This is a genomic window from Streptomyces sp. NPDC002076, from assembly GCF_053593835.1.
This window is the reverse complement of the sequence record NZ_JBSFDI010000035.1, coordinates 1-57,671: the sequence shown is the minus strand read 5'-3', so window position 1 is coordinate 57,671 and position 57,671 is coordinate 1. Positions and strand designations below refer to the sequence as shown.

The following is a 57,671-nucleotide window of genomic DNA, read 5'->3' as shown; positions in this document are numbered from 1 at the left end:
AGACGGCAGTTGATCAGCAGCCGTGGAGAACGGCAGCCGAACAGCCCTCGCGAGGGCCGCAGCCGGTCGGCGGTCGCGGAGGCTGCAACCGACGAGCCGCCGCGAGGGCGACGGCCGAACAGTCGTCGTGGAGACGGCAGTTGATCAGCAGCCGTGGAGAACGGCAGCCGAACAGCCCTCGCGAGGGCGGCAGCCGAGCAGTCGTAGAGGCCGCAGTCGACCAGCCGCCGTGCAGGGGCAGTCGGTCAGCGGTCGTCCTGCGGGTGCCGCTCCCCCGTCGCGTACGGTTCTCCTGGCCCTCGGCGCGGATGCCCATGAACGGTTCGCCCTCGTCGGCGAACGTGTACGCGCCCGCCTCGATGCGCCCGGTCAGGCCCCGGGTCCACTCGGCCTCGCCGTCGGCCGCGTGCATCCACATCGTCATGATCTCGCCGATGTGGCCGAGCTGTTCGGGGCCGCCCTCGGGCACATAGTGCCTAGTGACGGAGTCGCGCCACTCGGCCAGCATGATCTCGTACTCGACGCGCGGCGGGCCGCCGGCCGTCGACGGTGCATGGCGTTGAACCACTCGTGCGCGCCCCAGTAGTCCAGATCGCCGCGCACCTGATAGCCATGGGCCCGCCCGTGCCGGCGGACCGCGTCCAGCACGACGAGCCGGATCGCTGACATGTGGTCCAGGCTATGGCCGTACGGCCGCCCGCCCGCGATCAGCCCCAGGAGCCGCCCTGCTGCTGCGCGACCAGCTCGAAGGCCGTCCTGCCGTCCAGGGACTCGCGGATGATGTCGGCGTGGCCCGCGTGCCGGGCCGTCTCGCGGATCAGGTGCAGACACACCCAGCGCAGGCTGACCCGGCCCTCCGGCGGGAACCAGGGGTCCGGCGGCAGCGGGAAGGTGTCGTCCAGGCTCGGCGCGGACCGGATGAACCTCTCCGTCTCGGCGGCGACCTGCTCCCAGTACGCCAGCTGCGAGGCGACCGTCTCTTCGCCGACCAGCTGGAAGCTCTCGTGCCAGTTCGACTCGTCGCGCTTGACGGCCGGGGGCTCATGCCTGGCCCGTGCGATCCAGATCTGCTCGACCTCGGCGACATGCTTGAGCAGGCCGCCGAGCGACAGCTCGCTGGCGCTGGGACAAGAGCGCGCCTGCTCCTCGGTCAGTCCGAGCAGGGCCCGGCGGATCCCGCCGCGCTGCTCCTCGATGAACGCGAGCAGCGCACCGCGCTCGTCGCCCTGTGCCTCCGCCGGTACGTGCTGGACCATGGCCGGCCGCCTTTCCTCACCGTCGTCGGGGCCGTTCGCCCCCTGACACCGACGACGCTACGGGCCATTGCGGTCAGCTCGTGTCCGCAATGGCCCGTGAGCCGGAAGAGGCGGGCTAGAAGGGGAATCCGCTGCGGCCGTGCTGCACCGAGATCCATTTGACGGTCGTGAAGGACTCCAGCGTCGTCTCGCCGTTCAGGCGGCCGATGCCGGAGTGCTTCTCGCCGCCGAACGGCACGATCGGCTCGTCGTGGACCGTTCCGTCGTTCACATGGAACATGCCGGTGTCGACCTGCTTGGCGAAGGCCACGCCCCGCTCGATGTCGCCCGTGTGGACGGCGCCGCTGAGGCCGTACGGGGTGTCGTTGACGATGCGCAGCGCCTCCTCCTCGCCGTCGAACGGGATGAGGAAGACGACCGGGCCGAACACCTCCTGCTGGAGCAGCGCGGAGTCGGCGGGGACGTCGGTGAGCACGCTGGGCTCGACCAGGTTGCCGGACGTGCCGCCCCGGACCAGGGCGGTGGCGCCCTCGGCGAGCGCCTGCTCGACGGTGCCGGAGACCGCGTTCGCCTGCTGGGAGTTGATCACCGGGCCGATGACGGTCTGCGGGTCGCGCGGGTCGCCGACCTTCAGGGTCCTGACCTTGGCGACGAACTTCTCGGTGAACTCCTCGGCGACGGACGCGTCCACGAGGACCCGGTTGGCGGCCATGCAGACCTGACCCTGGTGCACGAACCGGCTGAAGACCGCCGCGTCCACCGCGTAGTCGATGTCGGCGTCGTCCAGGACCACCAGCGCGCTGTTGCCGCCCAGTTCGAGCACCGAGCGCTTGAAGTTCGCGGCGCAGACGGTGGCCACGTGCCGGCCGACCTTGTCGGAGCCGGTGAAGGAGATGACCTTCGGCACCGGGTGCTCGATGAACGCGTCGCCGATCTCGGCGATGTCGGTGACGACGACGTTGAGCAGGCCGCCGGGCAGCCCGGCGGCCTCGAAGAGCTTCGCGATCAGGGTGCCGCCGGCGATCGGGGTGTTCTGGTGCGGCTTGAGGACCACCGCGTTGCCGAGCGCGAGCGCCGGGGCGACCGACTTGATCGACAGCAGGAAGGGGAAGTTGAACGGGCTGATCACGCCCACGACACCGACCGGCACCCGGTAGACGCGGTTCTCCTTGCCGTCGACCGGGGAGGGCAGGATCCTGCCCTCGGGGCGCAGCGCCAGGTGGATCGACTCGCGCAGGAACTCCTTGGCGAGGTGCAGCTCGAAACCGGCCTTCACGCGCGTGCCGCCCAGTTCCGCGATGATCAGGTCGGCTATCTCCTGCTCACGGTCCTCTATGAGCCGAAGCACCCGCTCGAAGACCGCGCGGCGGGCGTAGGGGTTGGTCTCGGCCCACTTCTTCTGGGCGCGGGCGGCGGCCCGGTAGGCCTGGTCGACCTCGTCCACCGTGGCCACCGTGATCGAGGCCAGCTTCTCGTCGTCGTAGGGGTTGAAGTCGATGACGTCCCAGGAGCCGGTGCCCGGTCGCCATTCTCCGTCGATGTACTGCTGGGCCAGGTCGCTGAAGTAGGACGACATGTGATCCCTCAATCACTAGCGGAGCCAGATCCTGGTCACGGACTGATCGCACGTCATCGTACTTGTGTTTAAAGCGAGTTGAAGGCGCAGTCAGGACAGTTGGAGCAGACCTCGGAGAAGGTCCCGGCTCTCGTCGGGGCCCGGGCTGTCCTGCTGGAGTTCCTTCAGCGCCTGCTCGTACTGGGCGACGTCCTCGCGCTTGTCCAGGTAGAGGGCGCTGGTGAGCTGCTCCATGTAGACGACGTCGGACAGATCGGCGTCGGGGAAGCTGAGGATGGTGAAGGCGCCGCTCTCGCCGGAGTGCCCGCCGAAGCTGAACGGCATGATCTGCAGCCGTACGTTGGGCCGCTCGGAGACCTCGATGAGGTGCTGGAGCTGGCCGCGCATCACCTCGCGGTCGCCGTAGGGGCGGCGCAGGGCGGCCTCGTCGAGCACGAAATGGAACTCGGGGGCGCCGGAGGCGAACAGGTGCCTCTGCCGCTCCAGGCGCAGCGCCACCCGGCGTTCGACGTCGGCCGGGCTCGCGCCCTTCATGCCGCGCCGCACGACCGCGCGGGCGTAGTCCTCGGTCTGCAGCAGGCCGTGGACGAACTGCACCTCGTAGACGCGGATGAGAGACGCGGCGCCCTCCAGGCCCACATAGGTGGGGAACCAGCTGGGCAGGACGTCGGTGTAACTGTGCCACCAGCCGGCCACGTTGGCCTCCCGGGCGAGGGAGAGCAGCGATTCGCGCTCCGTCTCCTCCGTGATGCCGTACAGCGTCAGCAGGTCTTCCACGTCCCTGGTCTTGAAGCTCACCCGGCCCAGCTCCATCCGGCTGATCTTCGACTCGGAGGCGCGGATGGAGTACCCCGCCGCCTCACGCGTGATGCCGCGCGCTTCCCGCAGTCGCCTGAGTTGCGAGCCGAGCAGCATCCGCCGCACCACCGATCCGGGCTCTCCCGCGCTCACGTTCGCCAGCCTCCCCAACCGTCTTCAGGGCCCGAAGTCTGCCACTAAAACACTCCGAGCAGTACTCGTCCGGTTACGGAAACGGAAAGAGGCGGGCCGTTTCTGCCTGCGGGTTGCCGGGAAAGGTCAGGACCTCTGGTGGCAACCGCCGAGAAGATGGCGGAAAAAATGGCCAAGAAGCGGTACGGGCAGGGCCATTTCGGTCGCGTGCACGTGCATCTGCCCTTGCATCTGCTGTGCGCATCCGAAACCATGGTGCCGCGCCACCGCTGCATCGCAACGACCGCGAATTCCCGGGAGTGCCTCGCATGGGGACGAATGGATCGACCATGCTCAAGCCGTTACGGCAGGGCCTTCCGCCGTTGGATCCCGCGGCCGTGTCCGATGCCGCCTCCTGCGCCCTGCCCGCCCGATACGAAGCGGTGCGCGAGGCCCGGCGCTTCACCCGCGGCACCCTCGACCAGTGGGACGTCGCCGACCGCTTCGACGACATATGCCTCGTCGTCTCCGAACTCGTCACCAACGCCCTGCGCCACGGCCTGCCGTCCGAGGCGGCATGCCCCGAACGCGCCCCGGCCGTACGGCTGCACCTGATGCGCTGGACCGAGCGGCTGGTGTGCGCGGTGCGTGACCCGAGCCACGAGACGCCGGCGCCGCGCGACTCGGACGACTTCTCCGCCGAGTCCGGGCGCGGGCTGTTCCTGGTCGACTCCTTTGCCGACAGCTGGGGCTGGCACCCGCTCGCGGGCACGCTCCACGGCAAGGTGGTCTGGGCGCTGTTCCGGCTCGAGTCGGCCGGCTGACGCGGTACGACATCGACGGACGCGCGGTGTCTACGCGCGTCGCCGAAGCTTCTCCGGCATGTCTGACATCGTTGCCATGACACCGGTGGAGACCCGCCGCGCGCCGCCGGGCGTCAGCTCACTATCAGGTGGTCGAACTCGCCGTCCTTGATGCCGAGGAGCATGGCCTCGATCTCCGCGCGCGTGTAGACGAGCGCCGGACCGTCCGGAAAGCGCGAGTTGCGTACGGCGACATCGCCGCCCGGCAACCGCGCGAACTCCACGCAGGAACCCTGCGAGTTGCTGTGCCTGCTCTTCTGCCAGGCCACTCCGACCAGCTGCGCGGCAGCAATGCCGTTGTACACGTCGTACCCCCCGTACACGCCGTCAACGTCGCGGTCCACAGGTCGCTCCCCGGTGGTGCACTGGCTGGTGGCCATAGGTGCTGTGGTCAACTGACCGGGATCATAACCCCGTTCACGTGCAGATGCATGAGCAAATGCACGTGCACGGGCGGTGGTCCCACGGTTACAGGTTTGACGTCCGCTTTACCCACCCGGGAGACGCCTGCGTCAGCCAAGCTGTTCCAGCGTCTGCCCCAGAGCAGGCAGGACATGCCCCCGCCAACCCCCGTCCATGATCTTCCGTGCCATCAGCTGAGCCGGATCGTCCGGATCGAAACCTTCGTGCACCAGGAAAAGACGCGTACCGCGCCCTTCTTGTTCCAGCGTCCACGTGATGGTCCAGTCCGCGGGGTTGGCCGGATCGGCGTCGGCCCAGCGGACGGACAGCATCCGCTCGATGTCGTAGGCCAGCACCCGTACCTCCACGACCCCGGAGAAACGGGCGTTGGGACGCGGGACGGAGGTCATCCGGTACCGGTGGCCGACCTCCAGCCGGAAGTGCTCGGCGCCGAGCATCTGCCACTGGGCGAGCAGTGCGGGGTCGGTGAGGGCACGCCAGACCTTGGCGGGCGGGTGCGGGAAGAACTGGTCGACACGGATGGTGGTCAGGTCGTCCGCGTCACTGCCGGGTTCGGTACTCATGGCTGGTCATCGTCGGGCAGACGGTCGAGCAGGTCACCGAGACCCTTCAGGCGGTCACGCCAGAACCGCTCGTACGGGTGGAGCCAGTCCTGCACCTCGGCGAGCGGGGCGGCCTCCAGGCGGTAGACGCGCTGCCGTCCGGAGCGCTGTTCGGAGACGAGGCCGGCCTCCCGGAGCACCTTGAGGTGTTCCGAGAGGCTCGGGCGGCGCATGTCGAAGTGGGCGGCCAGGGCCTGGACGGGCTGCGGTCCGCGCTCGCGCAGGAGTCGCAGCACCTCGCGGCGGGTGACGTTGGCGAGCGCGGCGAAGACGCGGTCCTCGGCGGCGGCACCCGTCCCGGTCCCAGTGCTCATGGCGCGCTCAGAAGCCTTCCTTCTCCGTCAGCAGCATCAGACCGTTGCCGTCGGGGTCCGTGAAGGACGCCATGCGCCCCCACGGATACTCCTCCGGACCCTGCACCTCGGTGCCCGCCTCGGCGAGCCGCGCGCAGTCGGCATCGACATCGGTCGTCACCAACATGATCCCCCGTGCCGAGCCGGGCTCGAAACCGCCCATGTCCGGCCCGGAGAGCGTGAAGACGGTCTGTGCTCCCTTCGGCGCGACCTGGAGCCAGCGCCCGGGCGGCATCTGCAGATCGGCGGTGACCTCGAAGCCGAGAACGTCTCGGTAGAAGCGCAGGGCGCGGTCCTGGTCGGTGACGGGCAGGGTGACGAAGGAGGCATGAGTGATGTTCATGGGTACGACAATAGGTAGGCGATTCCCTACGAGTCAAGCGTAGGAAATCTCCTACCCGCACATCTCGACCATCGCTGGCAGTACGGCGTGACGCCGCGCGGGCGCGTTCACAACGGATTCCCGCCCGGCGTCCGGAAGTCCCCCTGGTCACTGCTGGTAGCTTGCTGCGGGCCGTCCGGCCGAGGACGGCCGGCCGCTACGAGCTTGGGAGCTTTCCGGTGACTTCTGCGAGTGCTGCGACTGCTACGAGTGCTGCGAGGGCAAGGGTGCGGACCGCGACCGTGGCCGCGGGCCTGGTGGGCGCGCTCGCCGCGCTGACCGCGTGCAGCGGGGGCGGGGGCGACGGCGACAAGACCGCCTCCTCCTCGACGCCGAGCGCGACCAGCGCGTCGGCCTCCCCCTCGGGCTCGGGGGCCGCGAAGGGGGCATCCGGCAAGCTCCAGGGCAGCTGGATCACCACGAGCGGCGGCAAGATCGTGGCCCTGGTGATCACCGGCAAGAAGGCCGGGCTCTTCGTGACCGGCCGGAAGGCCTGGTGCCAGGGCGCCGCGGGCAAGGAGTCCGGGATGCAGATGATCCATCTGACCTGCCCCGACGGCAACAAGGACCGGGTCACCGGCATGGTCGACTCGGTGGACGCCAAGGGCATGACGGTGACCTGGTCGGGCGGGACGGGCAAGGAGACGTACACCAAGGCGGATGGCGGCAAGCTGCCTTCGGCGCTGCCGACCAAGTTGAAGCGTTGAAGCGGTGTCAGGTGTGAGTCCGGTGAGGAGTGCCACCTGAAGCGGTGATTCCACCGGGGGTGGGCGGACCCGGTCCAGGCGCAGGCGCCATGATGCAGGGGCACCGTCACGACCTCGATGGGACCTGCTCATGCGCGCCATTCCGCTCACCGTCACGGCCCTCGCCGCCGCCCTGCTGCTCACCGCCTGCAACGGCGGCGGGAGCAAGGGCAGCAGCAAGAACAGCTCGGCCTGCGAGATCGGCGGGGTCTCCGTGCAGATCGGGTCCGCGAGCGTGGCGCCGAAGGCCGGCGACACGGGCGAGATTCCGGTCAGCATCACCAACCAGAGCAAGCCCTGCACCCTGGACGACTTCGCGGGCGTCGCTCTGAGCGCCGGCAGCACCGAGGTCAAGGTGCCCGCCCTCAAGGGCGCCAAGGCCCAGAAGCTGAAGCTCGCCAAGGGTGACTCGGCGTCCTTCACCATCGCCTACGTGCGCGGCACGACGGGCGGCAAGGCCGCGCTGGACCCCAAGACCGTGAAGATCACCCTGCCCGGCACCACCGCCTCCCGAAGCTTCCCCTGGTCCTACGGCCCCGTCGCCACCGAGCCCGCAAGCACCGCCCCGAACGCCTCCGTGACGGCCTTCCAGCAGGTGGGCGACTGAGCGGCTCGACGAGTTGGGGAGGGTTGGGTCTGGGCGCGGTGGGTTCGGCCCGGGCTGAGGAGGGTTCGGCCCGGGCGAGGGGCAGGTTCGGTCTGGGCGGGGGTCGGTTCGGCCCGGGCGAGGGGCGGGTTCTGTCTGGGCGGGGGCGGGTTCGGCCCGGGCGAGGGGCAGGTTCGCTCTGGGCGGGGGTCGGTTCGGCCCGGGCGAGGGGCAGGTTCGGTCCGAGCGGGGGTCGGTTCGGTCCGGGCTGAGGATGGTTCGGTCCGGGCGAGGGGCGGGTTCGGTCTGGGCGGGGGCGGGTTCGGCCCGGGCTGAGGAGGGTTCGGTCCGGGCTGAGGAGGGCTGACGTCGGCTTCGGGCAGGCGGGCTTGGTCCAGGCGGGGCCGGCTCACGTCGGCTTCGGATGGGCCGACGCCGGCTGTCAGCGGGCTCACTCCAGTCTGGGGCGGGGTCTGACCTGGGCCTGGTCTGCGGCTCTTGCGCCCTCCGTCCAGCCGGCCGCGTCGCTCACGCCGCGCAGGCGGGTGGTCGTGGTCTCGGGGAACATGCGCTCCAGGCGATCGGTGACGGCTATCTCCCTCGTGGCGAGGACCGGCAGCAGGTCCTGGCTGACCTGGATCTCGGCGGCGGCCGCGAGCCGATCGCCGACGCGGTGGGCGTAGGCGGCCAGGAACGACTGCCGGAAGGTCTTGGTCCGCTTCCGCCCGCCGGCTCTCTGCGCGGCCTCCGCCTTGGTCATCGCGTGCGTGGCCTGCACCAGCAGCGAGGTGTAGAGCAGCTCGACCGCCTCCAGGTCCGCCTCGAAGCCGACGACCGTGGAGAAACCGAGCGGTTCGTTCCATACCGCGCGACAGTGGTTCGCGCCGGCCACGGCATCGAGCAGGACCGCCTTGGCCTGTTCGTACGGCGGCTCGACCCCGATCCGGCACGCGCCGGGCGCGTCCGGCGCGGGCGCCTCGGCGGCGAGCAGCGCCTCGTCGACGCTGTGCCGTGCCATCAGCTCCTGCGCCTTGGCACTGAGCGCCTCGGCCTCCTCCGGATACCCGGTCGCCTCGGCCTTGGCGAGCAGCGCGCGGATCCGGGCGAGCATGCGGGAGGCGGCCGGGCCGGGGGCGCGCCGGCGCTCCTCCTCCAAGGGCTCCAGGGCGGGCAGGCGCAGCAGCAGGCGGTACAGCTCCAGCGCGGTCGTGGCCTGCGAGAAGCGGTCGGCCTCGCGGTCGGGCCCCGCGGGCAGCTCCGCCAACTGGGCGGCCCAGCGGCGTCCGCGCGGGCGGTCCCGCCCGGCCTGGGCGCGGATCAGGGCGGTGGCCAGGCGCACATGCGCGTCCTCCAGCTCACGCCGCACCAGCCGTACGACATCGGCGGGCTGCCAGCCGCGCTGCCAGGCCGTCGCCACGAACTCCTCGCCGCGCCGCGCGAGTTCGGCGTCCGCGGCGGGATCGGCGGCAAGCAGGGAGGCGCCCGTGTCGAGGCCGGTGTCGGTGTCGTCGTAGAGGGCGGCGCTGAAGGCCCTCTCGACCGTGCTGGCTGTGCTGGTCACATCGTCGATCGTGCCATGCCCCACCGACAGCGCACCGAGCTTTGTCCACAGGCTGTGGATGAAGGGTTCCCCCGGATGGCGGGAGGGGTGACGGCTCTGGTCACCAGGACGGGAGCGCTGCCGGCCGAGGGTCCCGAACCTCAACGCCGCCGACCCGCCGACCGATTGGCCGCCCTATCGTCTCAGTCCCTGGAATTCGCCACGCGCGCGCGGGAGCGCGCGAAGCATGACGGCATGGTGGACACGTCTCTCTACGCGGCGTTCCTGATCGCCGCTTTCGCACTCTGCGTCACTCCCGGCCCCGACATGATGTTCATCGTGGCGGTGGGCGGCCGGGGCGGCCCCCTGACGGGGGTCGCGGCCGCCCTCGGGGTCGCCTGCGCCATGCTGGTGCACACGGTCGCCGCTGCGCTCGGCCTGTCGGCCCTGTTCCTGACCCTGCCGACGCTCTACGAAGCACTGCACTGGGCGGGCGCGGCCTACCTGCTGTTCCTCGCGGTCAGGGCGTTCCGGGGCGACGGCGGCCCGGTCGAGGCCGAGGCGGCACCGGGGAACGGGCGCCGGCGGGCGTTCTGGCGGGGCGCCGTCACCAATCTCCTCAACCCGAAGGTGATCCTCTTCAACGTCTCCTTCCTGCCGCAGTTCGTGAACCCCGGCCTGGGGCACGTGCGCGAGCAGTTCCTCGTCCTGGGCTTCACGATCACGGCGATGGGCGTGGTGGTGGACGGCTCGGTCGGGCTGCTCTCCGGGAAGCTCGCCTCGCTGCTGCGGCGCAGCCGGCGGGTCGCCCGGGGCCTGGACTACTTCACCGGGACGGTCTTCGCCGGGCTCGCGGTGCGTCTGGCGGTCGCACCGAAGTGACTGAGCAGGAGAGCTGGACTGTCAACTGTCGGTTGACACAGCTCGGGGTGCAACCTACGGTTGACACATGGCGACCAACCCGAACATCACGGCATCCGTACGCCTCGACGACCTCATCGAGGCCATCAAGAAGGCTCACAACGAGCCCCTCGAACAGCTCCAGGACGCGGTGATCGCCGCCGACCACCTCGGTGACGTCGCCGACCACCTGATCGGCCACTTCGTCGACCAGGCACGGCGCTCGGGCGCCTCCTGGACCGAGATCGGCCGGAGCATGGGCGTGACCCGGCAGGCGGCGCAGAAGCGCTTCGTGTCGAAGGAGTCCGGCGACCTCGACGCAGGCGACTTCAGCCGCTACACCCCGCGCGCGCGGAACGTGGTCATGGCCGCGCACAACGAGGCGGTGGCCGCCCGCAACCCGGAGGGCCGCCCCGAGCACCTGGTCCTCGGGCTGCTGGCCGAGCCCGAGGGCATCGGGGCCAAGGCGATCACCGACCAGGGCGTCCTGCTGGACGCGGTACGACAGGCCGCGGCCGCCGCGCTCCCGCCCGCCGCTGACGAGGTCCCGGACCTCGTCCCCTACGGTCCCCACGCCAAGAAGGCCCTGGAACTCACCTTCCGCGAGGCCCTGCGGCTCGGCCACAACTACATCGGCACCGAGCACATCCTGCTGGCGCTCCTGGAGCAGGAGAACGGCCAGGGCGTCCTCAGCGGCCTCGGCATCACCAAGTCCGCGACGGAGGCGTACATCGCCAACACGCTCTCGCTGCTGGCGGAGCAGAGGTTCCCGGCGGCCGGGGCGGGCGACACCACCGCATCGCAGGACTGAAACAGCAGGTCACAGCGATTGTCAGACCCGGCTGCCACACTCGCGGTCATGACCGACCGGTGGGCGCTCGCACCGGCCGAGGACTCAGGCGTGGACGTCGCCCCCCTCGGCCCGGACGGGCTGCCCGCCGGGCCGGTGCGGCGGGAGAGCGATCTCGCCGGGGCGGTGCGGAGCCGCCCGGAGGTGACGCGCTGGGTGTGGCGGTCCACCCCCGAGGTCTACCCGCGTCTGCTCGCCACGGGGGTGCGAGTGGAGCGGTGCTACGACATCGAGGACGCCGAGACCCTCCTGCTGGGCCACGAGGGCCGGTACGGCGAGCCACGCTCGGCCGCCGCCGCCCTGGCCCGCCTCCGGGGCGGCCCCGTACCGCCCGACCCGCCCCAGCGCTCGGCCGAACCGGGCGCCCAGTCCCCGCTGTTCGAGCCCACGGGCAACCACCTGCCCCTGACCGACCTCCTCGCGGTCTACGCCGAGCAGCTCCGGCGGCACCAGCGGACCGCCCTCCCGGACCGGATGCGGCTGCTGACGGCCGCCGAGTCGGCCGGCATGCTGGTGGCCGCCGAGATGAACCACGCGGGCCTGCCGTGGAGCGCCGAGGTCCACCGCCGCCTGCTGCACGACCTGCTGGGCGAGCGGTACGCGGGCGGCGGTGAACCGCGCCGCCTCGCCGAGCTGGCCGACGAGGTCTCCGCCGCCTTCGGCCGCCGGGTCCGCCCCGACCTGCCCGCAGACGTGATCAAGGCCTTCGCGCAGGCCGGAATCAAGGTGAAGTCCACCCGCCGCTGGGAGATCCGGTCCGTCGACCATCCCGCCGTCGAACCCCTGCTGGAGTACAAGAAGCTGTACCGCATCTGGGTGGCACACGGCTGGTCCTGGCTGCAGGACTGGGTGCGTGACGGCCGCTTCCGCCCCGAGTTCCTCGCCGGCGGCACGGTCACCGGCCGCTGGGTGACCAACGGCGGCGGCGGACTGCAGATCCCCAAGGTGATCCGCCGGGCCGTGGTCGCCGACCCCGGCTGGCGGCTGGTGGTGGCCGACGCAGACCAGATGGAGCCGCGCGTGCTCGCCGCCATCTCCCGCGACCCCGGGCTGATGGAGGTCGCCGGCCGCGCGAGCGACCTCTACCAGTCCGTGTCCGACCGCGCCTTCTCCGGCGACCGCGACCAGGCCAAGGTCGCCGTCCTGGGCGCGATCTACGGCCAGACCTCGGGCGACGGCCTGAAGAACCTGGCCGCGCTGCGCCGCCGCTTCCCCAAGGCCGTCGCCTACGTCGACGAGGCGGCACGCGCGGGCGAGGAGGGCCGGCTGGTGCGCACCTGGCTGGGCCGGACTTGTCCGCCGGCCGCCGGATCCGGCGAGGACGCCGGAGAGGAGGCGGGCATCCCCGTCGGGGACGACGACGCCGAGACGCAGACCGACGGCCAGACCGCCTGGGTCCCCGGCTACGCCTCCAGCAACTCCCGGGCGCGCGGCCGCTTCGCGCGCAACTTCGTCGTCCAGGGCAGCGCCGCCGACTGGGCCCTGCTGATGCTCGCCGGGCTCCGCCGGGCCTGCGCGGACCTCAAGGCGGAGCTGGTCTTCTTCCAGCACGACGAGGTGATCGTGCACTGCCCCGCCGAGGAGGCCGACGCGGTCGTCCAGGCCATCCGCGCCTCCGCCGACCTCGCCGGCCGGCTGACCTTCGGCGAGACACCGGTGCGGTTCCCGTTCACCACGGCGGTGGTGGAGTGCTATGCCGACGCCAAGTGAGCGCCGCGCGGGCGCACTTCGGCCACTTCGCAAGCGCTGCTCGCACTTCTGCCGACCACTCCGCGCGAGCTGCACCCCAAGCCATCGGTCGCTCCGTGCGAGCTGTTCGGCGGCCGTTCGCTCACTCCGCCAGAAGCTCCCGCAGTTCCGCCACGACCGCCTGCTCGTCGGTCCCGTCCAGCGCCGCGAGTGCCGAGCGCCAGGCGTCGTACGCCTCCGCCCGCCGCCCCCGCGCGCTCAGCAGCAGCCCGTGCTGGTGCCGGGCCAGGCCGCCCATGTAGCGGTCGGCGCGAGCGTCGGCCCGGCGCAGCAGCTCGGTGCACTCGCGGCCCGCCCGTTCGGTCTCCCCCAGCTGCCGCAGCGCGCGGACCAGACCGAGCCGGGTCTGGGACTCGCCGTGCCAGTCGCCGTGCCCGCCGAGGATGCGCAGGCTCTCCTCGAAGTGCTCCGCCGCGGCTGCCGGTTCGCCGAGGGTGAGATGGGCGTAGCCGATGTTGCAGTGCGCCGAGTGCTGCACGATGACCGCGCCGATCGCGTCCCCGATCGCCAGCGAACGCCGGTGCTGCTCGATGGCGGCACGCGGATCGGTGTGTTCGTAGAGGTTGCCAAGATGGCTGTGGGTGACGGCCTCTCCGTAGGGGTCGTTCAGCTGCCGCGAGTACGCCAGACTCTGCCGCAGCGCCTCCCCGGACTCCGCGAACCGCCCGAGCCCCTCCAGCAGCAGGCCCCGGTTGTTCAGGCAGCGCCGGATCCGGGAGACGACACCGAGCCGGCGCCAGATCTCCAGGGACCGGTCGGTGAGAGCGAGGGCGTCCTTCTGCCGGCCGGTCAGGAAGTGCAGGCCCGCCAGATCGCCGAGGGCGTACGCCTCGGCCGCCGCGTCCCCCAGCCGCCGCGCCGCCCCGAGCGCGGCCCGCCCCAGCACCTCCATCTCGGCGACCCGGCCGCCGCGCTGGACGTAGGGGAAGAGCAGCCGTGCGAGCGTCGAGAGGTGCGCGGCCCGGCGCGGGTCGGACACACCCGCGTTGCGTGACACCAGGGCGACGACGTTCTCCAGCTCCACCTCGCCCCAGCCGAAGGCCCGCTCGGCGGACTCGAAGGACGCCAGCGCGGCCACGTCGGCAGCGTGCTCCGGCGGCTGCGCCGAGGTGGGCCGGCGCCGGTCCTCCTGGTCGATCCCGGGCTCCGCGATCGCCTCCAGCAGCCGTTCGGCGACGGCGGCGTACCAGCGCAGGGCGATCAGGTCGGGGGCGGGCGCGGCGGCGAGGTCGGTCCGACGGCCGGCCACGCCCTGCGTGCCCGGGCTCTGCTCGCTGTCCGTGTCCGGAAGGCCGCCCGGCACTCCCGAGCCGGTGTCCTTCCCCGTGTCCGCCAGTTCACGGGCGAAGTCGCGGACCAGGTCGTGCGGGGCGTAACGGCCGTAGGCGGTCTCCTCCAGGAGGGCGACGTCGACCAGGCGGTCCAGGGCCGCCTCGGCGCGCCGCGCGTCGGTGCCGGTGAGGCGGGCGATCAGCGGAGCGCCGTAGGTCGGCAGGTCCAGCGCGCCGATGCAGCGCAGCGCGAGGGCCGCGTCCCGGTCCTCCTCGCGCTCGGCGGCGGCGAGCGCGTCGTGAGCGACGGCCAGGGAACGCCGGACGCTCAGGTCGTCGTACTCGAGATGGCGCAACCGGCCACCTGTCTCCGCGAGTTGGCCCGCCAGCACATCCGGGGTCAGGGCGCGGCGGGCGGCGAGCCGGGCGGCCACGACGCGCAGCGCCAGCGGGAGCCGGCCGGTCAGCTCGACCAGCGGGTGACCGGCGTCCAGTCCCTCGCGGCCGCTCACCGCGCGCAGCAGCGCCGCGCTGTCCTCGCCGGTCAGCGGGGCGAGCGGGAAGCGCCGGGCGCCGTCGAGCGCGGTCAGCGGCGAGCGACTGGTGACGATCACCGCGCAGCCGGGCCCGGCCGGCAGCAGGGGCCGCACCTGGGCCGCGTTCGCCGCGTCGTCCAGCACCAGCAGGACGCGGGCGGGGGCGAGCAGCGAGCGGAGCAACGCGGCGGCCGCGTCCGGGTGTTCGGGGATGCTGTGGGACTCGGCGCCCAGGTCCCGGAGCAGCGCGGCCAGCGCCTGGACGGAGCTGAGCGGGGCCATGCCGGGGGTGGCGCCGTGCAGATTGACGTACAGCTGCCCATCGGGGAAACGTTCCCGCAGCTCATGCGCGACCGCCAGGGCGAGCGCGCTCTTGCCGACGCCCGCCATACCGCTGATCACGGCGACGGCCGGAGCCGGGGCGGGCGGCTCGGTGAGCGCGCGCCGCAGCTCGCGGCGGACCTCGACGCGGCCGGTGAAGTGCGCCGGAGGTGCTGGGAGTTGCGCGGGCCGCGGGGTCTGCCGGGCGTCCGGCGCGGCACCGCCCTCGTGCGGGCCTGGCGTTGTGGCTTCCTCCCCGACGGCACCGCCCAAGTGACCGGCGCCCACGGCCTGGTGGTCGCCCTCCATGTCCCGCCGCCGCCCCTCGCGCTCCCCCTCGCCTCCCTTTCGTTCCCCGCCTCTCCCCCGCAGCACCTCGACATGGGCCTCGCGGACCGCCGGGCCGGGTTCGATGCCGAGTTCCTCGATCAGGCGGGCGCGCAGATCGCGATGGACCGCGAGGGCTTCGGCCTGACGGCCGGTACGGTGCAGCGCGAGCATGAGCTGACGGTGGTACGCCTCCCGCAGCGGATACTCGGCGACCAGCGCCGCGAGCTCCGGGACGATCCCGGCCAACCGCGCTCCCTCCAGGGCGAGTTCGGCGTCGTAGCGCCACTCCAGCAGGAGCAGTCGGGCCTCCTCCAGCCGCTGCACCAGGGCATAGCCGCCGAGGTCGGCGGGGAGCCCGCTGAGCGGGGCGCCGCGCCAGAGCGCGAGCGCGGCCGTACAGGCCCGTACGACACCCGGCCAGTCCCGCCGGACATGCGCGGCGCGCGCCTCGGCGACCCGGGCTTCGAAGACGTGCAGGTCCAACTCGCCCTGGTCCACGCGCAGTACGTACCCCGGCGGTACGGCCCTGAGCCGGTCGGGGTCGTCCAGGAGCCGGCGCAGCCGCGTGACGTGGTTGTGCAGGGACGCCTGCGCGGAGACCGGCGGCGCCCCGCCCCACAGGGCGTCCTTCAGCGACTCCACCGACACGACCCGGCCCGGTTCCAGCAGCAGTGCGGCCAGCAGCGCGCGCACCTTCGGGCTGCCGATGGCACGGACGCCGTTGTCGGTATCGGTGCCGTCGTGGAGAGAGTCGCCCGGAAGGGCTTCGGTCGTCTCGTACGAGATCCCGAACGGCTGTGGGTCGTACAGGACCGGCGGCCCCAGCAGTCCGAACCGCAGCTCGCACCGCCGCATCACGCCGCCCCACTGCCTTCCCGCGCGGTCGGGACCGACCGTGCTCCGCGACGGGCCTGTGCCCGCCGTTCCCTGCGAGCCTGGGCCCGCGGTTCCCTGGCGGAATTCCGCCCTGTTCACAACGGTTTCCCGCCACCTTCTGCCGGCCGGACCGGCCGCGGATCGGCCTGCCCTACGGCCTGTTTCGGATACCGTCGGCGAATTCCGGCCAACGGGCCCGCCATCCGCCGACGAACCGTTGGCCACATGTTAGCGATCCGTTGGCGAATCCTGATGTGATCATTTCCATCGGATCTGGCCCGACGGCGCGCGCGTATGTCGCGTAACTCGGGGGAGTGTCGCCGTAGGCCGGGTCCGGGGACGCAAGGGGCCCCGGTCGGCGGAGGTGAACGCCCGGGGCCCCGTCCCGTTCCCTGCCCCAGTCCCTTCACGCCGGTCAGGCGATCGACGAAGGCGCCCAGCCCATCGCACCGATGACGGCTCCCAGCGATGACGGCCCGCGCGGATGCGGGCACCCACCGAAAAGGCCTCCCAACCCGCCGTGCGCCGCCCCGCGCCTCAGATCACCGGCGGGCGCCCCAGCCGGGTGAGCCGCCACACCGTCCGCCAGCGCATGGCTCGGCGCTCGCCGGCCGGTTTCCGCAGCCCTTCCACGAACCCGCCGAACCACGCCTTCAGCCCCGCCGCAGAGCGTGTGCGGGCGAGGGTGAGCAGCGTCCAGACCCCGAGGTGCACGGGGACGAGCGGCAGCGGCAGCCGGCGCCGCACGAGCCAGACCCGGTTGCGGGCATTGACGCGGTAGTAGATGGCGTGCCGGGCCGGCGAGGTCTTGGGGTGCTGGAGCAGCAGCTCGGGGGCGTAGAGGATCTTCCAGCCGGCGTCGGCGGCGCGCCAGGCGAGGTCGGTCTCCTCGTGCGCGAAGAAGAACTCGGCGGGCCAGTCCCCCGTCTCGGCCAGCATCGCCATGCGCAGGGCGTGCCCGCCGCCGAGGAACCCGGTGACGTAACCCCCGCGCAGCGGATCCGACTTGCCCACGCGGGGTACGTGCCGCTGCTGGGTCTCGCCGTGTTCGTCGGCGATCCGGAAGCCGACGATGCCGAGGCGCGGGTCGGCGGCGTACAGGTCCCGTACACGCCGCAGCACATCGGCGTCGACGAGCAGGCCGTCGTCGTCCAGTTCCACCACGACGTCGACGTCGCCGTACTCCCGCAGGCGGGCGAGGGCGACGTTGCGGCCGCCCGGGCAGCCGAGGTTCTCCTCCACGTCGATGGTGGTGACCTCGCCGGGCAGGGAGAGCCGGCGCGCGAACTCGGGCAGCCGGCAGCCGTTGCCGACGATCACGATGCGGGCGGGGGCGAGGTCCTGCTTGGCCACGGACTCCAGCAGGGCGTCGACCTCGGCGGGCCGGTTGCCCATGGTCACCACGGCTACGGCGATCCTCGGCTCCACCACGTCCCTCACCCCATCCGGCCGCCGGCGGCGCCGCGCCCTGACCGCGCGGCGCCCACCGTTCACCAAGATGTTGCCTCAGATCCGCGGGTTCACCCGACCCCGATTCACTTTGCAGCCCCTTTGCTCCACGTTTGTCCGGGCATGGAAACCAAGCGGTGACGGCATCCCCCGTCCACCGGCCACGCCCCCTCCGGGCGGGCGTGCCGCGATCGGCACCGCGGGCCTGCTTCTCCCCCAACACACAAGAAACCCCAGGCCAGCTGATATCTGACCCGGGGTTCCAGTGGAGCCGCCTTCGGGATTCGAACCCGAGACCTACGCATTACGAGTGCGTTGCTCTGGCCATCTGAGCTAAGGCGGCGCGCCGTCCGCACCATGGTGCGATCGGCAACGTCGGTAAGTCTACACAGTTTCCGGGGGTGCTCCGACCACGCCCCGGAGGCGGGGGATCCGGGGCGGGCCGCAGGGGTGTGGCAGGGGCTATGAGCAGCGTTTTCCGGCGGTGGGCGGGGTGCCGCGGAGCAGGTAGGTGTTGATCGCCGTGTCGATGCAGGTGCTGCCCCGGCCGTAGGCGGTGTGGCCGTCACCGACGTATGTCAGGAGGCGGCCCGAGGAGAGCTGGCGGGCCAGGGACTGGGCCCAGTGGTAGGGGGTCGCGGGGTCGCGGGTGGTGCCGACCACCACGATCGGCGCCGCGCCCTTCGCCTCGATGCGATGCGGCTCACCCGTGGCCTTCACCGGCCAGTACGCGCAGTTCAGCGAGGCCCAGGCCAGGCCGTCGCCGAAGACCGGGGACGCCTTCTCGAAGGCGGGCAGGGCCTGGTCGACCTGCTCGGGGCCGGTGAAGGCCGGCGGCAGGTCCAGGCAGTTCACGGCCGCGTTGGCCATCATCAGGTTGCTGTAGTGGCCGTCGGCGCCACGTTCGTAGTAGCTGTCGGAGAGCGCGAGCAGGCCCGCGCCGTCGTTCTTCCTCATCGCCGAGGTCAGCGCCTCGCGCAGCTGTTCCCAGGTGCCCTGGTCGTACATCGCGGCGATCACCCCGGTCGTGGCCAGCGACTCGTTCAGCTTGCGTCCGTCCGCGTCGCCCGCCGTGATGGGGTGCGCGTCCAGCTTCCGGAAGAACGCCCTGAGGTGGGCGCCGACCTGCGCCGGCGATGTGCCGCTGCTGCCGAGTGGGCAGTCGGAGTGCCGTACGCAGTCCTTCGCGAACGCCTCGAACGCCGTCTCGAAGCCGGCCGTCTGGTCCAGGTTCATGCGCCGGGAGTCCACGGACGGGTCCATCGCGCCGTCCAGGACCATCCGGCCCACCCGGTCCGGGAACAGGCCCGCGTACGTCGCTCCGAGGAACGTGCCGTACGACGCCCCCACGTAGTTCAGTTTCGGATCACCCAGCACCGCCCGCAGGATGTCCATGTCGCGGGCCGCCTCGACGGTGGAGACGTGCCGCAGCAGCCGCGCCGAGTGCGCCCCGCAGCTCTCGGCGAACGTCCTGTCCGCCTTGACCACCGCGTTCTGCTCCTGCTGGTCGTCGGGCGTCAGGTCCGTTTCCGTGTACGTGTCCATCTGGCGCCCGTCGAGGCACTTCACGGGCTCGCTGCGGGCCACGCCCCGCGGATCCACCGCGACCATGTCGTAGCGGGCGCGGACGTCGGCCGGGTAGCCGATGCCCGCGTAGCTCTGGACGTAGGCCACCGCCGAGCCGCCGGGGCCGCCCGGGTTGACCAGCAGCGAACCGAGCGGCCTGCCCTTGCCGGTGGCCGGCTTTCGGGTGACGGCCAGCCGGACGTCACCCGCACCGGGATCGGCGTAGTCCAGCGGGGCCTTCATCGTGGCGCACTGGAAACCGGAGGCACCGCAGCTGCGCCAGTGCAGCCGCTGGGAGTAGTACGGCGTGAGCGCCGACGGTGTCGCACGCGGCAGCGCGGCCAGCACCGCGTCCGCCGCACCGCCCGCCGACGTCGAGCTCCCGGAGGAGCAGGCGGACACGAGCAGGGCGGCGGCCGCGAACAGGGCGGCCGTGAGGCGGGCCGACGTCCGGGTGCGGGCGCCCCGGGTCCGGCGGAGGGATGGCCTGGTGTGCATCAGGCGAGCGTAACGCTGTGCGATGCTCCGGATGCGGTGCGTGGGAGCAGTGGCCTCGTACGGGGGACAACGGCGGCGGCTTCGTACCCGTGACATCGTCGGGTGAGGTGACGTCGTCCTACCCGTGACATCGTCGGCCGGCCTCCCGGCGCGGTGTTCAGCCCGTGCGCAGCGCCATCGTCATGGCCTCCACCGCAAGCAGCGGGGCCACGTTGCGGTCGAGGGCCTCGCGGCATGCGGCGATCGCCTCGATACGGCGGAGTGTGGATTCCGGGGTGCTGCCGCGCGCCAGCCGCTCCAGGGCGTCCTCGGCGTCCGCGTTGGCGATCGCCACGCTCGAGCCGAGCTGCAGGGCGAGGACGTCGCGGTAGAAGGCAGTGAGGTCACCGAGGGCGATGTCGAGGCTGTCGCGCTGCGTGCGGGTTCTGCGGCGCTTCTGCATGTCCTCCAGATCCTTCATCACGCCCGCCGTGCCGCGGGGCAGCCGGCCGCCCTGGACCGCGCCCAGCGCCGCCTTCAGCTCCTCGGCCTCCTTGCCGTCCATCTCCTCGGCGAGCTGCTTGGCGTCCTCGGCGGCCGCGTCGACCAGTTCCTGGGCGGCCCTGAGGCAGGCACCGACCTCGTCGAGCCGGAGGGGCAGCTTGAGGACGGCCGCGCGGCGCTCGCGGGCCGCAGGGTCGGTGGCCAGGCGCCGGGCGCGGTCGACGTGCCCCTGGGTGGCGCGGGCGGCGGCCGCCGCGACCTCGGGTTCGATGCCGTCGCGCCGTACGAGCATGTCGGTCACCGCGTCCACGGACGGCGTGCGCAGGTTCAGGTGGCGGCAGCGGGAGCGGATCGTCGGCAGGACGTCCTCGACGGAGGGTGCGCACAGCAGCCAGACCGTGCGCGGGGCGGGCTCCTCCACCGCCTTGAGGACGGCGTTGGCCGACTTCTCGTTCAGCCGCTCGGCGTCCTCCACCAGGATGATCTGCCAGCGGCCGTTCGCCGGGGAGGTGAACGACTTGCGGACCGTGTCCCGCATGTCCTTCACCAGGATCTCGGAGCCCACGGCAGCCACCGAGGTGACGTCCGCGTGGGTGCCGAGCAGCGCGGTGTGGCAGCCGTCGCAGAAGCCGCAGCCGGGGGCTCCGCCGAGGGCGCGGTCGGGGCTGACGCACTGCAGGGCGGCTGCGAAGGCCCTGGCCGCCTGGTTCCGGCCCGCTCCGGGCGGCCCCGTGAACAGCCATGCGTGCGTCATCTTCGACGCCTCGGGCAGCGGCTCGTCGGCCGCGGCGGCCGTGACGAGGGCGTCGGCGTCCCGCGCGGCCGCGTCGAGCACCGCGCTCACCTTCGCCTGCCCGACGAGGTCGTCCCATACGGTCATGGGTCACGCCGCCCTTCCGTCACACTCCGCGTTCCTGCCCTCCATTGTGCGGGCGGGCACTGACAACGCGGTCCGCGTGCGCGCCGAAGGCCGGTGGGAACGGCGCGCTCGCCGGTAGCGGCCGTGCCGGCCGTCAGCCGCGGCGGCCCCGGCCCCTGCGGCCCTGCTCCTCGTCGTGGTCGCCGTGCTCCCGCTCGTCGTAGGACCCCAGCAGTTCGTCCGCCAGCGACGGCAGGTCGTCCAGCGGGGTCTCCTCGGCCCAGTCGGGACGCGGCCGGCGGCGAGGGGTGCCGTCGGCGTCGATCTGCGGCATCTCGCGCGTACGGTCCTCGGAGCCGTCGGGGCCCGCGGCGGACCGCTCGTCCCGGAAGAAGCCGGGCGGCAGCCGGTCAGCGGGGGCGTCATCCCGTACGGGCGGCAGTACGGCCGTCTCGTCAGCCGCACCCGGAACCACCGGCGGCAGCACCGCCGTCTCGTCCGTCGCGCCCGGAACCCGGGGCAGCACCGCCGTCTCGTCCGTGGCGCCCGGAGCCGCCGGAGGCTGCGGCAGCTCGGCGGTCACCTCGGAGTCCGGGTGGGACGCGCCGGAAGCCTTGGCGTCCTGGACGTCCTGGGCGTTCTCGGCGGAGTCGCCCCGCTCCTCGCGCACCGGACGCAGCACCGTCGTCTCGTCCGTGGCCGCCCCGCGCGTGCCCGGATCGCCCTGGCTGGGCGAGACCACTGGGGTGGGAACCGTCGCCGCGTCCGGGGCCGGGCCCGGCGCGGCCGGCAAGGGCGTGCTGGACCGGCGGGCCGCCATGTCGGCCGCCGCCGCTGCCTCGGTCGCCTGCCTACGGGCCTCCTCGGCGCGCAGCAGCGCCTCCTCGGCCTTGCGCTGCTTCTCCAGGCGCCGCGCTTCCTCCTCGGCACGCAGCCGGGCCTGCCGGGCCTCTTCCTCGGCGCGCAGCCGGGCCTCCTCCTCGGCCTGCTTGCGGCGCCGCTCCTCCTCGGCCCTGCGGCGGGCCTCCTCCTCGGCGCGGGCCTTCTCCTCGGCGAGCAGCCGCTGCCGCTCCTCCTCAGCACGCCGGGCGGCCTCCGCGGCCCGCTGCCGGGCCTCCTCCGCCTGCCGTTCGGCCTCGCGGCGCTGGGCCTCCTCCAGCTCGCGGCGCTTGCGTTCCTCCTCCTCGGCGCGCAGCCGGGCCAGCTCCTCCTGGCGCTCGCGCTCCAGGCGCTCCTCCTCGGCCTTGCGCGCGGCCTCTTCTTCGGCCTTGCGGCGGGCCTCCTCCTCGGCCTTCTTCCGGGCCTCCTCCTGGGCCTTGACCTCGGCCTCGGACAGCGGCAGCACGGTGTCGAGCCGGTGCCGGATCACCGTGGTGACGGCCTCGGGCTCCTGGCCGGCGTCCACGACCAGGTAGCGGCCGGGGTCGGCGGCGGCCAGCGTGAGGAAGCCGGACCGCACGCGCGCGTGGAACTCCGCCGGCTCCGACTCCAGCCGGTCCGGCGCCTCGGTGAACCGCTCGCGGGCGGTCTCCGGCGAGACGTCCAGCAGGACGGTCAGGTGCGGGACGAGCCCATTGGTCGCCCAGCGGTTGATGCGCGCGATCTCGGTCGGGGACAGATCGCGGCCGGCGCCCTGGTAGGCGACGGACGAGTCGATGTAGCGGTCGGAGATGACCACCGCGCCGCGCTCCAGCGCGGGGCGTACGACGGTGTCGACGTGCTCGGCCCGGTCGGCGGCGTACAGCAGCGCCTCCGCGCGATGCGACAGGCCCGCCGACGAGACGTCCAGCAGGATCGAGCGCAGCCGCTTGCCGACGGGCGTGGCCCCCGGCTCGCGGGTGAGCACGACCTCGTGGCCCTTGCCGCGGATCCACTCGGCGAGGGCCTCGGCCTGGGTGGACTTTCCGGCGCCGTCGCCGCCCTCCAGAACGATGAAGAAGCCGCCCGCCGCCGGTGCCTCGACGGGGTCGTCGCCGCCGAGCAGCGCGTCCTTGAGGTCCTGGCGCAACGGGATGCCGGAGCGGTCGTCGACCTTGGCGAGCACCAGCGCCGCCACCGGCAGCAGCAGCGCGCCGACCAGCATCAGCGTGAAGGAGGCGCCGCCGTGCGCGAAGACGAACTTGCCGTTCTCCAGCCGGTGCCGGCCGATGAGCCCGGCGGCCACGGGCGCGATCAGCGCGCCGAGCGCCACGAAGACCCGCACGACCGCGTGCAGGTGCTCGGTGACGCGCCCCCGGCGGTAGTCCTCGGTCTCCTGGTCGAGCAGCGCGTGCCCGGTGTTCGCGGCCACGCCCGCGGTGACGCCGGCGAGCGTGACGATCAGCAGGACCGTGGTGACGTCCGGGACCAGACCAGCGGCCAGCAGGGCGATGCCGGTGAAGGCGATCGCGAGGGCGAGCAGCCGGCGGCGGGACAGCGAGGGCAGCAGCGCGGGGGCCGTACGGATGCCGACGGCGACACCGCCGGTCAGGCCCAGCACCAGCAGGCCGTACAGCACCGGGCCACCGCCCAGGTCGGTGGCGTGCAGCACGCACACCGAGACGGCCGCCGCGATGGCTCCGGCGACCGCGGCGGCGGCCGGGACGAGCAGCGGGATCGCGCCCGTACGGCCCTTGTCGACGCCGGTGCCGGTGCGCGGGCGGCGCAGGCCCTCCAGCGGGGACCGCGCGCGCGGGGTGCGCACGTCGGGCAGGTCGAGGAAGGTCAGCACGGACAGGGAGGCGGCGAACAGGCCCGCCGCCACATACGCCCCGAGGGCCGCGTGGTGCTGGTCGAACCAGGCCACGCCGGTGCCGAGCAGGTTGTTGAGCAGGCCGGCGGCGACCAGCGCGGCGGCCGCCAGCGGTACGGCGAGGAAGCTGGTGCGCAGCGACAGGCGGCGCAGGGCGTCCATGTGGTCCGGCAGCGGCCGTACGGTGGCGCCCTCCGGGGGCGGGCCGGGCAGCAGGGCAGGAGCCGCGCTCTCCCGGCAGACCGTCCACAGGCGCTCGGCGACTCCGGTGACGAAGGCGGTGACCAGCAGGACGGCCAGTGCGTTGTCCGGGGTCCAGTCGATCCACAGAGGCGCGACGATCAGCAGCGCGGCGCGCACGCCGTCGGCGCCGACCATGGTCCAGCGGCGGTCGAGCGGGCCCTCCTGGGCGGTGAGCGTGTTCAGCGGGCCGAGGAGGACCGCGCCGAACAGCAGCGCGGCGAGGACACGCGCGGCGAAGACCGTCGCCACTGCGAACGCCACGCCCCGGTATCCACCACCGAACGCGCCCTGGGCGATCGCCGCCTGGAGGGCGAGGACGACCAGGACGAGGAGGGCGAGGGTGTCGCCGACGCCGCTCACCAGCTGCGCGCTCCACAGGCGTCGCAATTCGGGTCGGCGCAGCAGGGAACGGACGGCGCGCTCGCGGGAGTCCGCGACCAGGGCGTCGTCCGGTGCTGTGGTGGTGGCCGTTGGCTGCTCGGCTCGCGTCATGCGTTCAGCCTATCCGGAGGCACCGACACCACACCCCGCCGCTCCTGGCATGCGCACGCCCCGACATCAAAGTGATGCCGGGGCGTACCGAAGTGATACAGAGGCGGAGCCTTCGCGAAGTCGAACGGCAGTGCGGAGGCTGATCAGGCCTCGGCGCTCGGTCTGCGCGCTCAGGCCTCGGCGGTCAGTCCTCCGCGCCCGAAGTCAGTCCTCCGCGCCCGAAGCCGTCGCCTTGGAAGCCGTGGCTTTCTTGGCGGTCGTCTTCTTCGCCGTGGTCTTCTTCGCGGCCGCGGTCGTCTTCTTCGCCGCCGTCTTCTTGGCGGCGGTCTTCTTCGCCGGGGCCGCCTTCTTGGCCGGGGCCTTCTTGGCGGTCTTCTTGGCGGGCGCCTTCGCACGCTTCTCGGCGAGCAGCTCGAAGCCGCGCTCCGGGGTGATCGCCTCGACGCTGTCGCCGGAGCGCAGGGTCGCGTTGGTCTCGCCGTCGGTGACGTACGGCCCGAAGCGGCCGTCCTTGACCACGACCGGCTTGCCGGAGACCGGGTCCTCACCCAGCTCCTTCAGCGGCGGCTTGGCGGCGGCCCGGCCACGCTGCTTGGGCTGGGCGTAGATCGCCTGCGCCTCCTCCAGCGTGATCGTGAAGAGCTGGTCCTCGGACTGCAGCGAGCGCGAGTCCGTGCCCTTCTTCAGATACGGGCCGTAGCGGCCGTTCTGCGCGGTGATCTCCTGGCCGTCGGCGTCGGTGCCGACGATCCGCGGCAGCGACATCAGCTTCAGCGCGTCCTCGAGCGTGACCGTGTCGAGCGACATGGACTTGAACAGCGAGGCCGTGCGCGGCTTGACCGCGTTCTTGCCGGTCTTCGGGGTGCCCTCGGGGAGGACCTCCGTGACGTACGGGCCGTAGCGGCCGGCCTTCGCGACGATCGGGTGGCCGGTGGCCGGGTCGGTGCCCAGCTCGAAGTCACCGCTGGGCTTGGCCAGCAGTTCCTCGGCCAGCTCGACGTTCAGCTCGTCCGGCGGCAGGTCGTCCGGGACGTCGTGGGACTGGTACTCCTCGGTGCCCTTCTCGCCGCGCTCGACGTAGGGGCCGAAGCGGCCGACGCGGAGCACGATGCCGTTGCCCACCGGGAACGACGACACCTCGCGCGCATCGATGGCGCCCAGGTCGGTCACCAGCTCCTTGAGGCCACCGAGGTGGTCCCCGTCGCCGTTGCCCGCCTCGGCCGCGCCGCCGTGACCGGTGCCTTCGCCGAAGTAGAAGCGCTTCAGCCACGGCACGGCCCTGGCCTCGCCGGCCGCGATGCGGTCGAGGTCGTCCTCCATCTTGGCGGTGAAGTCGTAGTCGACGAGCCGCCCGAAGTGCTTCTCCAGGAGGTTGACCACGGCGAAGGACAGGAAGGACGGGACGAGTGCCGTGCCCTTCTTGAAGACGTAGCCGCGGTCGAGGATCGTGCCGATGATCGACGCGTACGTCGACGGGCGGCCGATCTCGCGCTCTTCCAGCTCCTTGACCAGGGAGGCCTCGGTGTAGCGCGCCGGGGGCTTGGTGGCGTGGCCGTCGACCGTGATCTCCTCGGCGGACAGCGCGTCGCCCTCGGCGACCTGCGGCAGCCGGCGCTCGCGGTCGTCCAGTTCGGCGTTCGGGTCGTCGGCGCCCTCGACGTAGGCCTTCAGGAAGCCGTGGAAGGTGATCGTCTTGCCGGAGGCGCTGAACTCGACGTCCCGGCCGTCGGCGGCGGTGCCACCGATCTTCACGGTCACGGAGTTACCGGTCGCGTCCTTCATCTGGGAGGCGACGGTCCGCATCCAGATCAGCTCGTAGAGCCTGAACTGGTCGCCGGTCAGGCCGGTCTCGGCGGGAGTGCGGAAACGATCACCCGAGGGGCGGATCGCCTCGTGGGCCTCCTGCGCGTTCTTGACCTTGGCGGCGTACGTGCGCGGCTGCGGGGGCAGGTAGTCGGCGCCGTACAGCTGCGTGACCTGGGCGCGGGCGGCCGCGATCGCGGTGTCGCTCAGCGTCGTGGAGTCCGTACGCATGTACGTGATGTAGCCGTTCTCGTACAGCTTCTGCGCGATCTGCATGGTCGCCTTCGCGCCGAAGCCGAGCTTGCGGCTGGCCTCCTGCTGCAGCGTCGTCGTACGGAACGGGGCGTACGGCGAGCGGCGGTACGGCTTGGACTCGACGGACCGCACGGAGAAGCGCGTGCTCTCCAGGGCGGCGGCGAGGGCGCGGGCGGTCGCCTCGTCGAGGTGGAGGGTGTTCTCGCTCTTGAGCTGCCCCAGGGAGTCGAAGTCGCGGCCCTGCGCGATCCGCCTGCCGTCGACGGTCTGGAGGCGGGCGACCAGCGACGACGGGTCCGACGTATCACCCGCACGGCCGGTCGCGAAGGTGCCCGTCAGGTCCCAGTACTCGGCAGAACGAAACGCGATGCGCTCGCGTTCCCGCTCGACGACGAGACGCGTGGCGACGGACTGGACGCGGCCGGCCGACAGGCGCGGCATGACCTTCTTCCACAGGACCGGCGAGACCTCGTAGCCGTAGAGGCGGTCGAGGATGCGGCGGGTCTCCTGGGCGTCGACGAGCTTCTGGTTGAGCTGGCGCGGGTTGGCGACGGCCTCGCGGATCGCGTCCTTGGTGATCTCGTGGAAGACCATCCGCTTGACCGGGATCTTCGGCTTGAGGACCTCCTGGAGGTGCCAGGCGATCGCCTCGCCCTCCCGGTCCTCATCGGTGGCGAGGAAGAGCTCGTCGGAGTCCTTCAGCAGGTCCTTGAGCTTCTTGACCTGCGCCTTCTTGTCGGCGTTGATCACATAGATCGGCTGGAAGTCATGGTCGACGTCCACACCGAGGCGGCGCACCTCGCCGGTGTACTTCTCGGGCACCTCCGCGGCGCCGTTGGGGAGGTCGCGGATGTGCCCGACGCTCGCTTCGACGACGTAGCCGGGGCCGAGGTAGCCCTTGATCGTCTTCGCCTTGGCAGGCGACTCGACGATGACGAGTCGGCGGCCGCCCTGTGCGGTCTCGCTGGTCGGGGACAACTTCGCTCTTCTCTCCGGTCGACGCTGGGGCCTCCCCAGGGCTTCCTCCCGGGGTCGCGGCGTACTGCTGGCACGTGTGACGCTGCGGAGTGTGACGGTACATCCCGCCCCCGTGTCAAACGGGAAAAGCCCACAACGGCCACTCGAACGGTAACCCGACTACCGCCATTCCTGCCGCCCGGACTACCGGGTACCCACTCGAGGCATGTCCGGAGCGTGACGCTCCCCTTACTTCCGCGGCACTCTCACCGCCGCACGCCTGCCGATGTCAGAGGCGGGTCAGGCAGTACACACCGAGGCCCAGCGCGACCGTCCCAGCCACGCTCGCGAGGGCCGCCGATGCGACCTGGTTCACACCGTGGGCCACCGGCTCGCGGCGCCTGAGGCGGGTGCCGGTCCAGGCCAGCAGGGCGCCTCCGAACAGGGCGAACACCGCTCCCGCGAAGATCGCCGGCCCGCTCTCCATCCCCCGCCCACCCCTTCCGCGCCGTCCGGTTCTGCCCGCGCCCGGAGACTGGCACGCACGGGAGACGAGTGAGGGACGGGCGGGCGACATCAGGGTGAACGACCAGCCGGCACGATATCGCACACATGACCGAATAGAGACCTTGACCGATCCGGCAGCCATATTTTTCCGGCCGTTTTCCCGGCGTCGGCGCGTCATGGCAGCGGCATGGACGCGTCACGGCACCCCGGAACGGGTTCGCGCCGGCCCGTGCCACCGGCATACGACGATGATCCGGGCGCGGCCACGAGGGCATCGGGAGACGGCTACGACCGCGCCGGTACCCGGCGTACTTCAGGCGACCCAAGCCGCCGTAGCCCCGCCGCACGGCCGGACCAGCCGCCGCAGCCCTGTCACCCGCACGCTCGGTCAGCGCGCCGGGTCGAGGAAGCCCTGCTCCACCAGCAGGCGGATCTGCGCGGGCGTGCGGTCGCGGAGCACCACCGGGTCCTCCTGCATGAGCTGGGCGATGGCGTCCAGGATGCGGCCCGCGCTCAGTGTGCCGTCGCAGACGCCCGCGAACCCGGCCCCGACGGTGTCCACCTTCGTGGCCCGGCGCATCCCGCGGTGCTGGCGCAGCACCACATGCTCGGGGTCCTCGGCACCGGGCAGCCCGACCTGCTCCTGGACCACCTCGGCGGCAAGCCTGAAGTGGCTGTCGAGCAGTGCCGCGTCGTCGTGCTCCCGGAGATAGTCGAGACGCTCGAAGTGCGCCCGGATCGTGTCCCCGAGAGGCTGTTCGACCGGGTGCGGCCACTCCTCCACCGTGACGACGGGCTCGGCGGAACCGGTCCGGCGCAGGGTGATCCAGCCGAAGCCGACCGCCTTGACCTTGCGCGCCTCGAACTCGTCGAGCCAGGCGTCGTAGCGCGCCTGGTACTCCGCCGGGTCCCCGCGGTGGTCACCGGCGTCCCTCAGCCACAGCTCGGCGTACTGCGTGACGTCCTGTACCTCGCGCTGCACGATCCAGGCATCGCACCCGCGCGGCACCCACGACCTGAGTCTGTCCTGCCAGTCCTCCCCTGCCACGTGCTGCCAGTTGGCGAGGAACTGCGCGAACCCGCCCTCGTTCAGCCGTTCCCCCGCCTGTTGAACGAGCGAGCGGCACAGATCGTCCCCGCCCATGCCACCGTCCCGGTACGTGAGGCGGGCGCCGGGCGAGATGACGAAGGGCGGGTTGGAGACGATCAGGTCGAAGGTCTCGTCGTCCCGCACCGGTTCGAACAGCGAGCCCTCGCGCAGGTCGGCGGCGGGGGCGGCGGAGAGCGCGAGCGTGAGCGCGGTGATGTGCAGCGCGCGCGGGTTGAGGTCGGTCGCCGTCACGCGCGTGGCGTGCTGGGCGGCGTGCAGCGCCTGGATGCCGGAGCCGGTGCCGAGGTCCAGGGCGGACGCGACCGGCGTACGGACGGTAATGCCGGCGAGTGTCGTGGAGGCACCGCCGACGCCAAGTACGACGCCCTCGTCGCGCTGCCCGATCCCGCCGGCTCCGCCGACCGCGCAGCCCAGGTCGGAGACGATGAACCAGTCCTCGCCGCCGGGACCGCCGTAGGGCCGTACGTCCACGGTGGCGGCCACCTCGTCGCCGCCCACGCGCGTGAGCCACCCGGCTTCCAGCGCCTCCTCGGCCGGCAGAACGGCCGCCACGCGCGTGTACGGCACCGGTTGCTGGAGCAGGAACAGCCTTACGAGCGTCTCCAGCGGCGTGTCGCCACGGGTCGCCCTCAGTGCGGGCACGGTCTCGCTGCGGGCCAGCGCCGCGTAGGCGGGGGCGCCGAGCAGGTCGAGCAGCCCGTCGGCGGTGAAGGAGGCGGCCAGCAGCGCCGCACGCAGGCGCGCGGCGCTGTCGGGCCGGTCGGAAGCGGGCAGGGAAGCGAGTCCGGAGTCAGTCACACCCCCCATTGTGGCCCGCGGCCCCTCCCGGACGCGGCCTCAGCACGCCCCACGGCTGGGCCCCGGCACGCCTCGGGACCCGGCCGGGCCACAGCCCGCCGGACGGCGGCGGCCGACGACGGGACCTGGCCCGCAACCGGCGCACGCCGCCCCGGGATACGCTGCCGACGGCCCGAGCGGGGCTCGCGAGCCGGCCTTCCGTTCCGCGGGCCGAACCGTGCAGCCGAGGCCGTGGTCCGCGACCGTGTTGCCCCGATCGTGATCAGTCAGCCGCAGCCGCGGGCTGTCGTCCCGTCAGCTGCAGCCGCCGGCCGCCATCCGGGTCAGCCCGTCGACGGCGAGGACGACGAAGCCGTTGCGGCGACCTTCTTGCAGCTGGCCTGCTGGGCGATGGCGTTCTTGACGTCGCCCTGCTGGAGCTTCTCCAGCGCGTCGGTGCCGCTCTGGTGCTGCTTCTCCAGGTCAGTCATCTGCACCGCGATGTCGTGCAGACCCGAGGCGAACTTGGCCTGGTCCTTGGTGTTCAGCGCGTCGACCTGCTTCTTCAGGCCGGCGTAGGAGGCGGAGAGGCCGTTGAAGCTCTTCACGACGTCCTGGAGCCGCTTGGCGCCGTCCTGGACACCGGGAGGCGCACCCGCGCCGCTGACGGCGGCGGCTATCGCCTTGTAGCCGTCGGCCATGTCCTGGAAGGCCTGCGAGTCCGTCTTCTGGAGGGTCTCGGGCTTGGCGGTGTCGGCGGCCGTCGTACTGATCGCCGCGTTCGCCGCCTTGATCTTCGCGTCCTGCGCGGGCACCGCGTCACACACCGACTTGGCCCAGGCGACCAGCTTGGGGTCGGGTCCCTTGTCACCGCCGCTGCTGGTGCATCCCGACAGCGCCACCACCAGTACCGCACCGCCGGACAGTGCGGCCGCGAGCTTCTTGTTCACCGGATTGGTCCCTTCCATGGCTCTCGGCCCACGGACCCTACACGGCGGACCCACACCCTCCGCACCCCGAAAGCCCCCTAAGGATCCCTTTGTGACCCTTTGCACCATGCGAGAGAAGGCTCACCACGTGGGCGAGCCCACAGCCGCGCCCACAGACACGCCCGCAGCAGCGCCACAGACGGAAGCGGGCGGGCGGCACGTCAGCACGCGCCGTCCGCCCGCCCGTTGAGCAGGGCCTTCCCGGAAGATCTAGGAAACCACCGCCGTGTTCGGTGAGTTGGAGACCCGCTCAGCGCTCTCGTCGTCGCCGACGGCGATGCCGCGCCGCTTGGAGACGTACACGGCGACGACGATCACGGCGAGCGCGAGGATCGCGATCGCGATCCGTACGCCGATGCTCTTGTCGCTGCCGTAGGAGAACTTGATCACCGCGGGCGCGATGAGCAGCGACACCAGGTTCATGACCTTCAGCAGCGGGTTGATCGCCGGTCCCGCGGTGTCCTTGAAGGGGTCGCCGACGGTGTCGCCGATCACCGTGGCGGCGTGGGCCTCGCTGCCCTTGCCGCCGTGGTGGCCGTCCTCCACCAGCTTCTTGGCGTTGTCCCAGGCGCCGCCGGAGTTGGCGAGGAACACCGCCATCAGCGTGCCCGCGCCGATCGCGCCGGCGAGATAGGAGCCCAGCGAGCCGACGCCGAGCGTGAACCCGATGAAGATCGGCGCCATGACGGCGAGCAGACCTGGTGTGGCCAGCTCGCGCAGGGCGTCCTTGGTGCAGATGTCGACGACCTTGCCGTACTCGGGCTTCTCGGTGAAGTCCATGATCCCGGGCTTCTCGCGGAACTGCCGCCGCACCTCGAACACCACCGAACCGGCCGACCGCGAGACGGCGTTGATGGCCAGTCCGGAGAAGAGGAAGACGACCGCCGCGCCCGCGATGAGGCCGACGAGGTTGCTGGGCTGCGAGATGTCCAGGGACAGACTCAGCGGCGCGCCCGGCCCGGTGAGTTTCACCCCGACGTTCTGCACGTTGGTGGTGATCGCGTCGCGGTACGACCCGAACAGCGCCGACGCGGCGAGGACGGCGGTGGCGATGGCGATGCCCTTGGTGATGGCCTTGGTGGTGTTGCCGACCGCGTCCAGGTTGGTGAGCACCTGCGCGCCCGCGCCCTCGACGTCGCCGGACATCTCGGCGATGCCCTGTGCGTTGTCGGAGACCGGACCGAAGGTGTCCATGGCGACGATCACGCCGACCGTGGTGAGCAGGCCGGTGCCGGCCAGCGCGACCGCGAACAACGCGAGCATGATCGACGTACCGCCGAGCAGGAACGCGCCGTACACACCGAGCCCGATGAGCAGCGCGGTGTAGACGGCGGATTCCAGACCGACCGAGATGCCGGACAGGACGACGGTGGCCGGTCCGGTGAGGGAGGTCTTGCCGATGTCCCGGACCGGGCGGCGGTTGGTCTCGGTGAAGTAGCCGGTCAGCTGCTGGATGACGGCGGCGAGCAGAATGCCGATCGCCACCGCGACCAGGGCCAGGATCCGCGGGTCGCCGGCCTTGCCCCTGATCGCTGCGTCCGTCACACCGTGCAGAGCGGAGTACTTCGAGGGCAGGTAGACGAAGACGGCGATCGCGACCAGCGCGAGCGAGATCACCGCGGAGATGAAGAAGCCGCGGTTGATGGCCGTCATGCCGCTGCGGTCGGCGCGCCGCGGGGCGACCGCGAAGATGCCGATCATCGCAGTGAGGACGCCGATGGCGGGCACGAGCAGCGGGAAGGCGAGTCCGGAGTTGCCGAAGGCGGCCTTGCCGAGGATCAGGGCGGCCACCAGGGTCACGGCGTACGACTCGAAGAGGTCGGCCGCCATGCCCGCGCAGTCGCCGACGTTGTCGCCCACATTGTCGGCGATGGTCGCGGCATTGCGTGGGTCGTCCTCCGGAATGCCCTGTTCGACCTTGCCGACCAGGTCGGCGCCGACGTCGGCGGCCTTGGTGAAGATGCCGCCGCCCACACGCATGAACATGGCGATCAGGGCGGCGCCGAGGCCGAAGCCCTCCAGCACCTTCGGAGCGTCGGCCGCGTACACCAGCACCACGCAGGAGGCGCCCAGCAGGCCGAGCCCCACCGTGAACATGCCGACGACGCCGCCCGTGCGAAATGCGATCTTCATCGCGGTGTGCGAGACGGTGGTGAGATCCTTTTGCGGTTCGCCCGGTGCCGGTGTGGCTTCCCGGGCCGCCGCGGCGACCCTGACATTGCTGCGCACGGCGAGCCACATGCCGATATAGCCGGTGGCCGCCGAGAACGCCGCTCCGATCAGGAAGAACACCGAACGTCCGGCACGCTGATTCCAGTCGTCCGCGGGCAGCAGCATGAGCAGGAAGAAGACGACGACGGCGAATACGCCGAGCGTGCGCAACTGCCGGGCGAGGTACGCCTTCGCGCCTTCCTGGACCGCCTCGGCGATCCGCTTCATGCTGTCGGTGCCCTCGCCCGCCGCCAGCACCTGGCGCACCAGGATCCCCGCCACCACCAGCGCGGCCAGGGCGACCGCCGCGATGACGGCCACGATGATCCGGTTGTCGGCGGTCAGGACTGCGGCTGCGAGGGATGTGGGGTGACCCGATTGAGGGGTAGAAAGCCCCGCCATTCGTCCTCCTTGACGCTTGGGCTGAGCTCAAGATGTGGGGATTCTAGGTACCTCAGTGTGATCTAAACAGAGCGCGGTAAACGGAATTCTCCTCCACCGACTCATCAGTAAATGATCGAGATCCCGCCCCGACAACCCGAATGGAGTAATGCCCCGAGGGCATTCTTTGATCGTGAATTCCTTCACGAATTCGCTCGGGTGCCCCGCACGCTGGAAAAACACCGAGGGCCCTGCCAGGCAGGGCCCTCGTCAAGTGGTACGGCAGCGCTCAGACCAGCGCCGTGGCCGGGGGTGCGGTCGGCCAGGTCATACGGATCAGGCCGCCGTCGTGTCCGGTGGTGACCTGGACGTCGTCGACGAGGCCACTGATGACCGCGAGGCCCATCTCGTCCTCCTCGACCTCCGCCTCGCCGTCTCCGGCTCCGGGCGTGTCGCCAGGGGCCGCGTGCGGCGCCTCGTCGCCGACCTCGATGGAGAACTGTTTCTCCTCTTCGATCAGCGCCACCTTCACGGGCGCGGTGATGCCGCTGCTCTGGTGCAGTCCGACAGCACGGGAGCAGGCCTCGCCGACGGCGAGCCGGACCTCGTCCAGGACGGCCTCGTCCACTCCGGCCCTGCGTGCCACCGCGGCCGCCACCAACCGGGCGGTCCGGACGTGCTCGGGCAGCGCGCTGAAGCGGAGTTCAACGGTGGCCATGCATCCCCCTCGCGACTACGGGCGTGCGGTCGGGGGCGGGGCCGCCGAGAGCCCGCACCCCCTGCTGTGCTTCTGTGCCCGGGCCGCTTCGAAGCCCGGGAAGGACCCGGTCGACGAACCGGCCGCGAACGCAGCGAGCCGGACGTGACCGGCCGGCGACCGGACTCCAAGGGAGCCCGGCGCCGGTGACCGGTCCAGGGTCAGTCGGTGGCCGCCACCGCTTCCTCGACCGAGGTGTGGATCGGGAACACCTTGGTGAGGCCGGTGATACGGAAGATCTTCAGAATGCGCTCCTGGTTGCAGACCAGGCGCAGCGAGCCCTCGTGGGCACGCACTCGCTTGAGGCCGCCGACCAGCACGCCGAGCCCGGTGGAGTCGAGGAAGTCCACGCCCTCCATGTCGACGACGAGGTGGAAATTGCCGTCGTTCACCAGCTCGACCAGCTGCTCGCGCAGCTTGGGCGCGGTGTATACATCGATTTCGCCACCGACCTCGACGACCGTACGATCGCCGACGGTACGGGTCGACAGGGACAGGTCCACGGATCCTCCAGCACCTTGCTATCGAGCGGACGCCCCTCGGGACACCTCGGCGGCCCCCGGGACGCATCGCCAGCCGCGATGGCATTCAATCACTTACCGGCAGGCGTGCACGACGCCTTGGCTCCATTGTCCGTCACGCCAGTGACACACTCGGTGCCGATGGCCAAGAATCACCGATCCGATCGATCCCCGGCGAACCCGGCGTCCCGCCCGTCTCCGGGCGCGGTCCTCGACCGGCTCGCCTCCGGGCCGAGCCGGTCTGCGCGCATCACTCATACGGAGCACTTGCCCCCGCGCGCGGGCCGCCATGCCGTCTGGCCTGACCGAATCCGGTCCGAGGTGATCGCGGCCGTCCAGGCGTGCGGCATCGAACACCCCTGGGCGCACCAGGCGCTGGCCGCCGAGCACGCCCTGGACGGCGACTCGGTGGTCGTCGCCACCGGCACCGCCTCCGGCAAGTCCCTCGCGTACCTCGTGCCCGTCCTGTCCACCCTTATGGACGGTTCCGAGGCGCCGAACGGCCGAGGGGCCACCGCCCTGTACCTCGCCCCCACCAAGGCACTTGCGGCGGACCAGTTCCGGTCGGTGAAGGAACTTTCACAGCCGCTCAGCACCTCGGTGCGCCCGGCCGTGTACGACGGCGACACCCCGTTCGAGGAACGGGAGTGGATCCGCCAGTACGCCAACTACGTCCTCACCAACCCCGACATGCTGCACCGCGGGATACTCCCCTCCCACCCGCGCTGGTCCTCCTTCCTGAAATCCCTCAAGTACGTCGTCATCGACGAGTGCCACACCTACCGGGGCGTCTTCGGCTCACACGTCGCCCAGGTGCTGCGCCGGCTGCGCCGCCTGTGCGCCCGGTACGGCGCCTCGCCCGTCTTCCTGCTGGCCTCGGCGACCGCCGCCGAGCCCGCCGTAGCCGCCCGCCGGCTGACCGGCCTGCCGGTGACCGAGGTCGCCGACGACGCCTCTCCCCGCGGTGAGCTGGTCTTCGCCCTGTGGGAGCCCCCGCTCACCGAGTTGCACGGCGAGAAGGGCGCACCCGTACGGCGGACCGCCACCGCCGAGACCGCCGATCTGCTGACCGACCTCACCGTGCAGGGCGTGCGCTCGGTGGCCTTCGTGCGGTCCCGGCGCGGCGCCGAGCTGATCTCGGTGATCGCCCAGGAGAAGCTGGCCGAGGTCGACCGCTCCCTGGTCCGGCGTGTCGCGGCCTACCGCGGCGGCTACCTCCCCGAGGAGCGCCGCGCCCTGGAGCGCGCCCTGCACTCCGGCGAGCTCCTCGGGCTGGCCGCCACGACGGCCCTGGAGCTCGGTGTGGACGTCTCCGGCCTGGACGCGGTGGTCATTGCCGGTTACCCGGGCACGCGCGCCTCTCTGTGGCAGCAGGCGGGCCGCGCGGGCCGTACCGGACAGGGCGCCCTCGCGGTGCTGGTGGCCCGCGACGACCCGCTGGACACCTTCCTGGTCCACCACCCCGAGGCCCTGTTCGACCAGCCGGTGGAGTCCACCGTCCTCGACCCCGACAACCCCTACGTGCTCGCCCCGCACCTGTGCGCCGCCGCCGCGGAACTCCCGCTGACCGAAGAGGACCTGGACCTCTTCGGCCCCGCCTGCGCGGACGTGCTGCCGCAGCTGGAGGCCGCGAAGCTGCTGCGCCGGCGGACGAAGGCCTGGCACTGGACACGCCGGGAGCGGGCCGCCGACCTGACCGACATCCGCGGCGCAGGCGGGCGCCCGGTGCAGATCGTCGAGTCCGGCACGGGCCGCCTGCTCGGCACGGTCGACGCGGGCGCCGCGCACTCCACAGTCCACGAGGGCGCCGTCCATCTCCACCAGGGCCGCACCTACCTGGTGCGCCAGCTGGACCTGGAGGACTCGGTCGCCCTGGTCGAGCAGGCCGACCCGCCGTACTCCACGGTCGCCCGCGACACCACCTCCATCTCCATCCTGGAGACCGACACCGAGATCCCCTGGGGCGCCGGCCGCCTCTGCTACGGCTCGGTCGAGGTCACCAACCAGGTGGTGTCCTACCTCCGCAGACGGCTCATCACCGGCGAAGTGCTCGGTGAGAGCAAACTCGACCTCCCTCCTCGTACCCTGCGCACCCGCGCGGTGTGGTGGACCGTCACCGACGACCAGCTCGACGAGGCCCGGATCACCCCGGAGATCCTCGGCGGCTCCCTGCACGCCGCCGAACACGCCTCCATCGGCCTGCTCCCCCTCTTCGCGACCTGCGACCGCTGGGACATCGGCGGCGTGTCGATCCCGCTGCACCCGGACACCCTGCTGCCCACGGTCTTCGTGTACGACGGCCACCCCGGCGGAGCGGGCTTCGCCGAGCGTGCCTTCCACACCGCCCGCACCTGGCTCGCCGCCACCCGCGAGGCCATCGCCTCCTGCGAGTGCGAGGCCGGCTGCCCGTCCTGCATCCAGTCCCCCAAGTGCGGCAACGGCAACGACCCACTGCACAAGAGGGGCGCGGTACGGCTCCTCACGGTGCTGTTGCGGGGGGCGCCGGAGGAGAAGCCGGACGAACGGGGGGCGGAGGCGCCGGCTGCGGGGGGACAGTCGGCGGAGTAGCCGGCTCCTTGAGTGTGCTCGGCAGGGGGCTCTACGGCGTGGGGGCTTGCCGTACGGAGGGTCTCGGCGCCGGTCTTCCCGGTGCGGGGGCGGTTTCCGGCGCCGCTCTTCCCGGTGCGGATCGGCCCGGTACCGGTTCCGCCGGCCCCGCTCTGGCCCTAGCCTCCGCCGCGAACGGTCCTCTTCCCGAGGCCGCCGTCACGTCCGAGGTCTCGCCGACGATCGCGCATCGCACCACTCGTACCCCCTGGGCCGTCGCCACCCGCTCGGCCCGCGCGCAGGCCGCCGCGCCGCCCTCCTCCCAGTGGGCCGCCGCCGCGAGCGCCGCCAGATCCGCGCCGCCGGCCGCCCGGTGCCGGACGACGACGGCCTGGCCCAGCGCGAGCACGGCGCCGAACACCGCACACAGCACGGCCATCGCCCCCAGGCTCCACACGGTGGCGGAACCCCGGTCGGAGCGCTGCCGGCTCCGCACCGGGCCGGGCCCCCGCTCGGGGCGCTGCCGGCCCCGCCCAGCAGACGCCCGATCCGAGTGCCGCCGATCCCGTACCGCACCTCGCCTCACGGCTCCGCCTCCCCGGTCGCCCCGGTCTCTGCGGTCGCCCCCGTCGCCGCGGTCTCCTCGGCCGGTGCGACGGCCTGCTCCCGCACCTCGAAGGGCAGTCCGCTCAGCACCGGCGGTCTGGCCACCACCGTCACCCGTACCTGATCACCCTCGCGCCCGACCGTCACCCGGGCGCCGCGCGGGGCGGCCTCCCGGGTCACCGTCACCACGGCGTCAGCCGGGTCCTGACGGGCGGCGGCCCGGGCGCCGATGCGGGCGGCGTCCACGCACTGGATCTGTGCGGCCACCACGAGCAGCCCCCAGACCAGCGCCATCGTGAACGCCACCAGCACGCACAGCACCACGGCTGCCTCCGCCGTCACGAACCCCCGGTCCCTCCCCCGCTCACATCCGCTCACTGAGGGCCTTCTTCACGATGTCCTGCAGCTCCGCCCGGACCTGGCCGCTGGTGACGACCTCATAGAGCAGCAACGCGAACCCGACGGCAGCGATGATCCCCATCGCGTACTCGGACGTCACCATTCCGGCGTCCCCGTGGCTCTTCCGGCGCAGCCGTACCGCCACCGCTTCCTTGATCTTCCTGTGCATTCCAACCCCCGTGGGATTCATGATCTTTGTGGTCCTCCGCGATTGCGCGGTCCGTCGACCGCTCGGGCTCGTTCGTACGCCTCATCTGCCTCCCATCACGCCGCCCGCGAGTCCGATCACGACGGGCAGCACGCCGACCGCGATGAAGGCGGGCAGGAAGCACAGGCCCACCGGCGCGGAGATCAGTACGGCCGCGCGCCTGGCCCGGGCCGTCGCGGTGCGGGCCCACTGCGCGCGTGCGTCGGAGGCGAGGCGGGCGGCCGGGCCGGCCGCCGGAAGCCCTGACTCGTCGGCCCGCTCCAGCAACCGCGCCAGCGCTCCGGCGCCGGGCAGCTCGGCCAGCCGCCGCCAGGCGGCGGCTGGTTCACCGCCGAGCCGCACCTCGGCCGCGCCCCGCGCCAGCGCCTCCCCGACCGGCCCGTCGAGCGCCTCCCCCACCGCCTGCGCGGCGATCACCGGTCCGGCACCGGCGGCGACACAGGCGGCCAGCAGATCTGCGGCGAGGGGGAGTTGGCGTGCGGCGGCGGCCGTGTCGACCGGCTTCGACCGGTCGGCCGCCAACTGCCGGCTCCGCCACCACCGCAGCCCGAGCCCCACGCCCAGCCCCAGCACGGCCCCGGTCGCGGCCCCGACCAGGATCCAGGCACCGCACGCCGCCCCGGCCGGCGGCAGCCAACGCCGCACCGTGTCCGCCGACGCGAACCGCCGCCCGGACACCGGCACTTCCCTGCCGAGCAGCTCGGCCACCCGTCGCCGCGCCCGTCGTCGCCTGCGGACCAGCGCCAACCGCTGAACCACCCAGCCGACGGCCGGCACAACGACCCCGACCGTCCCCAACCTGTGGAGGACTTCCCCGCTCATACCACCCGCCCTCCCCACCCGTCCCAGCCGACGCGCCCCATCACGCGCCCCCTCCCGCACACACTGCTCCCCCACTGATCGCCGTCGGCTCCCGCACGTCCCAGCGCACTCCTCGCCCCGGGATGCCGTGCCCGGCATGCCCTCGCGCGCCCAAATCCGAAACCCCCACCACCACTCACACCGCCCCCGCTCCCCGCACGATCCGCACGGCCCACCACAACCCGGCCGTCTCGAAGGCGGATCCGATCGCCAGGCAGCCCAGGCCGGCGCCCGTGTGCAGCAGGACATGGAGCGGGTCGGCGCCCATGGCCGAGCCGAGGAGGAGCCCGAGGGCGGGGAGTGCGGTGAGCAGCACCGTGGTCGCCCGGGCGCCCGCCAACTGGGCGCGCAGGTCGGCGCGCTGGTCCCGCTCGGCGCGCAGGGCCGCGTCCAGTCGGTCCAGGCCCGCCGCGAGCCCGGCACCCTGGTCGACGGCCACCCGCCAGCACGCGGCCAGCCCGAGCAGGCCCTCGGCGCCCGGCTGCCGGGCCGCCGCGGTGAGCGCGCCGGGTACGTCCCCGCCGAACCGCGCCGCCGCGACCACGGCCGCCTGCGCCTCGCCGAGCCCGCCGGAGTCCCGCGCCGCCCGCAGCAGCGCCTCGCCCGGCTGTCGTCCGGCGCGCACCTCCCCGGCGAGAGCCCCGCACAGGGCGATCACCGTGTCCGCCCGCCGCTCCCGGGCCCGCCGGGCCTGCCGGGCCAGCCGCACCCGGCGCAGCACCGGCACCCCGGCCGCCCCCGCGACGACCGGAATCACCGAGGCCCCCAGCAGCCCGAGCAGCAGACCGGCCGCGAGCGCCCACCACTCGGCCCCCAACCGGCCGCGCAGCCGCCGTAGTTCCGCGACGGCCCGGTCCCAGGAGGGTGGGCCGGTCGCGACCACTCCGCCGCCCGCCAGCAGCAGCCGCGCCCGCCGCATGCCGTAGTGCCGGCCGCCCAGCAGCCGGACCAGCGCGCCGAGACAGATCAGCGCGGCACCCATGGACGTCTCACCGATCACTTCCCACACCCCTTTCCGAGTCCCCTCCGGCATCCAGGAGCCGCTCCAGCCGCTCCCAGCCCCGCTCCCGTACGAAGGCCCGCTCACCCCAGCGCAGGGCCGGCACTGTCCGGACCAGCCCCGTGGCGTCCCGCTCCAGCACGTGCACCTCGGCGATCCGGCGCCGCCCGGACCGGTCCCGTACGAGGTGCAGGACCACGGAGAGGGCGGCCGCCAGCTGGCTGTGCAGCGCCGCCCGGTCGAGCCCCGCGGCCGTGGCCAGCGCCTCCAGCCGGGCCGGGACGTCTCCGGCGGCGTTGGCGTGGATCGTGCAACAGCCGCTGTTGGATGGCAGGAAAGAGTTCAGTAGCCGAGCCTCTGACCTGGGCGCTGAACTCTGCCGTGCACAGTTGGGAGAACTGTTCCGCGCACCCAACTGTTCAGTGCGCAGTTGCCGAGGGATGGCGGTCGCGTATCACGGGGTGGCCTGACCGGGAGGGATCCCGGTTGAAGCTTGTCCCGTAACGCGTGCGCGGGATCAGGATGCGTTGCGGTCGCGTGAGACGGTGTACTGCAGCCACTTGTCCACCACGTCGCGGGACTCGTAGAGAGCCGGATCGCGACTTCCACCCGGCGCGTATACGGGAGACCGATCGGCACGCAGCGGCAAGTGCCCCCAGTACCAGGCTTCGCTTGGCACCCGCTTGCTCCGCGTCCGTGCCCGTCCGCGCGTAGTTGAGCAGTGCCGCCGTGACTCGCCGGCGCCCGAATGCGTAGAGCGCGGGCTCGATGAACCAACGGCAGAAGCTGGGGTCAGGGCCATAGACGGCTGCGGCCATCAACGGTGCGTCAATACAACGTCTACATAGCGAGCGACGGCGGACCGAAACCGTGGGACACCACCGCGTGGTGGAAGGAGGACGTGACCTGGGAGGTCACCGAGCCATGGGCTCTGTAGGTTCAGGGAGTAAGGACGTGATCGGGCGTCGGCGCGCTGGCCCATCGAACGCGAGCCAGGTGGCGACGCCGTCGAGTCGGCCCGCGCCGTGTAGTCGAGTGGCTCCGGGCTCCTCAACAGCGGTGCGCCGCCTTTGCCGACGGCGTGCCGAGGATGTGTGTGTCACCGGATGCCGCTGGAGGCGAGCCACTGGCGTCCCCAGGAGAGCAGTGCGTCTCCTGCTTCTTGTGGTAGTTCTGCGTGAAATCGACCGCGTGCGAAGGCGACGGAGGCCGCTTTGATGCCGTCCCAGCCTTCGGCGTAGGTGGGGGCGTCGGCTGCCTGCCCGCCGGTGAGGTGTTCCCACAGCCAGCCGGCGGCGTGCCGCCGCCGCTGCCAGGTCACAAGCTGTCCCGTCGGCTTGAGGATCGGGGCCAGGGCGCGGCCGGGCACTTCACGCAGGCTGGAGAGCGCTGTGCGTCGGGCCTGGTAGTCGATGAGGCCGCGATCGGTCATCCGGTCCGCCAGGGCCCGGACCGCTTCCCAGAAAGCCTCCGGTTCCGGGGTGCGTTGGAGGATGCGGGCGTACGTCTTCCGTGATCGTGCTGGCAGGCCGAGCGCCTGGGAGGCCTGTGCCCACGTTTCAGCCCCGGCGTGGCGGGCCAGGGCCAAGGAGGCGATGTGCCGACCGTTGTTGACGTGGGCGCCGGGCAGGTGCACCGCCAAGAACTCCTCGTAGTCGCCCGGGTCGAGGCGTTGGGGGATGTGTCGGAACGCCAGCGTGGAGGCCGGCACGGCGTCATCGGCGATAGGGCGGCGGTGCGGTGCGACAGTGACCGCCATCATCTCGTCCAGCACCATCGGACGCTGCAGATGCCGCAGCGGGTCCAACTTGTAGTACCCGGCCGCCCGGTCCTCCGTGAGTCTCCTCGACCACGTCGCGAGGTACGGCGGGCCGGAGTTGCGGTCGGGAGCGTCCACGACGGGTGCCGCCAGGGCGAGGACGGCGGCGGCCTCGGCGGCCGTGGCCGGCCCCGCTCCCGGGTCGGGGACGCCGCCGCGCGCGAACTTCTCCCGGCGTGCGTGGCGGGCATCACGGACCGCCGCCAGGGCGTGCGCCGCAGCGTCGGGGAGGGGTGCGAGTTCATCGTCGTGGACGACGAGGCGGGCCAGTGCGGCGATGAACCGGAGGGCGGCGAACCAGTCCGCGCCAGTGGCCGGCTGGCCCGCAAGCTGCGCTGCGGCCCCGTCGGCGATGGCGAGCGCACGCTGCTGGATGGCGACCAGAGCCTCCGGGACCGCGAGGGTGGGGGTGTCCGCGATGCGCTGCTGGCACACAGTCGGGTTCCTGGGCTTGCCGGGATTGGGCTGGCGATTGCCGCACTCGCGGAGGTCCAGCGCCGCGTGGGTGCGCCTGAGGAGGGTGCCTGGCGTGTTCTTCGCGCCACGTCGCAGGGCGATACCGCAGGCGGGGCAGGTGTCGATCAGCAGACAGCGGTGGTCGGGGCAGACGGCGGCGATGCCCAGGCGCCACCACAGTGGCCACACGTTGCTTCTCGCGAGGCAGTGCGGGCAGGCGCGGCTGCCGGTCAGCTGGAGCCACTGTTTGCCGAGGAGGTGTTCCAGGGGCTTGTCGTAGGCGGAGTGGAGGGCGTCGAAGTTGAGGAGGGTCCCGTCGTAGCGGGACAGGTGCATCGTCTCTACGACGTCCGCCTGCAGCCCGGTGGTCGTGCGCAGACCGTCCAGGCTGACGGGGGTCGGGAGGACGCCGAATAGGGCGGGCACGCGGTCATTGGCGCGGTATTCCAGGCCCAGCGCCCGTGCGGCCAAGCCCGGGGAAAGGCCCATGGCCACGGCGGTGCGGTCCACCCAGGAGGCGAACGCCTCGCCGTCTGCGGGGACCGGCACCGCCGGGAGCCGCCGCAACTCCTGGACCGTCCCGGTCCCACGGCCGAGCACAGCACCAGACGACCGGGGCGAGACGGCACGGTGCTTCGCGGCCGACGTAGCCATCGTCAGCTCGCCGCCTTCTTCGACCGGGCCGAGGCGGTCTTGTGGCGTCGGTTCACCAGGCTCTGGTAGGTGACTTCGGCGTACTCGCTGATCTCGACCCGGTCCATGAGCTTGCGGGTGATGGCTTCCTCTTCGCTCATGACGGCCTCGATCGCGGATTCGCGGAGCAGGTCGGTCAGCGCGCAGATGCTGCCGTCGGTGCGGTCATACAGATACGGGGAGAGCTTCACCAGCTGGCCGGGCTTGTGCCGGAACAGGACGAGGATGTCCTCCAGGGCCTTGACGGTCTGAGCCCACTCGGTCTTGTCCGCATCGGTGGTGCAGCCGAACTTCGTCACCGCATGCCGGGTATTGCGTCCCGAGGTCTGGGTGGCGCGCGAGGACGCCTGGCCCTCGAGGAACAGTCCGGACTTCTTCAGATCGACGCCGGTGTAGACGAAGGTCGCCGCGGTCTTGTTCGCGATGTACTTCAGATGGTCGTTGACGACGCGGCCCTCCTTCGCGGACAGATCCAGGAAGTGCACATCGTCGATGATCACCAGTTCCGTGCCGACGTCCGCGAGCACGTTCAGGACCTGGTTGGTGATGTCGGTCTGGGTGGCCCCGCGGGGCAGCACCATGCCCAGGTAGTCGGCCAGCAGCACCGATAGATCCTTCGGGGTCGCCCGGGCCGGGATACTCAGGTAGACCACCGGGGTGTAGTCGATGAGCAATCCGCCGCTCTCGTAGCGGTCCTCGAACCGCTCCGGGTGCCGGCGGCGAAGCCGGATCTCGTGCCGGGCGGCGAACAGCTTGACCATCGTGGACTTCCCCACCGTAGGTGGCCCGTCCAAGACGATGCCGGCGCGGGCGCCTGCGGCGCGGCGGGCGTTGGCCTTCACCCGCCGTTTCATCAGGTAGTGCAGGCGCTTCACCTGCGCGGTGTCGACGATGACCAAGGCGCTGTGGAAGGCATCGCGGTCGTCGTTGAAATCCTCCCGTTCCTCCTCGGTCAGCCTCAGGTACTGCTGGTAGGAGGGCATGACGGGACGCTCGGGTGGCCGGCTGTCGCGGTAGTGGCGCCACTCCTCCTTGGTGCGGGGTTCGGCCAGGCCGGGGTGACGGAAGGTGCTCAACAAGGCAGGATCCTCAGCTCAGTTCACGGGGCGTCTGGGTCAAAGACCTGGGCGGCCTCGATATTGCTCAGATCGATCTCGCCCCAGCCGGCGCTTTCCTCCGCCGGCTCGGACGGAGCGGGAACGACCGCAAGGGGCGGGTGGTCATCCGCCGGGGCGTCGCCGCGGGCGATGTCCCGGCTCTGGGCAGCGGCGCGGTGCTGGTCGCGGGTGTGACGTTTACGGTCGGTGCGCGTCCAGGTCTCCGGGGCGTCGGTGCGGTTCTGGAGTTCGGTGAGTGCCCTGGCCACCTCTGCCTGGTCCGCCGGGGTCTGCTCGCGCAGGGCGATGAGGCGTTTGGCTTCCCGCAGGGTGATGTCGGTGAACGGCTGGTGCTCGGCCAGCGCGTGGGTCCAGCGCAGGACGTGCCAACGGCCGTCGGCCGGGTCCAGGAAGTAGGCGTGCAGCAGGTTCCTGGGGTCATAGCGGATCGGCCACAGCTTGTCCGGGTAGGGCGACTTGGCCTTGCGGTACTGGTAGAGGATGTCCGCGTTGTAGGTGAGGTGGTTCAGTTCGACGCCGTAGGGATGGATAGCGCGGCCCGCGATCGGCAGCAGCTCGAAGTACGTGTTCGCCTCGCGTGGGCAGTCCACGAATCCGGCCACCCCCAGCGCCATGGCGTACGCCTCGTTCGGTGAGACGTGCAGGTCGGGGAAGCCCTGCAGGGTCAGCCCGCGGTGATGCGTGCGCTGGTAGACGGCGATGACGTACTCGGCGAAGAACTCCGCCAGCTCGTCGATGCTCCAGCGGGCCTGCTCCTCCGCGGTACGGCCTCGGTGGGCGACGTTGAAGCCCTTGTAGCCGGCGACGTGCTCGGAGTACTGCTGGCGGATGGTCAGAAACAGCCGCTCCACGTGCGGCTTGTCGGTGGGCTTCAGCTTGCGGGCGTCCTGCAGATCGATCTTCCAGCGTGCGCAGGCGCGTGCGACGACGTCGGACTTGTAGGGCTTGCCGTGGTCGTACAGCAGCGTCTCGGGATAGATCACGGGCCGGGCGGCCGCCTCCGCCAGGCGCTCATCGACACTGATCAGCCGCTCGGCCGGGATGCGGAGCATCTGGTAGCGCAGGGCGTCGTCCCAGCCGGGCCGCATGAGCTCGGGCGTCATGGTGTCTGCCAGCAGCAGGCCGATGTCGATGGCCTTGGTGCCCAGCGGGGTCAGCCGCCAGGCGAGGATGGAGCGGGTGGCCACATCGATAGCGATGGTGAGTTCCACACTGATCGTGCCGCCGCTGCCGGGGTCGAAGGCGAGGACGTCCAGCGGGGTGGTGTCCATCATGACCACCTCCCCGGGCCGGGTGGCGAGCACGTTGCCGAACGGCCGGTCCGGCTGATTGGCCGCCGACGCACGCCGATAGGCGGGGGCCGCCGGTGAGATGTCCAGCAGGTGGGCAACCGCGCGGCGGAAGGTGTCCCGGCCGGGCAGCACCACCGTGCCGGCGCCGTGGTCGGCGTCGAGGCGGTTCTGGGTGCGTCGCATGAAGCGGCTGCCGATGGTGGCGGTGCTGTCGGCGCGCTCGGCTGCGGCCTGGTCCCTGATCGCCTGGATCACCCGCGGATCGAGGTTGCGCAGCGGGTTGCGGATGCGGGCCTTGCGCTTGTCCACCAGCCCCCATAGGCCCTGCTCCGTGCGCCGGGCCCACAGCTTCCACAACCACCGCTCCGAGACGCCCAACTCCGCGGCCTTGGCATGGATGCGGGCTCGCTGCGTCAAGGCGGGGTCAGCGGGGTCGTACGGCGCGCGGGGCTCGCCCGGCTCCGGTGTGAGGGGGTCGCCGGAGCGGTAGCCCGTCACGGCCTCCAGCAGATGACCCTCCAGTTCCAGGGCAGCCTTCTTGGCGCCCTCGTCCAGGCCCTCCAGCACACCGGCAGGATCCAGCCCCGACCCGTCCCCATCCAGCGTCCGGGGCGGCGGCTCCACGGCCGCGCGGAAACTGGCATCCGCGAGGAGGACGGCGAGCATGATGGTCTGCATCCGGCCGGTCTGGGACCGCAGCCGCACCGTGAGGCCGTCCAGGCCGGCCACCTGATGCAGCTCGTCCTCGAACTCGACCCAGTCGGTAGCGGCGAGACGGTGACTGCTCATGCCTCACCCCTAGGGCAGGCGGCGCGTACCACGGTGTGGTCGCGCAGCGGGCGGGTGGCGTCGAAGACGAGTTGGTGGTGCCACAGCAGGTGGTAGACCACCGACCGGGCCAGCTCGGGGACCAGCTGGAAGCTCACCAGCCGCCCGATCTCCACGGGCTCGTGGGCGAGCTGGAGCAACGGGTCGGCCAGGGGCTTGCCGGCCAGCAGGGGGCGGCGGTATCCGGCGAGCCAGGAGACCGTGGCCCAGCGCAACGGAGCCGGCTCGCCCACCATGGCGTAGTCCCAGCCGATCCGCTCGCACAATTCCTCGGTCCGCCGTGCCTGGCGCACGACGGCGGGGGCGTCGATGCGTGCGTCGTGCTTCACATCCACCACCAGCGCCGAACCGTCCCGTCGGCGTACGAACAGGTCGGGGGTGTGGACCCAAAGGCCCTCCTCGTCCTCGCCCTCGATCAGGAAAGGCTGGGCGCAGAAGGCGGCCACGTCGGCATCGAAGTCCAGCAGCTTCATCCACTTCGACTCCAGGAAGGACTCATACCCCAGCACGCGGTCGGTGCTGGCCGCCCAGTACTTGCCCGGGGTGTTCCGCTGGCCCGCGTAAGAGGAGAACCGCCGGGCTGGCAGCGCGTCCTCGAAACACACCTCGGCGGCGTCCGCGGCCGCCACTCGGCGTTCTGCCTTGTCGGGGCCGAGGTAGCGGAGGTGGACACGGTCGCGGGCACCGCGCACGGGCCGCAAGGTGCGCGGACTCCGTGAGGTCATGCGCTTCCTTTCCGGGCGAGATAGGTCATCCCCCAGGCGACCAAGGCCTGTTCGGCTTGGGCGGGCAGGTTGGTGTGGAAGCGGCGCCAGCCCTCGCGTACCGACGCGGCGGTGGTGCCGTCCTCCCAGCCCAGGACGTAGGCAGGCGCTTCGCGCACGTCGCCGGCGGTGAAGTGCTGCCACACCCAGGCCGCAGCGTGCCGCTGCCGCTGCCACGTCACATCCCGCCCCAGCGGGCGAAAGATGGGGGTCAGGGCGCGGTGAGGGATCTCTCGCAGATCGCCGAACGCGGCCCGGCGGGCAGCGTAGTCCACCAACCCCCGTTTGCGTAACCGATCGATCACTGTCCGCGCATCCGTCCAGAACGCATCGGGGTTGACGATCCGCTGCACGAGAGTGTTGGCCGCACGGGCGGCTCTGCACGCGTCCATCTCCAGCACGGCCGCGGCCTCCCGCCAGCTGCCGGCCCCGGCCAGCCGGGCAAGCGCCAGGGCCGTCAGCCGCCTCCCCGACACCTCGGCCGTGCCCAGCAGGTGTCTCGCCATCAGCTCCCGGTAGTCACCCGGGTCGGCCAGGTGCGGGATGTGACGGACTTCGAGCGCTGGCCCCTGGGCAGTCGGCAGGGCTCCAGCGACGCGGGACGGCCGCGGGGTGACGACGGCCGTCATCCGGGCCACCACCGCAGGACGGGGCAGATGCCGCAACGGGTCGCCGCCGCCCAGCGCGCGGCGCTGCGCGGTTGCCCGCTGGATCCAGGACGCCAACGGGCCGGCGGTGTCCGTGTGGGCGGCGCTCAGTACCCGGTCGGCGAGTGCGAGGGCGGCCAGGGCCTGGGCCGCGGACGCGGGCATCGCCGTCAGCCGGGTGCCGCCGCCCCCGCGCGGCCGGGCCGCCCGGCGCCGCTGGTCCACGACGAACGCCTCGGCCGCGAAATCGGGAAGGTCAGCGACATCCTCGCCCGTGGCCGCGAGCCTGCTCAGGGCAGTCAGATAACGCAGAGCAGCGAACCAGTCCGCACCGCTCACCGGCTCGCCCTGGATCCGGACAGGCGCGCCCTCCGCGACGGCCAGTACACGGCGCTGAAGATCCGCCCACGCCTCCGGGACGGCCGGAGCAGGAATGTCGGCCAGCACCTGGCGGCACAGGCCCGCACGACCCTTCGGGCCGTCTGGTGGCCGGTTGGCACACTCTCCCACCGCCGGGAGCGGCTCACGGGTCAGCAAACCGCGCGGGACCCGCTCGCTCCCGCGCAGCAGCCGCACCCCACACCGCGGACACACATCGACCAGCAGACACCGATGCACCGGGCAGACCGCCGCGATACCCAGCCGCCACCACAGCAGCCACACCCCGTCCCGCTGGAGACAAGGCGAACAAGCCCTGCTCCAGGTCGGCATCATCCACTCCCGCGCCGCCACCGCCGTCAGCGACGCCTCCCGGCCCAACTCCACACCGGCCAGGTTCAGCACGGTCCCCGCGTAGCGGTCCAACTGCATCCGCTGCAGCTCCGCGGCCCGCAGCCCCGTCGCATCCCGCAACCCGTCGAGGCTGGCGGGGGTGAGCGTGACGCCGAAGAAGAGCGGCCGCGTGGACGAGCCCCACTGTCGGCACTCCAGCCCCAGCGCACGAGCTGCCGCACCCGGCGGCACCTCCAGCACGGCAGCGACGCGGTCCACCCAGGAGGCGAACGCCTCACCTCGCACCGGGCAGGGCACCGCCGGCAGGCGCCGGACGCGGGACACGGCGACGAGCCGCCGGCCGGACACTCGGGGCAGTGGTGGCACGACTCGGCGATGGGCCGACGGCCTCACACTCCGCCCAGGCAAGCAGGCAGGGCTGTCCGGCCGGGCAGACAACGAGCGTTGCCGCAGAACAGAAGCGGAGCTCCCGTCCCAGGATCGAGACTCAGGTGAGGGGTGCATGCGCGCGAAGATGCCAGCCACCACGCCGCCGAACGGCTACCCAGGTCCGCGAAGTCCACCGATCGACTGCACCCGCAACAACATCCGTCCGAGCGTTCGTGCAACCACTCGACACAGCACGCCCGATCGGACGATTTCGGCTTCGGGGAACAGCTGGACAGCCATCAGCGGTAGCGGAAATTCCGTTTACCGGGGTGCTGGGATAACGGGTCCGCCTACCTATAGGCGGCAACGGCGGCGAAGTACATGCCGAGGCTGGTGGCTGCGGCGCCTGCGCCAGCGCCAGCAAGGATCGCCTGGGGAATGCCTGTTCCGGAGCGGTGGGCCAGCAGGCCCGTGGTGAACGCGATGTTGAGGGCGGGGCTGGGGCCGGAGGGCACTTTCCGCCGCAGGCTTGGCCGAGTCATCGAGAACACACCGCTCGGCGAATGAGCGAGAGGGGGGTGGGTCCGTGCAGAGGGTGTGTGAGGGCGCGGGCGCCGTCATGAGCGTCGGATGATCAGCACGGCCACGTCGTCGAGGTGGTCTACTGCGACGGCGGCGTCGAGGATGCGGTCGGCGGTCTCCTCGGCGTTCAGTCCGTCGTGGACGGCTTGGGCGGCCAGCGTTCCGGCTCGCTCCAGTCCGGCGTCCAGTGTCAGGGCCGGTCCTTCGACCACTCCGTCGGTGACCATGATCAGCGCGGTGTCCTTGCCCAGCGTGAAGGTTCCTTCAAGGTAGTCGGCGTCGGGTAGGACTCCCAGCACCGGGCCGCCCGGCAGTTCGCGGATGCTGTGGCTGCCGTCGTCGCGTGCGAACAGCAACGGCACATGGCCGGCGCTGGCGCCGGTGACCCGTCCGTCGCGCGGGTCGAGATGAAGCATCGTGCAGCTGGCGAATCGTGCCGCATCCATCGTGACGAGCAGCTCGTTGGTGCGCGTCAGCACGGTTGCGGGATCCGGTTCGCGGGCAGCGATCCCGCGCATGAACGAGCGCACCTGTCCCATGGCTGCGGCGGCGTCCACGTCGTGCCCTTGGATGTCGCCGATCTCCAGGGCGATGGCACCGTCGGACATGACGAAGGCGTCGTACCAGTCTCCGCCGATATCCAGCCCGTCCCGGCTCGGTCGGTACCGGGCGGCGACCTCCAGGCCCGGCAGGTGCTCGGGCAGCGTGGGGAGCATGGTCTGCTGGAGCGCTTTGGCGAGCTCGACCCGTGCCTCTTGCAGCCTGACGCGTTTCAGTGCCTGGCCTGCAAGGTCGGCAAGAGTGCCCATGAGGGCCCGCTCATCCGGGGACGAGTGGTGTTCGCTGTCGTAGGTCACCAACCAGGCCCCGAGCGGCTGATCGCCGGTCGGGCTGAGGGAGGTGATCGAGATGGCATAGCCGGAGTCGAGCTGGTCGAAGTACGGCACCATGGCCCCGTGCGGCCAGCGGCGGAGGTAGTCCTCCTGATCGCGTATGAACTGCGGCTTGCCGGTTCGGATCGCAAAGGGCAGCGGGCTCGGGGCATCCAGCGACAGGCCGTGCACGGTAGCCTCCGGCATCGGCATCCCGCCATCGGAGGAGACGCGCAGGCGACCGTTCGTGATGAACGCCAGCGCGGCGCCGGTACCACCGAAGGTCGCGGCGAGCCGTGTCAGGGCGACCTGCTGTACTTCTTGCTCCGTGGCTGCGGTGATCAAGGCGGAGGAGAAGGCTGCGATCTCGGCGGCTCGCTGTCGCTCAGCACTCAGCGCGACCAACGCTCTGCGACGACGCGCTTCCCCCTTCGTGTCGTCGCGGATCACTCCGAAGACCCGCTCAGGGCCGCCAGACCCCAGCTGGACCCGGCGGGCCCGGCAAGCCAGAAGGTGCCAGCCGTCGCGCTCGGTGAGGAACTGCAACGTGATCCAGGGAGACTGGGCGGCGGTCGAACGCATGAGCCGCCGCAGAGCCCCGCGGTCGTCAGGATGGACCCGCCGAACCACCCCGGACAACGACATGGAGGCCTCCGGAAACAGCGCCGCCAAGGCGGGTGCGCCACCCAGCCACTCCAACTGGCGCTCCGGGAGTGAATACATGCACAGACCGAGGTTGGCGGCCTCGGCCGCCAACCGGAACGGGACCACCAGACCGCCCAGGTCGTTTCCCGCGTCCAACTCGTGCACCCACACCAGCGGTTCTCCACCTGCGTGATCCTTCACGGGTTGCGCCTCGACAAGGCAGACCACGGGGGGTGCGCCCGCCCCGGCGAACTCCAGCACCCGCATCACGATCGTCTTCGTCGTGGCGGCGTGGGCCACGAGACTCTCGACCGCAGTCCGCTGGCTTGCGGGCATCAGATCAACCAAGCCACGACCCACGCACTGCTCCGCTGGCCTGCCCAGTGCCCTGGCCATCGCCGCATTGAGGCCGCGGATAGTACCGTCCACGGTCAAGAGAGCCGAAGGGGCGGCCCTTCGAAGGAGTTCGTCCGAGGCGTCCATCTGGGGCTCCCTGACACATAACACAACAGGCTCTTCAATCTTCGGCGATCTCACCCGGCTGCGCGTGCCGCGGGCACGGTGGTCATACCGATGGTTCACCGATCCCCGCGCCCGGGCCGGGTATCCGGTTCAGGATCACGCGACGAAGTCCCGGGCGCTCGTCGCCGACTTGTGGGCCGCAGCCGTCCGCCGAGACGACGCGCAGGCGAAGGACCTGGTCAGACGGCTGCTACGGGCGATCCCCTAAATTCGAAGCCCTGTGACATCTGCATGTGGTGGGGGTGATGCGCAGCAGACGCAGGCGGATCCAGCACCCCGACGTGGGCCCTATGGAACTCGACTGCCAGATGCTCGTCGACGAGGAGCGTACGCAGATCCTCGCACAGGTGCTGCATCCCGTCCGGGCTGGTCTCCCCGGCGTGATCGGCGATGCTCCAGCAGCTCTTGCGCGGCGGCTCCGCCAACATGCCCCGCAGGAACCGGATGAAGAACATTCCCCTGATACTCCGCCAGATGATTTTCCGGTCACCTCAGGGCATGCGAACCCACTACGAAGAGCTGGCCGACGGGAACGCAAGCGTTCATGGAACGTCGCAGGCCACACTACGTTGAGAGAGCTGAGCAAGCTCCGATTGAGCTTCGCTGCGCATTGGCGCTCCCACCGACTGACGTATCTCACACGCCGAGATAGACGAGCTTGGTGAAGAGGTCCGGGCCGATGATCCCCTGCCCCCACTTGGCGTCGAAGGGCTGGGTGGGCTTGGCCGCAATGGTCTGTTCAACCGTAAGGCCCCTCCTCTTGAGGTCGGCGACGCGGTTGCGAATGCCGACGAGCATATTGCGGTACGCCACCAGATCGGCGCGCCTTCCGACCGGCCCGTGCCCGGGAACCACGATCGTGCCGTCCCTCACCATTGCGATGTTCTGGTTCGCAGCCCGGATCATCCCGTCGATGCTGCCGCCGGTCTCGTGGTCGATGAACGGGTAGAGATCGTTCCAAAAGGTGTCGCCGGTGAACAGCACGTCCGCCCTGGTGAAGTCGGCGGAGAGGTCGCCGTCGGTGTGGGCGGGGCTGTAGGGACGCAGCCGCACCGGCTGTCCACCGACGGTGAGCGTCTTCTCGGAGGCGACGGTCACGGTCGGTCGGGCGGCGGCAGGGACTGGGGTGAAGGTGTGCGCCCATTCCGTCACCCGGATGGTCTTGCTCAGGTTGCGCAGGGTATTGGGGGTGGCGATGATCTCTGCCCCATGCTCGTGGATCCAGCTGTTTCCGCCCGTGTGGTCGAAATGCCAATGGGTGTTCATCAGGTACCTGATGTGGGAAGCCCCGAGCTTGTGCAGGGCGCTTTCCATCTTCTGGCGAGAAACGGCGATGCCGGCGTCCACCATGAAGGCGCCGTCCTTGCTCGGCAGCACGCCGATGTTTCCGCCTGACCCCTGGAACAGGTACACGCCGCCCCGAAGAGGCGTCACGGTGATGGGGTCCCGGGCCGCGGCGGCGTTGATCACAACGTAAGGGTTTTTCTGCTCTTTCTGCGGGCTGGGTGGCGGAGTTCTCCCCGGTGCAAGCGTGGGTGGCGCGCCCGCGGCGTTGATCACACGGTAAGGGGTTTCCTGCACGCTGGGCGGCGGAGTACTACCCGATGCAAGCGTGGGTGGCACGCCCAGGGAGCACGCCGCCAGAACCGCGGCGATCGCCGCCTTCCTTGGGGTGTTCATCTCCCGTTTCATCATGGAAGTTCCTCTCCCTTAGCCCCGCGCGAAGGCAAGGAGGTCCTCGTTGAACCTGTCCTTGTAGGGATCCACCATCGCCAGACCGTGTGGGGCACCTTCGTACACCTTGAAGGTATTGTCCTTGACGATCTTGGACGACTTTTCGCCAGCAGCGATGATGGGCACGATCTGGTCGTCGTCGCCGTGCACGATGAGCGTGGGAATGTCGAACGCACGGAGGTCCTCGGTGAGATCGGTCTCAGAGAAGGCCCGCACGCAGTCGTAGGAGCCCTTGATGCCCACCTGCATGCACCACATCCAGAAGGAGTCGCGCGTTCCCTGAGTGACCTGATTTCCCGGTCGGTTTGCGCCGTAGAAGGGGGCGCTGAGGTCCTCATAATATTGCGACCTGTCACCGGTTATACCGGCCCTGATCTCGTCGAAGACATCGATGGGCAGCCCATCGGGATTGGCCTTTGTCTTGAGCATTAGGGGCGGAATGGCACTCAGGAGCACGGCCTTGGCGACGCGGGAAGTGCCGTGGCGACCGATGTAGCGGGCGACCTCGCCGCCGCCCGTCGAGTGACCGACCAGGATGACGTCGCGCAGGTCGAGGGACTCGATCAGCTCCGAGAGGTCGTCGGCGTAGGTGTCGAGATCGTTGCCTGCCCACGGCTGACTCGACCGCCCGTGGCCGCGCCGGTCGTGCACGACGGAGCGGAAGCCGTTGTCCGCCATCAGCTTGGCCTGTGGGTCCCAGGCGTCGCCGTTGAGGGGCCAGCCGTGGCTGAAGACGACGGGCTGCCCGCTGCCCCAGTCCTTGTAGAAGATCTCCGTCTTGTCCCGGGTCGTGAGAAAAGGCATAAGTGTGCCTCCTTTAGCTGGTGTCCGGTGAAAAGCGCGCCGTACAGGATCGCCTTCGGGGCACGTCCCACGTTTCTTCGTCGCGGACTATTCCAACGCGGTAACAGCGCGATTGGGTTCGGGGTGCAATGATCTCCCCGACCATTGTCCGCCTTCTCCCCGCGCCGTCCGCATAAACGACGGGCGACCGATACCATCGGCCTCCTTTCACGCTACCCGACCAGGCGGACCTTGTCCTTCCGGCGACTCTGCGGCCCAGCCGAGGAGCTGACTCCGAGGCGCGCCCAGACTTTCGGGCTCTCCGAACGCTCCGCTCCCTGTGGGCGCGGGACTTCGTCGGGCCAGATTGCCGTCACAATGTCGTGGTCGACCGCTCGGATGATGTCCATCTCGGCTGCCTCCCGCATCAGGTGCCGCACACACCGCAGTTCACGGGCAGTCCGTCGAAGCAGACGTCCTGGTCACGTGGTCCTGTGTTTCCCACACGCTCTCCGGACACTGAGCGTGGACACACAGCGCCGTGTCCCGTTGGGCATTACGTAGGCCCTCCCGTTCTGGGGAGGGCGTGTGGGGCCGGCTGACAGCGCCCCACCGGGGTTGCCGGGCCGCCCTTGCTTTGCGGTCGCTTGATCATGGCAGGCGACGGTCCTGGTGGCCTGAGTGCTGGGTGGGTCGGGGCGGCCGAAGTGGGACGGTCGGTCAGGAACGGGTGGATGCGGGTTGGGGGCTGGGTCCGGGGATGGATGGTTCAACCGGTGTGTCCGCGCGGCGAGGCGCGCGGATCACAAGGGCCGCGAGCAGCCCGGCGATTGCGGTGATGCCGGCCGCGACGGTCATGGCCACGTTGTAGCCGGAGGTCAGGGCCTGTGGCAGGGCGTCGTGGGTGAGCGAGGCGGTCACGGTGCCGGCGGTGCCGGAGATGACGGCCAGGCCGAGTGCGCCGCCCGCCTGCTGTGAGGTGGCGATCAGGCCAGAGGTGACACCGGCGAAGCGCTGAGGGGTGCCGGCGGTGGCGGCGGCGTACATGGGGGCGAAGCTCATGCCGTAGCCCAGCGGCATCACCAGCAGTCCTGGCAGCACGTGGACGGCGTAACTGCCGTGGACGGGAAGGAAGCTGACCCACAGCATGCCGATGATGACGAGGACGGGCCCCATGATCAGGAAGCGGCGGAAGCCGAAGCGGCGGACCAGGCCCGCCATCCGGGTGGAGACCAGGCCCAGGATGACAGGGAAGGGCAGGAATGCAAGCCCTGTGCGGATGGCGCTGTAGTGCTCGATGTCCTGCATGTACAGGGTGAGCAGGAAGAACATGCCCAGGTTGCCGGCGAAGACCGTTGCCATCATGCCGTTGGCGCCCGAGACGTTGCGGATCGTGAAGATCCCGAGGTCCACCAGTGGATCGGCGGCACGGCGCTCGTTGAAAACGAAGGCGGCGAGCAGGATCACACAGGCCGCGAAGCAGATGAGGGTGAGCGGGTTGGCCCAGCCCCACTCGGGCGCCTGGCTGAAGGCGAAGACGCCCGCCATTAGCCCGGCGGTGGCCAGTACCGCGCCGGGAGCATCCGGAAGGCCCCTGCGGTCCCGGCTTCCGGGTCGGTGGTCGGGGACGAGGCGGGGTACGAGCGCGAGGACGATCACCCCGACAGGGACGTTGATGAAGAAGTTCCAGCGCCAGCCGGCGTACTGGGTGAGTACGCCGCCCAGGAGGAGGCCGACGGCTGCTCCTCCGGTGGCGACCATGGACCAGAAGCCCAGTGCACGGGAGCGCTCGTGCCCTTCAGGGAACTGGGTCAGGACCGTGGACAAGGCAGCGGGGGACATCACGGCGGCAGCCAGGCCCTGCAGTCCGCGCAGCACAATGAGCAGCGGCACAGAGGAGTTCACTCCGATCAGGAGCGAGACCACGGTGAAGGCCGCCATCCCCATGAGCAGCGTGCGGCGCCGGCCGAGCAGGTCGGCCAGTCGCCCGCCCAGCAGCAGGAAGCCGCCGAATGCCAGGACGTAGGCGGTGACGACCCACTGGATGGTGCTGTCACCGAAGTCCAGATCGCGCTTGATGACCGGCAGGGCGACATTGATGATCGCGGTGTCCAGCACCACCATGAACTGCGCGGTCGCCACCAGGGCGAACACCTTCCAGGGGCCGGTCGGGCGCCCGACCCGGTCCGCGTTTGTTATGAGCATGACAGTATCCTTGAACGGCTTCCGGCAGCGGGGCGCGGAAGCGGGTGGTCGGGAATCAGGCAGGGCGGTCGAGGGCCTGCCGATGGAGGGGTTCGCAGCGGCCGGACCGGGTCCCGGACGCCAAAGGTCAGCTCAACTGCTCACCGAGAAGTTGGCCTTGGGCCTCCAGGCGTTCGGCCTCGGCGTCGTCACCGGCCTGGACGGCACGCCAGTAGCCGACCCGGTTGTCGATGTAGTGCTTGCGGGCGGCCAGGCGCCGCATCTCCTCCTCCAGCGCCTCGCCGTGGGCAGCGAGCATCCCGATCTTCATGGCGACGGTCTCGGGCGCATGCCCGCGCGCCGCCATCAGCGCACGCATCTCCTCGATCGCCAGCCCCGCGGCCCGCAGGTGCGCCAGCGATTCGATGCGGGCCAGGTCGGTACGGGTGTAGGCGCGATGGCCGCTGGAGGCGTCCCGGGCGATGGGGTCGATCAAGCCGATCTTCTCGTAGTACCGCAGCGTCCAGCCGCTCAGCCCGGTGATCCGGGAGACCTCCTGAACGCTCAGGACCCTGTCCGTCGCGGACTCCTCGGTGTGCCGCCCTCGGAGTGCTCGTGCCTCGTTCATGATTCGAGTATCGATAACTTGGAGCGCTCCAAGTCAAGCGCGGAGCACCACGGGGTTGGCAGAGCAGGGATCACATCTGTCGACGGACCCCGTCCCGGTGTGCTCGTCGCCCAGTGACATCGCTCTCCGTAGCAGCGCAGGAAACCGGAGGAACGCCTTCACGGTGTCGAGGGCCGAAGCAGGGTCACGTAGAGGTCTGTCATCCTTGCGGTGCACCATCCGGAATATCCCTGTTGTTCACGCGGTTGACACCTCGAAGAACGTGGATCGCGGATCCAGGAAACGCAGACGGCGCTTCATGCCCGCAGCCGTCCACTCTGACAGAACGGAAAATGCCCGGTCGGGTGGCTGATGCGGCTCGTGCAGGACGGGCCGTGATCCCCGGCACCATGCATGGGAGCAAGACGTGAGCGCTGCGACCACCGCGAAGGCGAACAGGACCCTGCAGGCCTGGTGGCGGGCAGCACCGCGCCCGCTCTGGGTGGTCACCCCGCTGCTCCTGATCATCTGCATTCCGGTGGCCGACGCGTTCCTTCCGCCGGATATCCACCTCGCCCATCTGCTGGTCGTCGCCACCGCGGTGACCGCCATCGGCACCGGCCCGCGGCCCACGGCACTGATCGGTGCTCTCTCCGTGCTTGCGTTGATCGCCGCCGGGGCGGAGCGGCGGGTCCTGAGCACCGAGAACGTGCTGGTGGAACT

General features: G+C 71.3%; 44 protein-coding genes, 1 tRNA gene and 3 pseudogenes. 9 read left to right on the top strand and 39 right to left on the bottom strand.

Features of this window, described 5'->3' with window-relative positions:
* Positions 1–245: 245 nt before the first annotated feature.
* The 4 genes and pseudogenes from ACWCQS_RS42525 to ACWCQS_RS42510 form a co-directional block, all read right to left on the bottom strand.
* A pseudogene (locus ACWCQS_RS42525) lies at positions 246–669 on the bottom strand (hypothetical protein).
* 38 nt (positions 670–707) lie between these two features.
* Positions 708–1,256 (bottom strand): DinB family protein, encoded by a 549-nt coding sequence (locus ACWCQS_RS42520; RefSeq protein ID WP_388636140.1) that lies wholly within the window; start codon positions 1,254–1,256, stop codon positions 708–710.
* A gap of 115 nt (positions 1,257–1,371) precedes the next feature.
* Positions 1,372–2,832, bottom strand: a complete 1,461-nt coding sequence (locus tag ACWCQS_RS42515; RefSeq protein ID WP_451009485.1) for an aldehyde dehydrogenase family protein — start codon at positions 2,830–2,832, stop codon at positions 1,372–1,374.
* A 90-nt stretch (positions 2,833–2,922) separates the two neighbouring features.
* On the bottom strand, positions 2,923–3,747 hold the full coding sequence (locus ACWCQS_RS42510; RefSeq protein ID WP_451009503.1) for a helix-turn-helix domain-containing protein: 825 nt from the start codon (positions 3,745–3,747) through the stop codon (positions 2,923–2,925).
* Between the two features lie 344 nt (positions 3,748–4,091).
* Here ACWCQS_RS42510 and ACWCQS_RS42505 point away from each other — a divergent pair, with 344 nt between their 5' ends.
* Positions 4,092–4,586 carry an ATP-binding protein gene (locus ACWCQS_RS42505; RefSeq protein WP_451009484.1) on the top strand — a complete coding sequence of 165 codons (495 nt, stop codon included), beginning with the start codon at positions 4,092–4,094 and terminating at the stop codon, positions 4,584–4,586.
* Between the two features lie 113 nt (positions 4,587–4,699).
* Here ACWCQS_RS42505 and ACWCQS_RS42500 read toward each other — a convergent pair whose 3' ends face one another.
* From ACWCQS_RS42500 to ACWCQS_RS42485, 4 genes are all read right to left on the bottom strand, one after another.
* On the bottom strand, positions 4,700–4,969 hold the full coding sequence (locus ACWCQS_RS42500) for a DUF397 domain-containing protein (protein ID WP_388636146.1): 270 nt from the start codon (positions 4,967–4,969) through the stop codon (positions 4,700–4,702).
* A 168-nt stretch (positions 4,970–5,137) separates the two neighbouring features.
* On the bottom strand, positions 5,138–5,611 hold the full coding sequence (locus ACWCQS_RS42495) for an SRPBCC family protein (RefSeq protein WP_451009483.1): 474 nt from the start codon (positions 5,609–5,611) through the stop codon (positions 5,138–5,140).
* Positions 5,608–5,964: an ArsR/SmtB family transcription factor gene (locus tag ACWCQS_RS42490; protein ID WP_451009482.1), complete on the bottom strand. Its 357-nt coding sequence runs from the start codon at positions 5,962–5,964 to the stop codon at positions 5,608–5,610. The genes ACWCQS_RS42495 and ACWCQS_RS42490 overlap by 4 nt, the downstream gene beginning before the upstream one ends.
* Before the next feature lie 7 nt (positions 5,965–5,971).
* A complete protein-coding gene (locus tag ACWCQS_RS42485) occupies positions 5,972–6,346 on the bottom strand; it encodes a VOC family protein (RefSeq protein WP_451009481.1) in 375 nt (124 codons plus the stop codon).
* 266 nt (positions 6,347–6,612) lie between these two features.
* Here ACWCQS_RS42485 and ACWCQS_RS42480 point away from each other — a divergent pair, with 266 nt between their 5' ends.
* Together ACWCQS_RS42480 and ACWCQS_RS42475 are read left to right on the top strand one after the other, a co-directional pair.
* Positions 6,613–7,092, top strand: coding sequence for a hypothetical protein (locus ACWCQS_RS42480; RefSeq protein ID WP_451009480.1), 480 nt, complete (start codon positions 6,613–6,615; stop codon positions 7,090–7,092).
* 130 nt (positions 7,093–7,222) lie between these two features.
* Complete coding sequence (locus ACWCQS_RS42475) at positions 7,223–7,738, top strand: DUF4232 domain-containing protein (protein ID WP_451009479.1); 516 nt, start codon at positions 7,223–7,225, stop codon at positions 7,736–7,738.
* Positions 7,739–8,168: 430 nt separating this feature from the next.
* Here the strand turns inward: ACWCQS_RS42475 and ACWCQS_RS42470 are convergent, their stop codons facing one another.
* Positions 8,169–9,278 (bottom strand): DUF2786 domain-containing protein, encoded by a 1,110-nt coding sequence (locus ACWCQS_RS42470; protein WP_451009478.1) that lies wholly within the window; start codon positions 9,276–9,278, stop codon positions 8,169–8,171.
* A 234-nt stretch (positions 9,279–9,512) separates the two neighbouring features.
* Between ACWCQS_RS42470 and ACWCQS_RS42465 the strand changes: the two genes are divergently transcribed.
* The 3 genes from ACWCQS_RS42465 to ACWCQS_RS42455 all read left to right on the top strand — a co-directional run bounded on the left by ACWCQS_RS42465 (position 9,513) and on the right by ACWCQS_RS42455 (position 12,717).
* Positions 9,513–10,139: a LysE family translocator gene (locus tag ACWCQS_RS42465; RefSeq protein WP_451009477.1), complete on the top strand. Its 627-nt coding sequence runs from the start codon at positions 9,513–9,515 to the stop codon at positions 10,137–10,139.
* 67 nt (positions 10,140–10,206) lie between these two features.
* The gene (locus ACWCQS_RS42460) at positions 10,207–10,968 is read left to right on the top strand and encodes a Clp protease N-terminal domain-containing protein (protein WP_451009476.1); all 762 of its coding nucleotides are present in this window, start codon (positions 10,207–10,209) and stop codon (positions 10,966–10,968) included.
* A 48-nt stretch (positions 10,969–11,016) separates the two neighbouring features.
* Positions 11,017–12,717, top strand: a complete 1,701-nt coding sequence (locus ACWCQS_RS42455) for a bifunctional 3'-5' exonuclease/DNA polymerase (RefSeq protein WP_451009475.1) — start codon at positions 11,017–11,019, stop codon at positions 12,715–12,717.
* 121 nt (positions 12,718–12,838) lie between these two features.
* On the opposite strand, the gene ACWCQS_RS42450 is transcribed toward ACWCQS_RS42455, so the two are convergent.
* The 13 genes from ACWCQS_RS42450 to bldG all read right to left on the bottom strand — a co-directional run bounded on the left by ACWCQS_RS42450 (position 12,839) and on the right by bldG (position 34,662).
* Positions 12,839–16,069 (bottom strand): BTAD domain-containing putative transcriptional regulator, encoded by a 3,231-nt coding sequence (locus ACWCQS_RS42450; protein WP_451009474.1) that lies wholly within the window; start codon positions 16,067–16,069, stop codon positions 12,839–12,841.
* A 558-nt stretch (positions 16,070–16,627) separates the two neighbouring features.
* Complete coding sequence (locus ACWCQS_RS42445; protein WP_451009473.1) at positions 16,628–17,521, bottom strand: glycosyltransferase family 2 protein; 894 nt, start codon at positions 17,519–17,521, stop codon at positions 16,628–16,630.
* Positions 17,522–17,805: 284 nt separating this feature from the next.
* Positions 17,806–17,882: transfer RNA gene (locus ACWCQS_RS42440), tRNA-Thr, on the bottom strand.
* A gap of 119 nt (positions 17,883–18,001) precedes the next feature.
* Entirely contained in the window at positions 18,002–19,603 is a 1,602-nt protein-coding gene (locus tag ACWCQS_RS42435) for an alpha/beta hydrolase (protein WP_451009472.1), read from the bottom strand.
* 157 nt (positions 19,604–19,760) lie between these two features.
* The gene (locus ACWCQS_RS42430) at positions 19,761–20,966 is read right to left on the bottom strand and encodes a DNA polymerase III subunit delta' (RefSeq protein WP_451009471.1); all 1,206 of its coding nucleotides are present in this window, start codon (positions 20,964–20,966) and stop codon (positions 19,761–19,763) included.
* A gap of 133 nt (positions 20,967–21,099) precedes the next feature.
* The gene (gene tmk / locus ACWCQS_RS42425; protein ID WP_451009470.1) at positions 21,100–24,411 is read right to left on the bottom strand and encodes a dTMP kinase; all 3,312 of its coding nucleotides are present in this window, start codon (positions 24,409–24,411) and stop codon (positions 21,100–21,102) included.
* Between the two features lie 204 nt (positions 24,412–24,615).
* Positions 24,616–27,447: a type I DNA topoisomerase gene (gene topA / locus ACWCQS_RS42420; protein WP_451009469.1), complete on the bottom strand. Its 2,832-nt coding sequence runs from the start codon at positions 27,445–27,447 to the stop codon at positions 24,616–24,618.
* A gap of 268 nt (positions 27,448–27,715) precedes the next feature.
* Positions 27,716–27,913: a hypothetical protein gene (locus tag ACWCQS_RS42415; RefSeq protein ID WP_451009468.1), complete on the bottom strand. Its 198-nt coding sequence runs from the start codon at positions 27,911–27,913 to the stop codon at positions 27,716–27,718.
* 408 nt (positions 27,914–28,321) lie between these two features.
* Positions 28,322–29,851 carry a DUF7059 domain-containing protein gene (locus tag ACWCQS_RS42410; RefSeq protein ID WP_451009467.1) on the bottom strand — a complete coding sequence of 510 codons (1,530 nt, stop codon included), beginning with the start codon at positions 29,849–29,851 and terminating at the stop codon, positions 28,322–28,324.
* Between the two features lie 314 nt (positions 29,852–30,165).
* Entirely contained in the window at positions 30,166–30,789 is a 624-nt protein-coding gene (locus tag ACWCQS_RS42405) for a small secreted protein (protein ID WP_451009466.1), read from the bottom strand.
* Positions 30,790–31,020: 231 nt separating this feature from the next.
* Complete coding sequence (locus ACWCQS_RS42400) at positions 31,021–33,423, bottom strand: sodium-translocating pyrophosphatase (RefSeq protein WP_451009465.1); 2,403 nt, start codon at positions 33,421–33,423, stop codon at positions 31,021–31,023.
* Between the two features lie 268 nt (positions 33,424–33,691).
* Positions 33,692–34,120, bottom strand: a complete 429-nt coding sequence (locus tag ACWCQS_RS42395; RefSeq protein WP_388623789.1) for an ATP-binding protein — start codon at positions 34,118–34,120, stop codon at positions 33,692–33,694.
* A gap of 200 nt (positions 34,121–34,320) precedes the next feature.
* Positions 34,321–34,662, bottom strand: coding sequence for an anti-sigma factor antagonist BldG (bldG, locus tag ACWCQS_RS42390; RefSeq protein WP_010986038.1), 342 nt, complete (start codon positions 34,660–34,662; stop codon positions 34,321–34,323).
* 78 nt (positions 34,663–34,740) lie between these two features.
* Between bldG and ACWCQS_RS42385 the strand changes: the two genes are divergently transcribed.
* A complete protein-coding gene (locus tag ACWCQS_RS42385; protein WP_451009464.1) occupies positions 34,741–37,248 on the top strand; it encodes a DEAD/DEAH box helicase in 2,508 nt (835 codons plus the stop codon).
* Between the two features lie 31 nt (positions 37,249–37,279).
* Here the strand turns inward: ACWCQS_RS42385 and ACWCQS_RS42380 are convergent, their stop codons facing one another.
* The 12 genes and pseudogenes from ACWCQS_RS42380 to ACWCQS_RS42325 all read right to left on the bottom strand — a co-directional run bounded on the left by ACWCQS_RS42380 (position 37,280) and on the right by ACWCQS_RS42325 (position 51,601).
* Complete coding sequence (locus ACWCQS_RS42380) at positions 37,280–37,666, bottom strand: Rv3654c family TadE-like protein (protein ID WP_451009463.1); 387 nt, start codon at positions 37,664–37,666, stop codon at positions 37,280–37,282.
* 143 nt (positions 37,667–37,809) lie between these two features.
* Entirely contained in the window at positions 37,810–38,175 is a 366-nt protein-coding gene (locus ACWCQS_RS42375) for a TadE family type IV pilus minor pilin (protein ID WP_451009462.1), read from the bottom strand.
* 22 nt (positions 38,176–38,197) lie between these two features.
* Positions 38,198–38,401: a DUF4244 domain-containing protein gene (locus tag ACWCQS_RS42370; RefSeq protein ID WP_451009461.1), complete on the bottom strand. Its 204-nt coding sequence runs from the start codon at positions 38,399–38,401 to the stop codon at positions 38,198–38,200.
* An 81-nt stretch (positions 38,402–38,482) separates the two neighbouring features.
* Positions 38,483–39,262: a type II secretion system F family protein gene (locus ACWCQS_RS42365; RefSeq protein ID WP_451009460.1), complete on the bottom strand. Its 780-nt coding sequence runs from the start codon at positions 39,260–39,262 to the stop codon at positions 38,483–38,485.
* Between the two features lie 175 nt (positions 39,263–39,437).
* Positions 39,438–40,283: a type II secretion system F family protein gene (locus tag ACWCQS_RS42360; RefSeq protein WP_451009502.1), complete on the bottom strand. Its 846-nt coding sequence runs from the start codon at positions 40,281–40,283 to the stop codon at positions 39,438–39,440.
* A 7-nt stretch (positions 40,284–40,290) separates the two neighbouring features.
* A pseudogene (locus tag ACWCQS_RS42355) lies at positions 40,291–40,620 on the bottom strand (TadA family conjugal transfer-associated ATPase); the annotation flags it as partial.
* A gap of 780 nt (positions 40,621–41,400) precedes the next feature.
* Entirely contained in the window at positions 41,401–43,230 is a 1,830-nt protein-coding gene (locus ACWCQS_RS42350; RefSeq protein ID WP_451009459.1) for a TniQ family protein, read from the bottom strand.
* A 2-nt stretch (positions 43,231–43,232) separates the two neighbouring features.
* Complete coding sequence (locus ACWCQS_RS42345; protein ID WP_451009458.1) at positions 43,233–44,345, bottom strand: TniB family NTP-binding protein; 1,113 nt, start codon at positions 44,343–44,345, stop codon at positions 43,233–43,235.
* 23 nt (positions 44,346–44,368) lie between these two features.
* Positions 44,369–46,468, bottom strand: a complete 2,100-nt coding sequence (locus ACWCQS_RS42340) for a Mu transposase C-terminal domain-containing protein (RefSeq protein ID WP_451009457.1) — start codon at positions 46,466–46,468, stop codon at positions 44,369–44,371.
* Positions 46,465–47,232, bottom strand: coding sequence for a TnsA-like heteromeric transposase endonuclease subunit (locus ACWCQS_RS42335; RefSeq protein WP_451009456.1), 768 nt, complete (start codon positions 47,230–47,232; stop codon positions 46,465–46,467). The genes ACWCQS_RS42340 and ACWCQS_RS42335 overlap by 4 nt, the downstream gene beginning before the upstream one ends.
* Positions 47,229–49,016 (bottom strand): TniQ family protein, encoded by a 1,788-nt coding sequence (locus ACWCQS_RS42330; protein ID WP_451009455.1) that lies wholly within the window; start codon positions 49,014–49,016, stop codon positions 47,229–47,231. The genes ACWCQS_RS42335 and ACWCQS_RS42330 overlap by 4 nt, the downstream gene beginning before the upstream one ends.
* Before the next feature lie 620 nt (positions 49,017–49,636).
* Entirely contained in the window at positions 49,637–51,601 is a 1,965-nt protein-coding gene (locus tag ACWCQS_RS42325) for a SpoIIE family protein phosphatase (RefSeq protein ID WP_451009454.1), read from the bottom strand.
* 64 nt (positions 51,602–51,665) lie between these two features.
* Here ACWCQS_RS42325 and ACWCQS_RS42320 point away from each other — a divergent pair, with 64 nt between their 5' ends.
* Positions 51,666–51,848, top strand: coding sequence for an MmyB family transcriptional regulator (locus ACWCQS_RS42320; protein ID WP_451009453.1), 183 nt, complete (start codon positions 51,666–51,668; stop codon positions 51,846–51,848).
* Here the strand turns inward: ACWCQS_RS42320 and ACWCQS_RS42315 are convergent.
* The 5 genes from ACWCQS_RS42315 to ACWCQS_RS42295 form a co-directional block, all read right to left on the bottom strand.
* Complete coding sequence (locus ACWCQS_RS42315; protein ID WP_451009452.1) at positions 51,820–52,095, bottom strand: hypothetical protein; 276 nt, start codon at positions 52,093–52,095, stop codon at positions 51,820–51,822. The two genes, ACWCQS_RS42320 and ACWCQS_RS42315, sit on opposite strands and share 29 nt — an antisense overlap.
* 181 nt (positions 52,096–52,276) lie before the next feature.
* A complete protein-coding gene (locus ACWCQS_RS42310; protein ID WP_451009451.1) occupies positions 52,277–53,335 on the bottom strand; it encodes an MBL fold metallo-hydrolase in 1,059 nt (352 codons plus the stop codon).
* A gap of 15 nt (positions 53,336–53,350) precedes the next feature.
* Positions 53,351–54,178 carry an alpha/beta fold hydrolase gene (locus ACWCQS_RS42305; protein ID WP_451009450.1) on the bottom strand — a complete coding sequence of 276 codons (828 nt, stop codon included), beginning with the start codon at positions 54,176–54,178 and terminating at the stop codon, positions 53,351–53,353.
* A 699-nt stretch (positions 54,179–54,877) separates the two neighbouring features.
* Positions 54,878–56,362, bottom strand: a complete 1,485-nt coding sequence (locus ACWCQS_RS42300; protein ID WP_451009449.1) for an MFS transporter — start codon at positions 56,360–56,362, stop codon at positions 54,878–54,880.
* A gap of 127 nt (positions 56,363–56,489) precedes the next feature.
* Positions 56,490–56,969 carry a MerR family transcriptional regulator gene (locus tag ACWCQS_RS42295; protein WP_153546466.1) on the bottom strand — a complete coding sequence of 160 codons (480 nt, stop codon included), beginning with the start codon at positions 56,967–56,969 and terminating at the stop codon, positions 56,490–56,492.
* A 406-nt stretch (positions 56,970–57,375) separates the two neighbouring features.
* Here ACWCQS_RS42295 and ACWCQS_RS42290 point away from each other — a divergent pair.
* Positions 57,376–57,671: pseudogene (locus tag ACWCQS_RS42290) on the top strand (PP2C family protein-serine/threonine phosphatase); the annotation flags it as partial.

Excerpts from the sequence above, each read along its gene's own strand:
- ACWCQS_RS42520 (WP_388636140.1), bottom strand. The coding sequence starts at position 1,256 with ATGGTCCAGCACGTACCGGCGGAGGCACAGGGCGACGAGCGCGGTGCG.
- ACWCQS_RS42515 (WP_451009485.1), bottom strand. The coding sequence starts at position 2,832 with ATGTCGTCCTACTTCAGCGACCTGGCCCAGCAGTACATCGACGGAGAA.
- ACWCQS_RS42510 (WP_451009503.1), bottom strand. The coding sequence starts at position 3,747 with ATGCTGCTCGGCTCGCAACTCAGGCGACTGCGGGAAGCGCGCGGCATC.
- ACWCQS_RS42505 (WP_451009484.1), top strand. The coding sequence starts at position 4,092 with ATGGGGACGAATGGATCGACCATGCTCAAGCCGTTACGGCAGGGCCTT.
- ACWCQS_RS42495 (WP_451009483.1), bottom strand. The coding sequence starts at position 5,611 with ATGAGTACCGAACCCGGCAGTGACGCGGACGACCTGACCACCATCCGT.
- ACWCQS_RS42490 (WP_451009482.1), bottom strand. The coding sequence starts at position 5,964 with ATGAGCACTGGGACCGGGACGGGTGCCGCCGCCGAGGACCGCGTCTTC.
- ACWCQS_RS42485 (WP_451009481.1), bottom strand. The coding sequence starts at position 6,346 with ATGAACATCACTCATGCCTCCTTCGTCACCCTGCCCGTCACCGACCAG.
- ACWCQS_RS42475 (WP_451009479.1), top strand. The coding sequence starts at position 7,223 with ATGCGCGCCATTCCGCTCACCGTCACGGCCCTCGCCGCCGCCCTGCTG.
- ACWCQS_RS42465 (WP_451009477.1), top strand. The coding sequence starts at position 9,513 with ATGGTGGACACGTCTCTCTACGCGGCGTTCCTGATCGCCGCTTTCGCA.
- ACWCQS_RS42460 (WP_451009476.1), top strand. The coding sequence starts at position 10,207 with ATGGCGACCAACCCGAACATCACGGCATCCGTACGCCTCGACGACCTC.
- ACWCQS_RS42455 (WP_451009475.1), top strand. The coding sequence starts at position 11,017 with ATGACCGACCGGTGGGCGCTCGCACCGGCCGAGGACTCAGGCGTGGAC.
- ACWCQS_RS42450 (WP_451009474.1), bottom strand. The coding sequence starts at position 16,069 with ATGCGGCGGTGCGAGCTGCGGTTCGGACTGCTGGGGCCGCCGGTCCTG.
- ACWCQS_RS42435 (WP_451009472.1), bottom strand. The coding sequence starts at position 19,603 with ATGCACACCAGGCCATCCCTCCGCCGGACCCGGGGCGCCCGCACCCGG.
- ACWCQS_RS42430 (WP_451009471.1), bottom strand. The coding sequence starts at position 20,966 with ATGACCGTATGGGACGACCTCGTCGGGCAGGCGAAGGTGAGCGCGGTG.
- tmk (WP_451009470.1), bottom strand. The coding sequence starts at position 24,411 with ATGACGCGAGCCGAGCAGCCAACGGCCACCACCACAGCACCGGACGAC.
- ACWCQS_RS42415 (WP_451009468.1), bottom strand. The coding sequence starts at position 27,913 with ATGGAGAGCGGGCCGGCGATCTTCGCGGGAGCGGTGTTCGCCCTGTTC.
- ACWCQS_RS42410 (WP_451009467.1), bottom strand. The coding sequence starts at position 29,851 with ATGGGGGGTGTGACTGACTCCGGACTCGCTTCCCTGCCCGCTTCCGAC.
- ACWCQS_RS42405 (WP_451009466.1), bottom strand. The coding sequence starts at position 30,789 with ATGGAAGGGACCAATCCGGTGAACAAGAAGCTCGCGGCCGCACTGTCC.
- ACWCQS_RS42400 (WP_451009465.1), bottom strand. The coding sequence starts at position 33,423 with ATGGCGGGGCTTTCTACCCCTCAATCGGGTCACCCCACATCCCTCGCA.
- ACWCQS_RS42395 (WP_388623789.1), bottom strand. The coding sequence starts at position 34,120 with ATGGCCACCGTTGAACTCCGCTTCAGCGCGCTGCCCGAGCACGTCCGG.
- ACWCQS_RS42385 (WP_451009464.1), top strand. The coding sequence starts at position 34,741 with ATGGCATTCAATCACTTACCGGCAGGCGTGCACGACGCCTTGGCTCCA.
- ACWCQS_RS42380 (WP_451009463.1), bottom strand. The coding sequence starts at position 37,666 with ATGGCCGTGCTGTGTGCGGTGTTCGGCGCCGTGCTCGCGCTGGGCCAG.
- ACWCQS_RS42370 (WP_451009461.1), bottom strand. The coding sequence starts at position 38,401 with ATGCACAGGAAGATCAAGGAAGCGGTGGCGGTACGGCTGCGCCGGAAG.
- ACWCQS_RS42365 (WP_451009460.1), bottom strand. The coding sequence starts at position 39,262 with ATGAGCGGGGAAGTCCTCCACAGGTTGGGGACGGTCGGGGTCGTTGTG.
- ACWCQS_RS42360 (WP_451009502.1), bottom strand. The coding sequence starts at position 40,283 with ATGGGTGCCGCGCTGATCTGTCTCGGCGCGCTGGTCCGGCTGCTGGGC.
- ACWCQS_RS42350 (WP_451009459.1), bottom strand. The coding sequence starts at position 43,230 with ATGGCTACGTCGGCCGCGAAGCACCGTGCCGTCTCGCCCCGGTCGTCT.
- ACWCQS_RS42340 (WP_451009457.1), bottom strand. The coding sequence starts at position 46,468 with ATGAGCAGTCACCGTCTCGCCGCTACCGACTGGGTCGAGTTCGAGGAC.
- ACWCQS_RS42335 (WP_451009456.1), bottom strand. The coding sequence starts at position 47,232 with ATGACCTCACGGAGTCCGCGCACCTTGCGGCCCGTGCGCGGTGCCCGC.
- ACWCQS_RS42325 (WP_451009454.1), bottom strand. The coding sequence starts at position 51,601 with ATGGACGCCTCGGACGAACTCCTTCGAAGGGCCGCCCCTTCGGCTCTC.
- ACWCQS_RS42315 (WP_451009452.1), bottom strand. The coding sequence starts at position 52,095 with ATGTTCTTCATCCGGTTCCTGCGGGGCATGTTGGCGGAGCCGCCGCGC.
- ACWCQS_RS42310 (WP_451009451.1), bottom strand. The coding sequence starts at position 53,335 with ATGATGAAACGGGAGATGAACACCCCAAGGAAGGCGGCGATCGCCGCG.
- ACWCQS_RS42305 (WP_451009450.1), bottom strand. The coding sequence starts at position 54,178 with ATGCCTTTTCTCACGACCCGGGACAAGACGGAGATCTTCTACAAGGAC.
- ACWCQS_RS42300 (WP_451009449.1), bottom strand. The coding sequence starts at position 56,362 with ATGCTCATAACAAACGCGGACCGGGTCGGGCGCCCGACCGGCCCCTGG.
- ACWCQS_RS42295 (WP_153546466.1), bottom strand. The coding sequence starts at position 56,969 with ATGAACGAGGCACGAGCACTCCGAGGGCGGCACACCGAGGAGTCCGCG.